The sequence below is a fragment of the Nocardia sp. 2TAF39 genome, from assembly GCF_052114905.1.
In the GTDB taxonomy this organism is placed as follows: Bacteria; Actinomycetota; Actinomycetes; order Mycobacteriales; family Mycobacteriaceae; genus Nocardia.
Genome location: NZ_JBFRFQ010000024.1, coordinates 55,840 through 101,327 on the forward strand (window position 1 = coordinate 55,840; position 45,488 = coordinate 101,327).

Annotated in this window: 38 protein-coding genes and 2 pseudogenes; 23 read left to right on the top strand and 17 right to left on the bottom strand. The window is 67.6% G+C overall.

Translation table 11 applies throughout. The features are described from left to right. Nucleotides 1-482: 482 nt before the first annotated feature. Nucleotides 483-1,397, bottom strand: a complete 915-nt coding sequence (gene sucD, locus AB4Z47_RS17140; protein ID WP_441951879.1) for a succinate--CoA ligase subunit alpha — start codon at nucleotides 1,395-1,397, stop codon at nucleotides 483-485. A 25-nt stretch (nucleotides 1,398-1,422) separates the two neighbouring features. Next, on the bottom strand, nucleotides 1,423-2,589 hold the full coding sequence (gene sucC / locus AB4Z47_RS17145) for an ADP-forming succinate--CoA ligase subunit beta (RefSeq protein ID WP_327110234.1): 1,167 nt from the start codon (nucleotides 2,587-2,589) through the stop codon (nucleotides 1,423-1,425). Between the two features lie 536 nt (nucleotides 2,590-3,125). On the opposite strand from sucC, the gene AB4Z47_RS17150 reads away from it, so the two are divergent. Beyond that, nucleotides 3,126-4,388, top strand: a complete 1,263-nt coding sequence (locus AB4Z47_RS17150; protein WP_441951880.1) for a peptidoglycan DD-metalloendopeptidase family protein — start codon at nucleotides 3,126-3,128, stop codon at nucleotides 4,386-4,388. Nucleotides 4,389-4,448: 60 nt separating this feature from the next. Here the strand turns inward: AB4Z47_RS17150 and AB4Z47_RS17155 are convergent, their stop codons facing one another. Next, the gene (locus tag AB4Z47_RS17155) at nucleotides 4,449-4,874 is read right to left on the bottom strand and encodes a hypothetical protein (protein WP_441951881.1); all 426 of its coding nucleotides are present in this window, start codon (nucleotides 4,872-4,874) and stop codon (nucleotides 4,449-4,451) included. A gap of 115 nt (nucleotides 4,875-4,989) precedes the next feature. Next, nucleotides 4,990-7,572, bottom strand: a complete 2,583-nt coding sequence (pcrA, locus tag AB4Z47_RS17160; RefSeq protein ID WP_441951883.1) for a DNA helicase PcrA — start codon at nucleotides 7,570-7,572, stop codon at nucleotides 4,990-4,992. Between the two features lie 378 nt (nucleotides 7,573-7,950). Between pcrA and AB4Z47_RS17165 the strand changes: the two genes are divergently transcribed. After that, nucleotides 7,951-8,244: a chorismate mutase gene (locus AB4Z47_RS17165; RefSeq protein WP_441951885.1), complete on the top strand. Its 294-nt coding sequence runs from the start codon at nucleotides 7,951-7,953 to the stop codon at nucleotides 8,242-8,244. A 191-nt stretch (nucleotides 8,245-8,435) separates the two neighbouring features. Here the strand turns inward: AB4Z47_RS17165 and AB4Z47_RS17170 are convergent, their stop codons facing one another. Beyond that, the gene (locus AB4Z47_RS17170; protein WP_441951886.1) at nucleotides 8,436-9,890 is read right to left on the bottom strand and encodes an NAD-dependent succinate-semialdehyde dehydrogenase; all 1,455 of its coding nucleotides are present in this window, start codon (nucleotides 9,888-9,890) and stop codon (nucleotides 8,436-8,438) included. Nucleotides 9,891-10,098: 208 nt separating this feature from the next. Here AB4Z47_RS17170 and pgi point away from each other — a divergent pair, with 208 nt between their 5' ends. Next, nucleotides 10,099-11,736, top strand: a complete 1,638-nt coding sequence (pgi, locus tag AB4Z47_RS17175; RefSeq protein ID WP_441951887.1) for a glucose-6-phosphate isomerase — start codon at nucleotides 10,099-10,101, stop codon at nucleotides 11,734-11,736. A gap of 212 nt (nucleotides 11,737-11,948) precedes the next feature. Here the strand turns inward: pgi and AB4Z47_RS17180 are convergent, their stop codons facing one another. The 4 genes from AB4Z47_RS17180 to AB4Z47_RS17195 form a co-directional block, all read right to left on the bottom strand. Further along, a complete protein-coding gene (locus AB4Z47_RS17180; protein ID WP_441951888.1) occupies nucleotides 11,949-12,605 on the bottom strand; it encodes a nucleoside/nucleotide kinase family protein in 657 nt (218 codons plus the stop codon). Between the two features lie 114 nt (nucleotides 12,606-12,719). After that, on the bottom strand, nucleotides 12,720-13,217 hold the full coding sequence (locus AB4Z47_RS17185; protein ID WP_441951889.1) for a LysR substrate-binding domain-containing protein: 498 nt from the start codon (nucleotides 13,215-13,217) through the stop codon (nucleotides 12,720-12,722). Between the two features lie 238 nt (nucleotides 13,218-13,455). After that, complete coding sequence (locus tag AB4Z47_RS17190) at nucleotides 13,456-15,075, bottom strand: acyl-CoA dehydrogenase family protein (RefSeq protein WP_441951891.1); 1,620 nt, start codon at nucleotides 15,073-15,075, stop codon at nucleotides 13,456-13,458. Then, nucleotides 15,062-15,712 (bottom strand): TetR/AcrR family transcriptional regulator, encoded by a 651-nt coding sequence (locus tag AB4Z47_RS17195; RefSeq protein ID WP_441951892.1) that lies wholly within the window; start codon nucleotides 15,710-15,712, stop codon nucleotides 15,062-15,064. The genes AB4Z47_RS17190 and AB4Z47_RS17195 overlap by 14 nt, the downstream gene beginning before the upstream one ends. A gap of 53 nt (nucleotides 15,713-15,765) precedes the next feature. On the opposite strand from AB4Z47_RS17195, the gene AB4Z47_RS17200 reads away from it, so the two are divergent. The 5 genes and pseudogenes from AB4Z47_RS17200 to AB4Z47_RS17220 all read left to right on the top strand — a co-directional run. Next, nucleotides 15,766-16,539: a crotonase/enoyl-CoA hydratase family protein gene (locus AB4Z47_RS17200; protein ID WP_441951894.1), complete on the top strand. Its 774-nt coding sequence runs from the start codon at nucleotides 15,766-15,768 to the stop codon at nucleotides 16,537-16,539. Nucleotides 16,540-16,544: 5 nt separating this feature from the next. Beyond that, nucleotides 16,545-17,789, top strand: a complete 1,245-nt coding sequence (locus tag AB4Z47_RS17205) for a hypothetical protein (RefSeq protein ID WP_441951896.1) — start codon at nucleotides 16,545-16,547, stop codon at nucleotides 17,787-17,789. 250 nt (nucleotides 17,790-18,039) lie between these two features. Further along, on the top strand, nucleotides 18,040-18,747 hold the full coding sequence (locus AB4Z47_RS17210; RefSeq protein WP_441951897.1) for an MspA family porin: 708 nt from the start codon (nucleotides 18,040-18,042) through the stop codon (nucleotides 18,745-18,747). Between the two features lie 451 nt (nucleotides 18,748-19,198). Continuing rightward, entirely contained in the window at nucleotides 19,199-19,903 is a 705-nt protein-coding gene (locus tag AB4Z47_RS17215) for an MspA family porin (protein ID WP_441951899.1), read from the top strand. Nucleotides 19,904-19,930: 27 nt separating this feature from the next. Continuing rightward, nucleotides 19,931-20,122, top strand: a pseudogene (locus tag AB4Z47_RS17220) (SDR family oxidoreductase); the annotation flags it as partial. A gap of 89 nt (nucleotides 20,123-20,211) precedes the next feature. Here the strand turns inward: AB4Z47_RS17220 and AB4Z47_RS17225 are convergent. After that, complete coding sequence (locus AB4Z47_RS17225) at nucleotides 20,212-20,904, bottom strand: pyridoxamine 5'-phosphate oxidase family protein (RefSeq protein WP_441951900.1); 693 nt, start codon at nucleotides 20,902-20,904, stop codon at nucleotides 20,212-20,214. An 82-nt stretch (nucleotides 20,905-20,986) separates the two neighbouring features. Between AB4Z47_RS17225 and pdxR the strand changes: the two genes are divergently transcribed. The 4 genes from pdxR to AB4Z47_RS17245 are packed head-to-tail and all read left to right on the top strand — an operon-like array spanning nucleotide 20,987 to nucleotide 25,575. Next, nucleotides 20,987-22,372, top strand: coding sequence for a MocR-like pyridoxine biosynthesis transcription factor PdxR (pdxR, locus tag AB4Z47_RS17230; RefSeq protein WP_441951902.1), 1,386 nt, complete (start codon nucleotides 20,987-20,989; stop codon nucleotides 22,370-22,372). Further along, nucleotides 22,369-22,614, top strand: a complete 246-nt coding sequence (locus tag AB4Z47_RS17235; RefSeq protein WP_441951904.1) for a DUF2630 family protein — start codon at nucleotides 22,369-22,371, stop codon at nucleotides 22,612-22,614. The genes pdxR and AB4Z47_RS17235 overlap by 4 nt, the downstream gene beginning before the upstream one ends. 8 nt (nucleotides 22,615-22,622) lie before the next feature. Then, a complete protein-coding gene (locus AB4Z47_RS17240; protein WP_441951906.1) occupies nucleotides 22,623-24,059 on the top strand; it encodes a dihydrolipoyl dehydrogenase family protein in 1,437 nt (478 codons plus the stop codon). 13 nt (nucleotides 24,060-24,072) lie between these two features. After that, complete coding sequence (locus AB4Z47_RS17245; protein WP_441951908.1) at nucleotides 24,073-25,575, top strand: carboxylesterase/lipase family protein; 1,503 nt, start codon at nucleotides 24,073-24,075, stop codon at nucleotides 25,573-25,575. A 13-nt stretch (nucleotides 25,576-25,588) separates the two neighbouring features. Here the strand turns inward: AB4Z47_RS17245 and AB4Z47_RS17250 are convergent, their stop codons facing one another. Next, nucleotides 25,589-26,458 (bottom strand): Fpg/Nei family DNA glycosylase, encoded by an 870-nt coding sequence (locus AB4Z47_RS17250; RefSeq protein ID WP_441951909.1) that lies wholly within the window; start codon nucleotides 26,456-26,458, stop codon nucleotides 25,589-25,591. A 57-nt stretch (nucleotides 26,459-26,515) separates the two neighbouring features. Next, a complete protein-coding gene (gene cobF / locus AB4Z47_RS17255; protein ID WP_441951911.1) occupies nucleotides 26,516-27,259 on the bottom strand; it encodes a precorrin-6A synthase (deacetylating) in 744 nt (247 codons plus the stop codon). Nucleotides 27,260-27,303: 44 nt separating this feature from the next. On the opposite strand from cobF, the gene AB4Z47_RS17260 reads away from it, so the two are divergent. The 6 genes from AB4Z47_RS17260 (at nucleotide 27,304) to AB4Z47_RS17285 (ending at nucleotide 31,703) form a co-directional block, all read left to right on the top strand. Continuing rightward, nucleotides 27,304-28,131 carry a thymidylate synthase gene (locus AB4Z47_RS17260; RefSeq protein ID WP_441951912.1) on the top strand — a complete coding sequence of 276 codons (828 nt, stop codon included), beginning with the start codon at nucleotides 27,304-27,306 and terminating at the stop codon, nucleotides 28,129-28,131. Next, a complete protein-coding gene (locus AB4Z47_RS17265) occupies nucleotides 28,128-28,628 on the top strand; it encodes a dihydrofolate reductase (protein ID WP_441951914.1) in 501 nt (166 codons plus the stop codon). The genes AB4Z47_RS17260 and AB4Z47_RS17265 overlap by 4 nt, the downstream gene beginning before the upstream one ends. Nucleotides 28,629-28,823: 195 nt before the next feature. Further along, nucleotides 28,824-29,150 (top strand): cupin domain-containing protein, encoded by a 327-nt coding sequence (locus tag AB4Z47_RS17270; protein ID WP_327110265.1) that lies wholly within the window; start codon nucleotides 28,824-28,826, stop codon nucleotides 29,148-29,150. Between the two features lie 59 nt (nucleotides 29,151-29,209). Then, the gene (locus AB4Z47_RS17275) at nucleotides 29,210-30,259 is read left to right on the top strand and encodes a Dyp-type peroxidase (protein WP_441951916.1); all 1,050 of its coding nucleotides are present in this window, start codon (nucleotides 29,210-29,212) and stop codon (nucleotides 30,257-30,259) included. Next, nucleotides 30,256-31,056, top strand: a complete 801-nt coding sequence (locus AB4Z47_RS17280) for a family 1 encapsulin nanocompartment shell protein (protein ID WP_441951918.1) — start codon at nucleotides 30,256-30,258, stop codon at nucleotides 31,054-31,056. The genes AB4Z47_RS17275 and AB4Z47_RS17280 overlap by 4 nt, the downstream gene beginning before the upstream one ends. Before the next feature lie 116 nt (nucleotides 31,057-31,172). After that, on the top strand, nucleotides 31,173-31,703 hold the full coding sequence (locus AB4Z47_RS17285; RefSeq protein WP_441951919.1) for a hypothetical protein: 531 nt from the start codon (nucleotides 31,173-31,175) through the stop codon (nucleotides 31,701-31,703). Between the two features lie 28 nt (nucleotides 31,704-31,731). Here the strand turns inward: AB4Z47_RS17285 and speD are convergent, their stop codons facing one another. Together speD and AB4Z47_RS17295 are read right to left on the bottom strand one after the other, a co-directional pair. Beyond that, a complete protein-coding gene (speD, locus tag AB4Z47_RS17290) occupies nucleotides 31,732-32,139 on the bottom strand; it encodes an adenosylmethionine decarboxylase (RefSeq protein WP_441951921.1) in 408 nt (135 codons plus the stop codon). Between the two features lie 5 nt (nucleotides 32,140-32,144). After that, nucleotides 32,145-33,530, bottom strand: coding sequence for an aspartate aminotransferase family protein (locus tag AB4Z47_RS17295; RefSeq protein ID WP_441951923.1), 1,386 nt, complete (start codon nucleotides 33,528-33,530; stop codon nucleotides 32,145-32,147). Nucleotides 33,531-33,957: 427 nt separating this feature from the next. On the opposite strand from AB4Z47_RS17295, the gene AB4Z47_RS17300 reads away from it, so the two are divergent. From AB4Z47_RS17300 to AB4Z47_RS17310, 3 genes are all read left to right on the top strand, one after another. Then, nucleotides 33,958-34,668 (top strand): hypothetical protein, encoded by a 711-nt coding sequence (locus AB4Z47_RS17300; protein ID WP_441951925.1) that lies wholly within the window; start codon nucleotides 33,958-33,960, stop codon nucleotides 34,666-34,668. Nucleotides 34,669-35,024: 356 nt separating this feature from the next. Further along, entirely contained in the window at nucleotides 35,025-35,816 is a 792-nt protein-coding gene (locus AB4Z47_RS17305; RefSeq protein WP_441951926.1) for an SDR family oxidoreductase, read from the top strand. Between the two features lie 401 nt (nucleotides 35,817-36,217). After that, nucleotides 36,218-37,012 carry an isopentenyl transferase family protein gene (locus tag AB4Z47_RS17310; RefSeq protein ID WP_441951928.1) on the top strand — a complete coding sequence of 265 codons (795 nt, stop codon included), beginning with the start codon at nucleotides 36,218-36,220 and terminating at the stop codon, nucleotides 37,010-37,012. A 59-nt stretch (nucleotides 37,013-37,071) separates the two neighbouring features. Here the strand turns inward: AB4Z47_RS17310 and AB4Z47_RS17315 are convergent, their stop codons facing one another. Continuing rightward, nucleotides 37,072-37,683, bottom strand: a complete 612-nt coding sequence (locus AB4Z47_RS17315; RefSeq protein WP_441951930.1) for a TetR/AcrR family transcriptional regulator — start codon at nucleotides 37,681-37,683, stop codon at nucleotides 37,072-37,074. Nucleotides 37,684-37,753: 70 nt separating this feature from the next. Here AB4Z47_RS17315 and AB4Z47_RS17320 point away from each other — a divergent pair, with 70 nt between their 5' ends. Then, the gene (locus AB4Z47_RS17320; RefSeq protein ID WP_441951932.1) at nucleotides 37,754-38,314 is read left to right on the top strand and encodes a peroxiredoxin-like family protein; all 561 of its coding nucleotides are present in this window, start codon (nucleotides 37,754-37,756) and stop codon (nucleotides 38,312-38,314) included. Then, on the top strand, nucleotides 38,311-38,988 hold the full coding sequence (locus AB4Z47_RS17325) for an anthrone oxygenase family protein (RefSeq protein WP_441951933.1): 678 nt from the start codon (nucleotides 38,311-38,313) through the stop codon (nucleotides 38,986-38,988). The genes AB4Z47_RS17320 and AB4Z47_RS17325 overlap by 4 nt, the downstream gene beginning before the upstream one ends. A 125-nt stretch (nucleotides 38,989-39,113) precedes the next feature. Here the strand turns inward: AB4Z47_RS17325 and AB4Z47_RS17330 are convergent. Both AB4Z47_RS17330 and AB4Z47_RS17335 read right to left on the bottom strand, forming a co-directional pair. Further along, nucleotides 39,114-39,491, bottom strand: a pseudogene (locus AB4Z47_RS17330) (putative immunity protein); the annotation flags it as partial. 187 nt (nucleotides 39,492-39,678) lie between these two features. Next, nucleotides 39,679-45,477 carry an amino acid adenylation domain-containing protein gene (locus AB4Z47_RS17335; protein WP_441951935.1) on the bottom strand — a complete coding sequence of 1,933 codons (5,799 nt, stop codon included), beginning with the start codon at nucleotides 45,475-45,477 and terminating at the stop codon, nucleotides 39,679-39,681. Nucleotides 45,478-45,488 lie beyond the last annotated feature (11 nt).

Sequence of the window (45,488 nt, forward strand, 5' to 3'; positions counted from 1 at the left end):
CGCCGTCTTGGTGCAGGCATTCGTCGCGCTGCTGATACGGGACAGAGACGACCGGGTCCGGCGCGGCGGGTCGGCCGCAGGCCGAGGTAAACGGGTGGCGGTGAGCGCGACGATTGCGATGATCCGCACGCTGGGTCGTGGTGGCTCGTTTCACACTGCCGGATTTCTCAGTACCGGGGGGAATGAGCTGCCAGGCGCCGGTCGAGCATGGATGAATCGCGAGGGTAGTGAATTGGCGGCGGTGGCGTTCCTTCAGCCCTGCCGCCATTCGACTCCGCTCGACGGGGCCGCGGAGATGAACCTCCCTGGCCCCTGTCTCGTGTCGATAAGAGGAAGAAGACAGAAGTTCGCCGATGAGCCCGGACGAACAGTGCCACGCGTGGTTGGTCAGGACGCTCAGCTTCTGCCCGAGCCGAGCCCACCGCCACACATGACGAAGGCCGCCTCCCGAATTCGGAGGCGGCCTTCGTTCGTCGCGCGGATCAGGCGCTGATGCTGGCCTTCTCCAAGATCTCGCGGGCCAGCGCGGCGGTCTCGGACGGCGTCTTGCCGACCTTCACGCCCGCGGCCTCCAACGCGTCCTTCTTCGCCTGGGCGGTGCCCGACGACCCGGACACGATGGCACCCGCGTGGCCCATCGTCTTGCCCTCGGGGGCGGTGAAGCCCGCCACGTAGCCGACTACCGGCTTGGTGACGTTGGCCTTGATGTAGGCCGCGGCCCGCTCCTCGGCGTCGCCACCGATCTCGCCGATCATCACGATCAGCTTGGTCTCCGGGTCCTTCTCGAACGCCTCGATCGCGTCGATGTGGGTGGTGCCGATGACCGGGTCGCCGCCGATGCCGATCGAGGTGGAGAAGCCGAAGTCACGCAGCTCGTACATCATCTGGTAGGTCAACGTGCCCGACTTCGAGACCAGGCCGATCGGGCCCTTGCCGGTGATATTGGCCGGGGTGATGCCGACCAGCGCCTCGCCGGGAGTGATGATGCCGGGACAGTTCGGACCGATGATCCGGGTCTTGGCGCCCTTCTCCACGTTGTAGGCCCACGCGTACGCGGTGTCCTGCACCGGGATGCCTTCGGTGATGACCACGAGGAGCGGGATCTCCGCGTCGATGGCCTCGATGATGGCGTCCTTGGCGAACTTCGGCGGCACGAACGCGATGGACACGTCGGCGCCGGTCTTCTCGATGGCCTCGGCGACGGTGCCGAACACCGGCAGCTCGACCGTGTTGCCATCCTTGTCGACGTGCGCGACGGTGGTGCCCGCCTTGCGCGCGTTCACACCGCCGACGACCTGGGTGCCCGCCTTCAGCATCAACGCGGTGTGCTTGGTGCCCTCGCCGCCCGTGATGCCCTGGACGATGACCTTGGAATCCTTGTTCAGGAAGATAGACATTCTTTTCGTCCTTACTCGGCCGTCGTTATCGGGCGGCTGCCAGTTCGGCGGCCTTGTCGGCGCCTTCGTCCATTGTCTGCGCCAGCGTCACCAGCGGGTGCGCGGCGTCGACAAGGATCTTGCGACCCTCGTCCACTCGGTTGCCATCCAGCCGGACAACCAGCGGCTTGTTCGCGTTGTCGCCCAGGATCTCCAGCGCCTTGACGATGCCGTTGGCGACCGCGTCACAGGCGGTGATGCCGCCGAACACGTTGACGAACACGCTCTTGACCTGCTCGTCGTTCAGGATGACATCGAGGCCGGCGGCCATCACCGCGGCCGAGGCGCCGCCACCGATGTCCAAGAAGTTGGCAGGCTTCACGCCGCCGTGACCCTCGCCCGCGTAAGCGACGACGTCCAGGGTCGACATGACCAGACCCGCGCCGTTGCCGATGATGCCGACCTCACCGTCGAGCTTGACATAGTTGAGGTCGTTCTCCTTGGCCTTGAGCTCCAGCGGGTCGGTCGCGTCCTTGTCCGCGAACGCCTCGTGGTCCTCGTGGCGGAATTCGGCGTTCTCGTCCAGGGTGACCTTGCCGTCGAGCGCGAGGATCTCGTTCTGTGGAGTGCGCACCAGCGGGTTGACCTCGACCAGGGTGGCGTCCTCCTTGACGAACACCTCCCACAGCTTCTGGATGGTCACGGCCGCGGCGTCCAGCACGTCGGCGGGCAGATGGCCCTGCTCGGCGATCGACCGCGCGAACGCCAGGTCGACGCCCTTGACCGCGTCGACCGGAACCTTGGCCAGCCGCTCCGGCTTGGTCGCGGCGACCTCTTCGATCTCCATGCCACCCTCGACCGAGCACATGGCCAGGTAAGTCCGGTTCGCACGGTCCAGCAAGAAGGAGATGTAGTACTCCTCAGCGATGTCCTTGGCCTCGGCTACCAGGAGCTTCTTGACGATGTGGCCCTTGATGTCCAGGCCGAGAATGTTCTGCGCGTGCGTCAGCGCGTCGTCCGGGGTGGCGGCGTACTTGACGCCACCCGCCTTGCCGCGGCCACCGGTCTTGACCTGGGCCTTGATCATCACCGGCTTGCCGATTTCCTCCGCGATGGCGCGGGCTTCGTCGACCGTGTCCGTGACGCGGCCCTCGGACGAAGGCACTCCGTGCTTAACGAAGAGCTCCTTCGCCTGATATTCGAAGAGATCCATGTATTCACCGTCTCGTCTGCGTTGTGATGACAACGTCTTTGTTGGCGGCCCGACGTCGGAAGCGGGTCGGATCGGACTCTAACCAGTCACATGGACGACCAATCGGCCACGTACATCCTAAGTGGCGCAGGTCACGGAGCGGTGCCCACAGCGGTAAAACCGCTGGCCATCGCTACCGATGAGTAGGTTGCCGACGCCGCGCCAGGTAGAGCCGCCGAACCCGGAGTAGGCCTTGGTCTACTACAACCCGTCGTCGATTGACCTGTCTCGAGTGCCCATGGCGCAGTGAGATATTCCGCACCCCGAGCGTGATGAATATCACATGTTTGAATAGGGGTCGCGCAGCGCTTGTGGCAACGCAATCGTTTCGTTACCGTCATTGCGGTCGATGTCACAACACGGTCACGACGAGGAGGACGGCAAGCCTTGACGCAGCACAGCACTCCGCACACGGAGAGCCGCTCCGCATATGACCGACCGACGCCGCTGACCAGCGGATATTCGAGTACCCTCCGCTTCACGATGTGGCACCGCCGATGAATCATCGCTCCACCTTCGCTCCCGATGATCGCGCGCTGTCGGCACATCGTTACCGCCTCGACAGCGAGTCCTTCGGCGCGGCCAGCAGACACGTGGGCCCCTCGATGGACCGGCATCGAAACTCGCTGTACAACGCGACCCCCGGCGCGGTATCACAGGCGGGATACGGCTACGACGCAGCGGGCGAGAACGACACCCCTGTCGACGACTCGCACTACCACGGCACGGCCTACCAGAACGCGGGCTACGACAACTCCGGGGCCGCGGACCACGGGTCCGCCGAGCAGGAGTGGTCGCCGGAGAACTCCTGGGCCGATGGTGGCGCGTGGAACTCCGGCGATGCATGGGCCGAAGAGAGCTCTTGGTCGTCCGCGGAGAACTCGTGGGTGCCCGAAGAGGACTCATGGGCGTCCGAAGACAGCAGCTGGGCTCCGGATGAGAGCTGGGCGCCCGAGGCCACCGAGCCCGAGTCGGGCACCCCCGCAGATCCCACGGTAATCCCTGCCCGTCGCGCCGCGAACAAGCGTGGTGGCGCGCACCGTCTGCCCGCACCGCCGGCCGCCCTCAAGGGGCGCGCCGCGGTCGCAGCGGTCGCCGCTGGTGCGGTCGTCGCCGCCGGGCAGGCCGCGTTCGCTTCGCCGGAGCAGCCGTCACGGGCCGTCGACTACGAAGCCGCAGGCCAGATCCACGAGATCGCCGCGCAGTCGATGAACGTGGCCGACCCCAGCGCCTCGCCGGAATCACCGCAGGTGTTGAACGTTTCGGCGCCGGCCGATCTCGGCCAGTTCAACGACATCCTGCAGAAGGGCCAGAAGTACGCCGAGGACCTCGCCGCCCAAGAGGCCGCGAAGCTCCGCCCGCTCTTCACCAAATTCGCCGCAGGCACCTTCACCTCCGGATTCGGCGCCCGCTGGGGCGTGCAACATCTCGGTATCGATATCGCGGGCCCGATCGGTACCCCGATCTACGCCGTCGCGGACGGCACCGTGGTCGAGGCCGGTCCCGCTGCGGGCTTCGGCATGTGGGTCCGCCTGCTGCACGACGACGGCACCATCACCATCTACGGCCACATCGACACCGCCACCGTGTCGCAGGGCCAGCGCGTGATGGCAGGCGATCAGATCGCCACGATCGGCAACCGCGGCTTCTCCACCGGCCCGCACTGCCACTTCGAGGTCTGGTTGAACGGCGCCGACAAGGTCGATCCTCTCCCCTGGCTGGCAAGCCGCGGCATCAGCCTCGGCCCCCAGCGCGACTGATCGGCCGGGGGTACGAGGGACTGGGCCGCGTTGTGGGGGCCTGCGCTGTGTCGAAGGCTCCTACGGCGCCGTGGCAATCGCGAGACCGACCAACACCACCGCCTTGATGACTTCCAGGCCGATGTACCAGTAGTGGGCGTGTGAGCGCGGTAAATCTTCGCCTCCCAGGACGCGGTCGGCGCGGCGAGTCAGAGGTGGTCGCACTGCCAGCACCTGGACGGCCAGGACTGCGACGGCGGCGGCGAGCCAGAGGCAACTCGCCATCCCGGGCCCCACGATCAACGCGGCGACCACCAGCAGCACGCCGAGCACGGACTCGGCGACGTTCAGCGCGCGGAACACCAAGCGGCCGATACCGAGGCCGAGGGGCACGGTAACGCCGGGCGCACGAAACTTCAGCGGCGCTTCCAGGAACGAGATGGCCAGCACCATGCCGAGCCACAGCATGGGCAGAAACCACAGGATGTGCTGCGCGACCGTATCCACATCACGGACCCTACCGAGACGTCGCGACAACACGGCAGCGTCGACAGGCCCCGCCACACACTCACGGAATACGACTCGGGCACGCGGCTGCTCGCCCGATTGCCCGTCCGAACGCTCAGAGCTTGACGAGAGTCCGGCTGTACTGCGGGATCAGCCGGATCTTGCCCGCGGTACCGAAGTCGATGGTCACGGTGGCCAGCGGCCCGAAGCCCTCGGCGGCAATCACGCGACCGAGACCGTACTTGTCGTCGCTGACCCGATCGCCTACCGCGAGCACCAGAGTGGTGTTGTTTCGTGTCGAGCCGCCGGGTGCGGGCCTGCGCGGGCCACGGTCGCGCACCCCGGGACGCGGCTCCGACCAGCCGTCGCCACGAGTCCAGTCCCGCTCCAACCCGTCGTCATCGCCACCGCGCCGCCGAATACCCCTGGACGCGGGCGACCCGGCGGGCTCCAGCCGTCGCCAGTCGACGAGATGTCCCGGAATTTCTTGCAGGAAGCGCGATTCCGGATTGGAGACCGGCTGCCCCCAGCCGGAACGGACCACCGCACGGGTGAGATACAGGCGCCGCCTTGCCCTGGTGATGCCGACATAGGCGAGACGGCGTTCCTCGGCCAGCTCGGTGGGGTCGCCGAGCGCACGCATGTGCGGGAACTGCCCGTCCTCCCACCCGGTCACGAACACCACGGGGAATTCCAGCCCCTTGGCCGTGTGCAGCGTCATCATCGTGACGACGCCGGAGCCCTCGTCCGGAATCTGGTCGGTGTCGGCAACCAGCGACACCCGTTCCAGGAACGCGGCGAGCGAACCGGGGTCCGGCTCGCCCTCGCCCACTTCCGGCAGCAGACCTTCCTGCCGGGCAGCATCCGCGTTGTTGTGCGCCTCCGAGCTGAATTCCCTTGCGACGCTGACCAATTCGTTGAGGTTGTCCAGCCGGGCACCGTCCTGCGGGTCATCCGAGGCCTCCAGCTCGGCACGGTAGCCGGTGCGCTCCAGCACCGCCTCGACGACATTGCCCACGTCCGGGAAGTCGGATTCCGCGCGTTCGCCCGCTGTCCGGATCTCGTCGAGCAGCTCGAGGAAGCCCGCGATGGCGCGCTGCGCTCGCGTGTTCAGCAGCGCTACCTTGCCGTCGCCGGCGTCGCGCAGGGCGGCTGCGAAACCGATCCCGCGCTGTTCGGCGTGCACCGCGACGCAGGCTTCGGCCCGATCACCGATGCCGCGGCGGGGGGTGTTCAGGATGCGGCGCATGCTCACCGCGTCGTCCGGGTTCTCCAGCACCCGCAGGTAGGCGACGATGTCGCGCACCTCCTTGCGCTCGTAGAAGCGCACACCGCCGACTACCTTGTACGGCAGCCCCATCCGGATGAAGATCTCTTCCAGCGCGCGGGAGTTGTTGTTGGTGCGATAGAACACCGCTACGTCGCCGTAGTTGGCGTCGCCCTGGTCGACCAGCCGGTCGATCTCGCGTGCCACGAACGATGCCTCGTCGTGCTCGTTGTCTGCGACGTAGCCGGTGATCAGGTCACCCTCGCCGGAATCGGTCCACAGCTTCTTGTCGCGCCGGTTCTCGTTGCGCGAGATCACCGCGTTGGCGGCGGACAGAATGTGCTGGGTGGAGCGGTAGTTCTGTTCCAGCAGAATGGTTTCCGCGTCGGGGAAGTCACGCTCGAACTCCTCGATGTTGCGGATGGTCGCCCCACGGAAGGCGTAGATGGACTGGTCCGCGTCGCCGACAACGCATAGTTCGCTGGGCGGCAACCGGTCCGCGCCCTCATCCGCCGGATGGTGCCCGACCAGCTCGCGCACCAGGATGTACTGCGCGTGGTTGGTGTCCTGGTACTCGTCCACCAGCACGTGCCGGAACCGGCGGCGGTAGTACTCGGCGACCTGCGGATGGTTCTGCAGCAGCGCCACCGTCTCGCCGATGAGGTCGTCGAAGTCCATGGCGTTCGCCGTGCGCAGCCGACGCTGATACTCGGTATAGACCCTGGCCACCAAGCCGGGCAGTTCCGCATCGTCCGACTCGGCGTCCGTTGTGGCCTGGACCGGGCCGACGAGCTCGTTCTTCAGATTCGAGATCGCGGTCGCCAACAGCCGTGCCGAGTATTTCTTGGTGTCGATGTCCAGGTCGCGGCTGATCATGGTGAGCAGTCGCCGCGAATCGTCGGCATCGTAGATGGAGAAATTCGAATTCAGGCCGGGCAGGAGCGCGGCCTGCATACGCAGGAGGCGAACACAACTGGAGTGGAAGGTGGACACCCACATGTTGTTCGCGCGCGGGCCGACCAGTCCGATCACGCGCTCCCGCATCTCCGCGGCAGCCTTGTTGGTGAAGGTGATGGCGAGCACCTGGCCAGGGGTCACCCCACGGGCGGCAAGCAGGTAGGCGATGCGACGGGTGAGCACGGCCGTCTTGCCTGACCCCGCGCCCGCCACGATCAGCAGGGGCGATCCGGTGTGCACGACCGCCGCGCGTTGCTGCGGGTTGAGTCCGTCGAGCAGTCGTTCGGCCTCCTCGGCACGGCGCTGCTCCCGCTCGATGCGCTGCTGTTCGCGCTCGGGGTCCGACGGCGGCGGCTGGACGACGGCGCGCCACACCCCCTCCTCGGCGTTTGCGCCGACGATCTGCGGATTCGAAGTCGGATCCGGGTGCCCGACCCGACCGGCATGCGTTGTGGGAGCCACCGTGATGTCCATCGTCCATCCACGCTACCGGCGGGCACCGACAAACATGAAGCCCCGGGCTCGATGTCCTCCAGGATCGGGCGGCGAACGGGGCGAGCTCCCACTGTTGGGAAACTCGGGTGAACCGACCTGGGCTTATCAGGAAGCTCACAAACGCAATCGTTTTGCAGACCTCCCACCCCGTGGCAGACTGGCCGAATGTTCTACCCTCTCGCGATACATCCCGTCCGGCCACCCGCCGGTAAATCGTGATCGCGGAGCCTGTACCTGAGCACACCTTGGTGGGGGGACAATACAAGGTCCCACCAGGTCTGTTTCACGGTGAAAGAACTGATCGGTAACAAGCCGAGCGCACGCGCCGATCGATGTTCTGACACGAGGAGATGAATGATGAGTACCCCTGCGACGACGACCGGGTCGGAATCCGCGCTGCCGCAAACCGAGGCCGAGATCGACAAACTCCGCAAGGAGATCGACCGCCTCGACGCCGAGATCCTCGCCGCCATCAAGCGCCGCACGGAGATCTCCCGGATCATCGGCCGGACTCGCATGGCGTCCGGCGGGACGCGCCTCGTGCACAGCCGGGAGATGAAGGTGCTGGAGCGCTTCAGTGAACTCGGCCAGGAAGGCCACACCCTCGCGATGCTGCTGCTTCGTCTCGGACGCGGCCGCCTCGGCCACTGATCCGCGGGCACCTGTTCTCAGCCGTCGAGCACGCCCACAGAACCACGCGGCGATCGCAGGACCGTCGCACCCCCAAGACCGCCCCGAGTGCGCAGACCCCGGGGCGGTCGTTTCATGTCCGCAGCCTGTGATCGGGCTGAGCTCCCGCCCGGGGTGGCGCGCCGTTCGATTGCGCCACCGGGCGGCTGCGCTCAGGTGAGGGCGATGTACTTGGTGGACAGATACTCCTCGATTCCCTCGGTCCCGCCCTCCCGGCCGAAGCCGGACTCCTTGACACCGCCGAAGGGGGCGGCGGGGTCGGAGATGACACCGCGGTTGACGCCTACCATGCCGGATTCCAGGCCCTCGGCGATCCGGAGAGCTCGGTCGAGATCGCGGGTGTAGACGTAGCTGACCAGGCCGAATTCGGTGTCGTTCGCGGCCGCGAGACCCTCCTCCTCGGTCTCGAAGCCGATGATCGGGGCGACCGGACCGAACACCTCCTCGCGCAGGATCCTGGCCTGCGCGGGGACGTCGCTGAGGATGGTGGCCGGGTAGAACCAGCCGGGCCCGCCGAGCGCCTTGCCGCCGATGCGCACCCGGGCGCCTGCCGCGACGGCGTCGTCGACCAACTCGCTGACCGTATTGAGCTGGTCCTCGTTGATCAGCGGGCCGAGCGTCGTGTCCGGGTCGTAGCCAGGACCGACGGTCACGCTGCTGGACATCGCCTCGACGAACTTGGTGGTGAACTCCTCGAGGACACCGTTCTGCACGTGGAAGCGGTTGGCCGCGGTACACGCCTCGCCGCCGTTGCGCAGCTTCGCCAGCATCGCGCCCTGCACGGCGGCATCGACGTCGGCGTCGTCGAACACCACGAACGGAGCGTTGCCGCCGAGCTCCATGGAGGTGCGCAGCAGTCCGTTCGCCGACTTCTCCACCAGTTTCTTGCCGACCTCGGTGGAGCCGGTGAAGGTCAGTTTGCGCAGCCGGGGATCGTTCAGCAGCGGCTGGGTCACCGCGCTCGACCGGCTGGATGTGATCACCGACAGCACGCCGTCGGGCAGACCGGCCGCGCCGCACAGCTTTGCCAGCAGAAGCATGGTCAGCGGCGTGGCCGACGCGGGCTTGACGATCATCGTGCAGCCCGCGGCCAGCGCGGGGCCGATCTTGCGCGTCCCCATGGCCAGCGGGAAATTCCACGGTGTGATCGCCAGGCACGGGCCCACCGGCTGCTTGTGCACCATGATGCGGCCGCTGCCGGACGGTGCGTGCAGGTAGCGCCCGTGCACGCGCACGGCCTCCTCGCTGAACCACCGGAAGAACTCGGCACCGTAGCGCACCTCGTTGCGGCTCTCCGGCAGCGCCTTGCCCATCTCCAGGGTCATCAGCAGTGCGAACTCCTCCGCGCGCACGGTGATCTGCTCGAACACCTTCCGCAGGATCTCCGCCCGCTCCCGCGCGGGCGTGGCCGCCCACTCGGCCTGCACCGCGACCGCCGCGTCCAAAGCGCGCACGGCGTCCTCCGGTGTCGCGTCAGCGACCTGCGTCAGCACCTCCCCGGTCGCTGGATTGTGCACCGGAAAGGTGCCTGCGCCGGTGGCGTCGACCGGCCCGCCGATCCACAGTTGCGTCGGTACGGATTCGAGAACTTCACGTTCGGACACCATGAGGCCAGCCTATGCCGCTCCTCGTGCGCACACTGTTGATCGCACGGTCGGCGCCCGAATCTCGGCGCGCCCGGGATTCGTGGCCTGCTCGGCTTCGCACGGCACCGCCGTCGAACAGCACGGCAGCACACAGCGTCGCGCTCTATCGCCGCCCGCTCAGCGAACATTTCCGTGCACACAGCGGAGCCTGCTTGTAACCTCGGCGGACGTGAGCAGCGACATCACCGCGACGGCGGCATGGCGGAAACTGCACGATCACCACGGCGCCGTCGCCGGACGACACCTCAGGGAGTTCTTCGCCGACGATCCCGCCCGTGGAAGCGAGCTGACCGTCCAGGTGGGGGACCTGCACATCGACTACAGCAAGCACAGGGTGACGAGGGAGACCCTGCACCTGCTCGTCGAATTGGCGCGCGAGGCGGGCGTGCCCGAGCGCAGGGACGCGATGTACCGCGGCGACCACATCAACACCTCCGAGGACCGAGCGGTCGGCCACGTCGCACTGCGGCTGCCGGAAGGCGAGACCGTGACCATCGACGGCGCCGACGCGGGCGCCGAGGTGCACGACGTGCTGCGGCGGATGGGCGATTTCACCGACGCGCTGCGCTCCGGCGAGTGGCGGGGCGCGACCGGCGAGCGCATCGCGACGGTGGTCAACATCGGCATCGGCGGTTCGGATCTGGGGCCGGTGATGGTGCACCAGGCGCTGCGGCACTACGCCGACGCAGGCATCGGCGCACGGTTCGTCTCGAACGTCGACCCCGCCGACCTGGTTGCGAAGCTCGACGGGCTCGACCAGGCGACAACGCTGTTCATCGTGGCCTCCAAGACCTTCTCCACGCTGGAGACGTTGACCAACGCGACCGCGGCCCGGCGCTGGCTGGTCGCGGCACTCGGCGAGGACGCCGTCGCCAAACACTTCGTCGCGGTCTCCACCAACACCGAGCGGGTGGCGGAGTTCGGCATCGACACCGCGAACATGTTCGGCTTCTGGGACTGGGTCGGCGGCCGCTACTCGGTGGACTCGGCCATCGGCCTTTCGGTGATGGCGACCATCGGCAAGGAGCGCTTCGCGGAGTTTCTCGCCGGAATGCACGCTGTGGACCGGCATTTCGCGTCGGCACCGCTGGAGGCGAACGCGCCGGTGCTACTCGGCCTGCTCGGTGTCTGGTACTCGAACTTCTTCGGCGCGGAATCCCGTGCTGTGCTGCCGTATTCGAACGACCTGGCCCGCTTCCCCGCCTACCTGCAGCAGCTGACCATGGAATCCAACGGCAAGTCGGTGCGCGCCGACGGCACCCCCGTCGCCGCGACGACCGGCGAGATCTTCTGGGGTGAACCGGGAACCAACGGCCAGCACGCCTTCTACCAGCTGCTGCACCAGGGCACCCGCCTCATCCCGGCCGACTTCATCGGATTCGCCCGTCCCACCGACGATCTGACGACCCGCGACGGCACCGGCAGCATGCACGACATCCTGATGAGCAACCTGTTCGCGCAGACCAAGGTACTCGCGTTCGGAAAGACGGCCGAGGAGATCGCCGCGGAAGGCACCGACCCGAAGGTGGTGCCGCACAAGGTGATGCCGGGCAACCGTCCGACGACGACCATTCTCGCGCCGCAGCTCACCCCGTCGGCCGTCGGGCAGCTCATCGCCCTCTACGAGCACCAGGTCTTCGTCGAAGGCGCGATCTGGGGCATCGACAGCTTCGACCAGTGGGGCGTGGAACTCGGCAAGCAGCAGGCGCTCGCCCTCGCTCCGCAGCTCACCGCGACGGAAGACCCGGCGCCGCAGGACGACTCGTCTACCGACGCACTCATCCGCTGGTACCGCGCAAACCGCTGACCTCGGTCGGCGGAGTAGCGCCCGCGACTTCGCCTGACCGGTAGCTCTCGGCTTCCTGCTGGGCGGCACGCCCGTGCCACACGGCTTGCACGGCACCCAGTACTCTGCCCGACCGGCGACGCACGGCTTCCACGGCACTGCTACTCCACCCGATCGGCGGCACGTAACTTCAGCCGCGCCTGCTCCAGCCGCTGATGTGAGATGGAGACCGGTCAGCGCTCGGCGACCGCGTAGCGCCCCGCGTGCTCGCGCAGTATCAGGTCGGCGCGGGCCCTGGTGGTCGCGATCAGGTCCGCATTGCGCAAATCACTTTCACGCACCTTCGTTTCCGCTGCCTCGAATGTGCGGCCACCACGAATGTGCCTGCGGAGCAGGCGATCCTCGATCAGCTTCCGCGACGCGTCCAGGTACCAGCATTCGTCGAGCAATGTGCGTACCGTCGACCACGTCCGGCCCGCGAAATCATCCAGCAGCAGGTAGTTGCCTTCGGTGAGCGCGACGGACTGCCGGTCGAACACCACACCGCCAGGTACCGGCGCATCGATCGCCCGGTCGAACGTCGGCCAGGCGACCGGCTTGCCGAGCCGTGTGGTCCGCAACCGTCGCAGCCCCGCGACGTAGCCCGCGACGTCAAAAGTGTCCGGTTCCCCTTTGCGCGCAAGGCTTCCAGCGGCACGCAACACGTCGTTGGGCAGGTGATAGCCGTCCATGGGCGCGATCTCGGCGACGGCGGCCCCCGCCTCGGCGTCGATCGCGTTCCGCAGTAAGCCCGCCAACGTCGACTTACCCGCCCCCGGCGGACCCGCGATCCCTACCAGGTATCGGCTGTCCCCTGCGCTGTCAAGCACCCGCCGCGCAAGCCAAACCATCGGTCTCTCGACAAACTCCCCGGCCACCGCCGCCACCCTACAACCACTTCCCGTCGAGTGGGACATGGCTGCGGCAGAACGCGGCCGAGAAGCCACTCGCTGCTGTGCCGCTCATCAGCGGAGTCGGTGGCGTACCTGGGCGGAGAGTTCGGCGGCGCGGTCGCGCAGGGCTTCGGTGAAGGATTGGCGCAACGGGGACTCGCCACGGTGCGCGATGGCTGTTCTGCGTACCGCGGCCGGGTGGTCGATGCGTAGCAGGGCGACGGTCGGGGGCAGGACCGGGACGGCGATGCCGGGGACCACCGTGATGCCGAGACCCGCCGACACCAGTCCGAGCTTGGCGAACCAGTCCCGAGCGACGAACGCGATGTCCGGTTCCCATTCGGGATCACGCCAAGCGCCGAGCAGGGTGGCGTCGGGCTCCTGGCTACCGGCGATCCAGCGTTGGTCGCGCAGCATCTCGGGTGTGGCGCTGGTAACGCCCGCGAGGGGGTGCGTGGGCGCGAGTGCGACGAGCAGCGGATCGTCCAGCAGTGGTTCGATGTCGATGCCGACCTGCGGGGCATCGGGTTCGATCACCACCGCGAGAAGCTGAAAGAAGTGGTCGAGCACTGCGACACCGCGCTGGTCGAACGAGTGCTCGACCCGCCGACCGCCTGAGCGACCGATCCGGTCGGACGGACGCTCGACACCCCACGAGTACGCGACCTACCAACCAATCGACCTGCCGCATCAGGCAAAAACCCACTCGACACCGCACGGGTACGGCACGGGCCCCACCCGAGCGATGCCGCATCAGACAAACACTCGATGGCGCACACCCACTCGGCCGCCCGAGCGACCGGCCGGATCAGACGAATGCGCGCTCGATGATGGCGCCGGTGTCCACCCCGGTGGGCAGTGTGCCGAACGCGATGCCCCAATCGTCGCCGAGCCGAGTGGCGCAGAAGGCGTCGGCGACGGCCGGGTGGCCGTGCCGGACCAGCTGCGCACCCTGCAGCACCAGCGCCATCAGCTCGACGATGCGCCGTGCGCGATATTGGATGTCGCTCAGGTCGGACAGTTCCTTGCCGATCCGGGCGATCGCGTCGTCCAGGCGCGCGTGCTCACCCTTCGCTAGGGACACCTCGTTGAAGTACGCCTCGACGGTCTCGGGCTGACGGCCCATGGCGCGCAGGGCATCCAGCGCCGCGACGTTGCCGGAGCCTTCCCAGATGGACATCAGCGGCGCCTCGCGGTACAGCCGCGGCATCCCGGACTCCTCGGCATATCCGTTGCCGCCGAGGCATTCCAGCGCTTCGGCGGCGTGCGCGGGCGCCCGCTTGCACACCCAGTATTTGGTGACAGCCAACGCGATTCGCCGCAGCGCCGCCTCGGCCGGGTCCTGTGTGGCCCGGTCGGTGGCCCCGGCCAGCCGCATCATCACGGTGGTCGCGGCGTCCGATTCGATCACCAGGTCGGCCAGCACGTTGCGCATGGCGGGATGATCGATCAGCTTGGCGCCGAACGCTTCCCGGTGCCTGGCATGGTGCACGGCGTACACCGCGCCGACCCGCATGCCGGTTGCCGAGCCGATCACGCAGTCCAGCCTGGTCATGTTCACCATCTCGATGATGGTCTTGACACCGGCGCCCTCCGCGCCGACCAGCCAGCCGGTGGCGTTCTCGTATTCGATCTCCGAAGAAGCGTTGGACTTGTTGCCGAGCTTGTCCTTGAGCCGCTGGATACGGAGGGGATTGCGACTGCCGTCCGGCAGCACCCGGGGCAGCAGGAAACAGGACAGACCGCCGGGTGCCTGCGCCAGCGTGAGGAACATGTCCGACATGGGCGCGGAGGTGAACCACTTGTGGCCGACGATGCGGTACGTGCCGTCCGGCCCCGGGGTCGCGGTGGTGGTGTTGGCGCGGACGTCCGAGCCGCCCTGCTTCTCGGTCATCGACATGCCCGCGATGAGCCCGGCTTTGGTGGACGGCTCACGCAGGCCGAACTCGTAGATCCGGGAGCCGAGCAGCGGTTCGTATTTCGCCGCGAGCTCCGGGTTGTGCCGCAGCGCGGGCACCACCGCGTAGGTCATCGAGATCGGGCACGTGTGGCCCGCATCGGCGACGCCCCAGGTGTAGAACTTCGCCGCGCGCGCGACATGGGTGCCCGGCCGTCCGTCCAGCCAGGGTGAGGCGTGCAGGCCGTGTTGGACGGCGACTCGCATCAGGTCGTGCCAGTGCGGATGGAACTCGACCTCGTCGATCCGGTAGCCGTAGCGATCATGGGTGCGCAGCACCGGCGGGTACTCGTTGGCCAGCCTGCCCCACTCCTGTGCCTCGGCGCCGCCCGCGAGCGCGCCGAGTTCCCGGACCTCCGGTTCCGCCCAGCCCGCACCTTCCCGGTGCAGTCCCTCGATCAGCGCCGGGTTTCGCGAGACGTCGAAGGGAACGATGTCGGGCACCTGGTTGAAGACTTCATGCGTCTGCATCTGCCACTCCTGATTCCAGCCGAGCGCCGCCGGCGCCCGGGTCGGCGCGCACACCCAGCGCGCGTGTCGCGAAAGCGATGAGTTCGGGGACGACGGATTCCCCGTGCGGCGCGTCGGCGAGCGGGCCGACCAGCACCTCGCCGATCGCGCCGACGAGGGCGGCCGCGCTGATCCTCGGGTCCTGGGGCGGCAATTCACCTTGCGAAACCCCGTCGGCCACAGCGGATTCGAATGCCTCGGCGAATGCGCGCCGGAAGGTCAGCCGTTCGCTGTCGACAACGGCGTCGACCGGTTCGGCGAGCAGCACGTAGGCCAGCTTCGGATTCTTCAACGCGCGACCGGCGAAGGTCTCCACCGCCGCGGTCACCCGCTCGACGGCCGTTCCGCGCGCACCGACCTCGGCCACTGCGGCCACCTCACCGCCGACCACCTTGCGGAAGACCGCCCTCACCAGCTCGGCCTTGCTGTCGAAATTCTTGTAAACAGTCCCGGTGGCAACACCCGCTTCGGCCGCGACCGCCGCCATGGAGAGCGCCGCGTACCCGCCTCGGGACAGCACCTTGGTTGCGGCGTGCACGATCAGCCCCGCCTGCGCGTCCAGGCGGGCCTGCACGGCGGGAGTTCTCCGGTAGGCCACACAAGAAGTGAACCATGAATTCATTTCTTCACACAAGGGTGCTTTTACGACGTATGGTCGAGCACGTGACCGTACTGATCCAACGCAACGGGCCCGTGACCACCGTGATCCTGCACCGTCCCGAGGCACGCAATGCGGTCGACGGACCGACCGCCGCCGCGCTGGCCGACGCCTTCCGCACGTTCGACGCCGACCCCGACGCGGCCGTCGCCGTGCTGTGGGGCGACGGCGGTACCTTCTGCGCGGGCGCCGACTTGAAGGGACTGGGCACCGAGCGCTCCAACCAGGTCACCGAGGACGGCGACGGCCCGATGGGACCGACCCGCATGCGACTGTCCAAACCGGTGATCGCAGCGGTCTCCGGGTTCGCGGTGGCGGGCGGGCTCGAGCTCGCGCTGTGGTGCGACCTGCGCGTCGCCGAGCAGGACAGCACCTTCGGCGTGTTCTGCCGCCGCTGGGGCGTCCCGCTGATCGACGGTGGCACCATCCGGCTGCCGCGTATCGTCGGCACCGGCCGCGCCATGGACATGGTGCTCACCGGACGTCCGGTCGGTGCCGACGAGGCGCTGCAGATGGGACTGGTGAACCGCGTGGTGCCCACCGGCGAAGCCCGCAGTGCCGCGGAAGAACTCGCCGCCGAACTGGCCACGCTGCCGCAGACCTGCCTGCGTTCGGACCGCCTGTCGCTGCTCGAACAGGACGGGATGACCGAGGAGACAGCGCTGCGCAACGAGCTCCGGCACGGCCTGACGGCGCTGGCCGACGGCGCGCTGGAGGGGGCGCAGCGATTCGCGGACGGTGCGGGCCGGCACGGCGGTCGCGCCTGAGCCCGATGGGCCACCTGACCGTCGTCGACGAGATATTCCTCCGCACCCACCGCGGGCTGGGCACTCCGGTCGCGCTACAAGGCCTGTGGCGCACGGCCGACCAGGTGGACCCGGCACTGCTGGCACGAGTCCACGACGCCTTGCGGTCGGGGCCGTTGGGACGCAGGGTGATCCGGCCGCGGGTGGCGGGAGCTCGCCGATCCTGGCAACCGAACCTCCGCGCGCTTCCGATCGCTCGCGCCGATGGCGTCCTGCCGGTCGCGGAACTACTCGACTGGGCCGACGCGCAGGGCGACGAGCTCGATCCGGAATACGGTCCCGGATGGCGGCTTTCGACGGCCACGTTGGACGACGGCGGTTCGGTCGTCTCCCTTACGTGCTCCCATGCGCTGGCCGACGGGCGTGCGCTCGCGCTCGCCGTAGACGACGCGCTGGGCGGCACCCGTGTTCAGCGACCGAATTCCGCTGTGCTGGACTCGGATTGGTCCGACGCCCGGCGCCAGTGGGCGATCGTTCTGCGCGGCACCGCCGCGGCGCTGCGTCACGGGGTACCGCGCAGGCCCGCCGCCCAGGCCCGAGACGAACAGCCGTGCACCATCGGCGGGACGATGACGCCCAGTGCGATCCTGCAGTGCTCCGCCGCCGAGTGGGATCGCGCTGCCGCGACGAGCGGCGGCACGGCCAACAGCCTGTTCATCCATCTCGTCGCGACCATGCTGTGGGACAGTGGGTTTCCGAACGAGACGATCGAAGCCAGTCTGCCCGTCGACACCCGCAACGAACCCCGCGTCGACAACGACCTCGCCATGACGCAGATCGAGATCGGCCGAGCAGACACCCCCGCGACGATCCGCATATCGGCTCGTTCGGCCTACGAGCGACGCATGTCCGCGCCGGGCGGCATGCCCGAGGAACTGCTCCAGGTGCTCCCCGACCGCTTGGCCTACGCACTGTCCAAGGGCGCGGGCGAACGAGACATCCTGTGCTCGAACATCGGAACGCTGCCCGCCTCCTTGCGCACGCTCGGCCCGCACCGCTGCACCGGGGTCGCCGCCCGCGCCATCCACCCCGGCCTCACCGCCACACGACTGCCTCGCACCCGGCTCTCGGGCTACCTGTGTCGCATCGGCGACGACTATGTGCTGAGCCTGGTCAGCCTGGACCCCGCGCGCATCGAATCCGGCGCCGCGCTCCGCGAGCTGGCGTCGAGCACGGCGACCTCCGCGGGCCTGCGGACGCACGCATGGTGAGCTCATCGCCCGGGCCCATCGTCGTTGTCGAACCGCCCGGTCTCAAGCCGACCTCAGTGATCGACGCGATGCCTACGAGCACGGAGTCCCGGTCGCGTCGGCAACTCGCCGTCGCGGCACGATTACCACCGCTGAGCTGCAGCGACCGGTAGAGTCCCAGTCCACACCCGCCGGGCGGGATCCGCGACGATGGTCGGTGCGCGAGTCCGTTCGTGAAGTTCCGTTTCGACGACCACTCGACTGGAGCGTGATGAACCGCAAGCATTCGCGTGCCCTGGCCGTGATCACGGCGGTGATGGTGGCCGCAGGCGCTGGCGTCGTCGGCGATACCGCGGCCGGTGCGGAGCCAGGGGAGATCAACTCACGCGGATTGCACCTGATCGCGTCGGTGGATTCGAACAATGCCGTATCCGCCGGCGGTGATACCCCCTTCGGAATACCGCTCACGCACGCGGTCAAGGTGTCCGGAGACTTTTCGGTCCTGCTGGACGGAGTTTCGTCGCTGCGCAGCGGGAAGATCGCCGTCGGTTATCTGATCGGCTGCGCCGTGGATCTCTCCAACGGCATCACGATAGGTATCGCCCCGTCTGCCGGCATCAACGCCTCGATCACGCCCTTCTTCGGCCTCGATTCCTCCATCAATCTGGCAATAGACGCTCCGCCCAGTATCAGCATCGGCACCAGCGTCGGTGTGTCGCCCAGCGTCGGTGTCAACGCGGGCGCCGCCTTGGCTCTGCAGGTAACTCTGGCCCCAGGCAGTGTGACCGCGGCCGTGATCGGCGAGGCAGACCTGGACAAGGATGCGACGTTCCCCTACACCTTCGCGCACACCAATACCCCTCTGAATGTCAGCTCATGCCTCCCACAAGCCTCGGCCATCCCATTCGTCACCGTCCGCGCCGACGCCACCAACGGCACTGCGCAAACGACCGGCTACGGCGCCCAATTCGTGTTCTGAAGCGGCCCGCCGAGCATCACGGGTCCAGAAAACCGGCGCTCGTTCGATACGCGGCGCAGAGAGCCGGTGTCGGCCAGGTCGACGGTTACCTCGTCGGCGTACCACGGCAAGTGGTGTTCCTGGGCGTGGTGACAGTCATTGCCGCGACTCCGCCTGGAGGTTGGCCGACGGTCGCGGAAATACTGGAAGTCGTTGCGGGGCACGATCATAGCTCTCCGGATCTCAGTGCGAAGTCCGGCGGTTCGCAAGCCGATCTCAGTGATCGACGCGATGCCTTCGAGCACCGTGTCCCGGTCGCGTCGGCAACTCGCCGTCGCGGCACGATTACCGCCACTGAGCTGCACCGACCGATAGAGTCTCCGTCCGCACACGCCGGACAGAATCCGGCCGATGGTTGGTGTGCGAGTTCATTTGCCAAGTTCCGTTTCGACGACTGCTCGACTGGAGCGCGATGAACCGCAAGTATTCGCGTGCCCTGGCCGTGATCACGGCGGTGATGGTGGCCGCAGGCGCTGGCGTCGTTGGCGATACCGCGGCCGGTGCGGAGCCAGGGGAGATCAACTCACGCGGAATGCACCTGATCGCGTCAGTGGATTCGAACAATGCCGTATCCGCCGGCGGCGATACCCCATTCGGAATACCGCTCACGCACGCGGTCAAGGTATCCGGAGACTTTTCGGTCCTCCTCGACGGAGTTTCGTCGCTGCGTGGCGGGAAGATCGCCGTCGGGTATCTGATCGGCTGCGCCGTGAGCACTTATGGCATCGGGGTAGCTATCGCCCCGGCTGTCGGCATCAACGCCTCGATCACGCCCTTCTTCGCCCTTGATTTCGGCCTCGATCTGGCGATAGACGCTCCGCCGAGCGTCGGCGTCGGCGTCGGCGTCGGTGTGGCGCCCAGCGTCGGTGTCGGCGCAGGCCTCGTCGGCGAGATCGGAGTAAGTCTCGCCCCAGGCAGTGTGACCGCGGAAGTGATCGGCGCGGCGGACCTGGACAAGGACGCGACGTTCCCCTACACCTTCGCCCACACCAATACCCCTCTGAATGTCAGCTTATGCCTCTCACAGGTCTCGGCCATACCGTTCGTCACCGTCCGCGTCGACGCAACCAACGGCACTGCGCAAACGACCGGCTACGGCACCCAATTCGTGTTTTGAAGCGACCCTGGACGCGAGTTGGGGGGCGAGGAATTGCCGTGGGATCAGGCACAGCGCCAGTTCATGACGGAATATCGTCCGCACTCGCTGATCCAGCGTCTGATCGAACCGACCGAGATCGCCGCGATGATCGTCTACCTGAGCTCTGAGTTCGCCTCGGCGACGACAGGGGGCGCCTTACGGGTCGACGGCGGCTATATCGACTCGATCCTCCCCTGAATCTTCCGGCCGGCTCCATACCCGTGCGCCACACGCCAGTCGTCGGTCGCTGACGAGCCGAGGACCGATCACCAGGCCGGGCCCACCGGTCAGCGCACCGGGACCAAGCCCGGCGCGGCGCGCTGGAGGACGTCGTCCGGGACGGCGACGCCGGGCGCGAGATCGTCGGAGTCGATCGGCTCGTCCCACACCTGGCGCACCGGAAGCACGCCGGCCCACACCTCGCCCACCTCGATATCGGCCGCGTCGTCCTTGGGGCCGCCCGTGCGGATCTTCACCGACGCCTCGGTGAGATCGAGGGCGAGCACCATCGTCGCGGCGAGTTCCTTCTTGTTCGGTGGCCGGACCCGCGACCAGGCACCCGGTGCGGCGTGTTCGACAACCATCCGGAGCCCGTGCAGCCGCTCCGCGGGATCGGTCACTTCCACCGCGCGGCCGAGCACCACCGCGGAGCGGTAGTTCATCGAGAAGTGCATTGCCGAACGCGCGTAGATGACGCCGTCGACCAGGGTTACCGCCACCGAGATGTCATTCGCGACCGCCGCGCGCAGGTTCCCGGCGCCGGTCGAGCCGTGCAGATAGAGCGTGTCGCCGTCGCGTCCGTAGGCGGTCGGCAGCACCACCGGCGTGCCATCGAGCAGCACACCGAGGTGGCAGATCAGCCCGGCGTCGAGCACGGCGTCCAGGTCGGCCCGATCGGTCCGTGCGCGATCGGTCAACCGGGTCGGTGTGCTGCGCGGCGTCGGGGAGAGTGGAGTCCGGGAGCTGGCTGGTTCGGTCATATTCCCAGCATCGGTTCGCAAGTGGCATTATTGAAGTACCAATCCGGCGAAATATTGAGAGTCCACTTTGCGGAGGTGCCCGATGCTGGACGAACTGCCCCTCGACCTGGATCGCGATCGGCCGGAACCACTGTCCGTCCAGGTCGCCGACGGGCTGCGGCATGCGGCGACCACCGGCCTGCTGCACAGCGGCGACCGGCTGCCGTCGTCCCGCGCGCTGGCCGGTCGGCTCGGCGTGAGCCGCACCGTAGTGGCCGCCGCCTACGACCAGCTGCACGCGGAGGGCTGGATCAGCGGCAAGCGCGGCTCCGGCACCTACCTGACCACCGCACCGGCCGCCATGCCCGTGCGCGCCGTCGAACCAGGTGGCACGGACGCCGAGCGGCATCTGTTCGACCTGGGCCCCGGCGCCCCGTGCACCGAGACCATCGATCCGGCCGCGTGGCGCCGTGCCTGGCGCGCCGCCGCCGACCATTCCCCGCTGGTGCGCAAAGACCGCGCGGGCGAAGCGGAATTCCACACGGCGGTCACCGAACACCTGCTGCGCCACCGCGGTCTCGGCGCGGGCAGCGACACGGTGCTGCTCGCCACCGCCGGAACCAGTTCCGCCGTTGGCGAACTGGCCGCCGCCCTGCTGCGTCCCGGTGCTGCTGTCGCAATGGAGGACCCTGGCTACCAGCGGGCGGTGGGGGCGTTCGCCGCGGCGGGCGTTCGCGTCCTTCCGGTTCCGGTGGATGCACATGGCCTACGGGTCGATCTGCTGCCTGCCGAGGCAAAGGCCGTGTATTGCACACCGGCACACCAGTTTCCACTCGGCGCGCGGATGCCCGCGGCTCGCCGGGTCGATCTGGTCGAGCACGCCAGACGATCCGGGATCTTCGTCATCGAAGACGACTACGACGGCGAATTGCGCTACGACACCGCGCCGCTGCCGCTGCTCGCCACCATGGCTCCGGATGTCGTCGTCCATCTCGGCACGACGAGCAAGATCCTGTCCCCGAGCCTCGGCGTCGGGTGGCTGCTGGCCGCACCGGAGATCGCGGCGGCGGTGCTCGCCCATCGTGAGCGCACCGGCACCGGCCCGAGCCCTGCGGGCCAGCGCGTGCTCGCGGCCTTCGCCGCGCATGGCGATCTGGCCAGGCACCTGCGCAGATTGCGCCGCGCGCTGCCGCCACGCCGCGCACTGATCGTGACCGAGCTGCGCCGCCGCGGGCTCGGGGTCGTCGGCGACGACGCCGGTTCCCATGTCGTCGTCCTGGTGGATTCAGCGGAGAGCGAGGAGCGCGCCGTCGCCGCGGGACAGGCGCGCGGCATCGCGCTCGACGGCCTGGCCAGGCATCACCTGGGGCCACGCCGCGACCACTTCGGTGTCGCGCTCGGCTACACCGCACTGTCCTGGTCGGAGCTGGTTGCCGCCGTCCCGATCGCCGCCGAGTGCCTCGCTCGGCCCGTAGCATGGTCCGCATGAGCGAACAGGACATCTTGGCGCGCATCAAGGAACTGGTCGACCAGGAGCACCAGCTGCGCTCGCAGGCCACTCGCGGTCAGCTGGATCCGAAGACCGAACGGCAGCGCCTCGCCGAACTCGAGGTGATGCTGGATCAGGCATGGGACCTGCTGCGGCATCGCAGGGCCCGGGTCGACTTGGGCGAGGCCGCGGACGGCGTGCAAGCCAATTCCGTGTCGCAGGTCGAGGGCTACCTGCAGTAGCGGCCGCCATGTCGAGCACACCCATCGAATACGACGTCATCGTGATCGGTGGAGGGCCCGCAGGCGAGAACGCCGCCGCGTACGCCATCGCGGGAAGCGACCGCACGGCGGCCATCGTCGAGCGCGAACTCGTCGGCGGCGAATGTTCCTACTGGGCCTGCATTCCGAGCAAGGCGCTCCTGCGGCCGGGCCACGTGCTGGCGGGCGCACGGTCGATGCCGGGCGTCTCCGCCGCCGGACTCGATGTCGCGGCCGTGTTGCGCCGACGCGACGCGTTCGTCCACGACCACGACGACTCCACTCAGGTCGACTGGGCGAAGCACAACCGCATCGAGGTCGTGCGCGGCACCGGCCGCCTGGCCGGGGAGCGCCTCGTCGAGGTCGACGGGCGGCAGCTGCGCGCCAGGCATGCCGTGGTGCTGGCCACCGGCACCACCGCCAATGTCCCCGACGTGCCCGGCCTGCGCAGCGCGCTGCCGTGGATCTCCCGCGACGTCACCAACCTGCACGAGGTCCCGCGCCGGGTCGCCGTCGTCGGCGGCGGCGTGGTGGCCTCCGAGGCGGCGACCTGGCTGGCCGCACTCGGCGCCGAGGTCACGCTGCTCGTGCGCGGCTCGGCCCTGCTGGCCTCGGCCGAGCCGTTCGCGGGCGAACGGGTGGCGGCGGCGCTGACCGAGGCGGGCGTGCGGGTGCGGTTCGGGACAGCGCCGAGCGCCGTCGAGCGCCCTGCGGCCAAGGACACCGGCGAGGGGTGGATCCACGGCGGTCCGGCCACCGTCCGGTTGCGTGGCCCGCAGGGCGAGTCGGAGATCGACGTGGACGAGATCGTGGTGGCGGCCGGACGCGCACCCGCCACCGAACGGCTGGGCCTTGCGGCGGTCGGCCTGCCCGACGGTTACGTGGCGGTGGACGACCATCTCACCGTGCGTGGCGTCGAGGGCGACTGGCTGTATGCGATCGGCGACGTGAACCATCGCGCGGCACTCACGCATATGGGCAAGTACCAGGCCAGGGTGTGCGGCGACGTGATCGGGGCGCGAGCCGAAGGCAAACCGCTGGACGACGGGAGGTTCGTCGCGAGTTCCGACCACGGCCGAGTGCCGCAGGTGGTGTTCACCGCACCCGAGGTCGCCTCCATCGGGCTGACCGAGGCCGCGGCCAGGAACGCGGGCCATGCGGTGGAGACCGTGGACCTCGACATCGCGGTGGCCGGATCGTCCCTGGCACGCGACGACTACGCAGGCCACGCGAAGCTGGTGCTCGACAGCGCCACCGACACCCTGCTCGGCGCCACGTTCGTCGGCCCTGACGTCGGTGAGCAGCTGCACGCGGCGACCATCGCGGTGGTGGGCCGGGTACCACTGGCGACGCTATGGCACGCGGTGCCGGCTTTCCCCGCCGTGAGCGAGTTCTGGTTGCGCCTGTTGGAAGCGCGGCGCGGGTAGCTACCATCGGTGGATGACAGACATCACGACCGCCGACGGAGTCGTCCGGGGTCGCCGCGGCCGCCGTGTAGCACGCTGGCGCTCCATTCCCTACGCGGCCCCTCCGGTGGGGGACCTGCGGTTTCGCGCTCCGCAGCCGGTCGAGCCGTGGTCCGGTGTTCGGGAGGCCACCGCGTTCACCTCCGCCGCGATGCAGCACCGCTCCGGATCGCGGCTCGGACCGCGCACCTACCAGCCGACCAGCGAGGACGCGCTGACACTGAATGTCACCGCGCCCGCGACCTCCGCCGCGACCCCGCGTCCGGTGCTGGTCTTCATCCATGGCGGCGGCTATCTGACCGGCACCTCCGCGCTGGCGCTGTACTCCGGGGCGCGGCTGGCGGTGCGCGGCGACGTAGTCGTGGTGTCGCTGAACTACCGGCTCGGCGCGTTCGGCTACGTCGACTTCGGCGAATTCGGCACGCCGGAACACCCGTTCGACGCCAATCTCGGGCTGCGCGACCAGGTCGCCGCGCTGGAATGGGTACGCACCAACATCACGGCTTTCGGCGGAGACCCGGACAATGTGACGATCTTCGGCGAGTCGGCGGGTGCGCACGCCGTGCTCGGCCTCCTCGCCACACCCGCGGCGAAGGGTCTGTTCCATCAGGCCATCTCGCAGAGCCCGCCGGCGGACTGGGCGATGACGGTCGCCGAAGCCCGCTCCTTCGCTCGCCGCTGCGTCGAGGCGCTCGGTGCTACGCCGGACACCGCGGCCACCGCGCTGCGCACCGCGAGCGCAAACGACATCCGCCGCGCGGTCGACCGCACCCTCAACCGGGTGCTGCGGGAAAAGCCCGGCCTGTTCCCCGTCTGTCCGGTCGTGGACGGCGACTTTCTGCCACGCGCGCCGACCGACGCGATCGCCGAGGGCACCGCCCACCGTGTGCCGCTGATCATCGGAACGAACCGGGACGAAGGCACCCTGTTCGCGAGGTTCATCGACGAGCTGCCGACCACGCCGGATCGGCTGCGCGCGGCGCTCGCTCACTCCGGCGATGGCGCCGAATCCCGTATCGCCGCAGCGTATTCCGACTACCCGCGACCGAAGGCGGCGGTGCGAGCCGGCGGCGACTTCACCTTCTGGCGTCCTTCGGTGGCCGTGATGGAGGGCCATAGCCGCTACGCCCCGACCTACGCCTACCGCTACGACTTCGCCCCGCGTGCACTACATCTCGCCGGGCTCGGCGCCACCCACGCGACCGAACTCATCCCGGTCTTCGGCGGCGGGGACTCACCCTTCGTCCGCGCCCTCACTGCCGCGGGCGGTCGGCGCGGACTGCTCGCCGTCACCGACCAGTGCCAGGACAACTGGCTGGCGTTCGCCCGCACCGGCACACCGCTACCCTCTTGGCCCGCCTATACCGAGGCCCGCAGGACCACCCTGGTCATCGATTACCCCACTCGGCTGGAACACGATCCCGACAAGGCCAAACGTCTCGCTTGGCAAGGTGTTCGGGTACCGACCCTGATCTGATCGACGCGGTCCGCTACTTCAGCAACCGCGACATCCGCCGGTCGGCTAGCACCTTGCCGCCGGTCTGACAGGTCGGGCAGTACTGGAACGACCGTTCGGCGTAGGAGACCTCGCGGACATTGTCGCCGCAGACCGGGCACGGCTGCCCGGTCCGGGCGTGTACCCGCATGCCGGAACGCTTCTCGCCCTTGAGTCGGGCGGCGTCCTGGCCGACCGACCGCCGCACCGCGTCGGTGAGTACGTCACGCGTGGCCGAATAGAGCTCGGCGACCTTGTCGGCGCCCAGCGTCTTCGTATTCGCGAACGGAGAGATCCGCGCGGTGTGCAAAATCTCGTCGGAGTAGGCGTTGCCGATTCCCGCCAGCAACGACTGGTCGACGATCGCGGTCTTGATCCGCTGCGAGGTGCCGCGCAGGATCTCGGCGAACTGCGCTTCGGTCACCTCGAGCGCGTCCGGGCCGAGCCGGGCTATGCCGGGCACCATCTTGGGATCCTCGACGACATACACCGCCAAACGCTTCTTCGTGCCCGCCTCGGTCAGGTCGAAGGCCGGCGTCGCGCCCTCCGGGGTGAAGAAATGCACCCGCAGCGCGAGCGGGCTCTTGCCACCCGGCTTCGGCGGCGTCTGACTGGGTTCGTCGATCCAGCGCAGCCACCCGCCGCGCGACAGGTGCGTGACGAGCCACAACCCACCACATTCCATGCCGAGAAACTTGCCCCACCGGCCCGCCCCGGTGACATCCCGGCCGGAGAGCGCCGTCACGGGAGGCTCGAACGTCTTGACCGCGCTCAGCGCGGCCACATCAACACGCCCCACCACGGCGCCGACCGCGTGTTCCCGCAGGAACTGCGCCAACGCCTCCACTTCCGGTAGCTCGGGCACTGGTCCAGATTACCCAGGCCCACCGACAACCTGCCGGTTCTCGACACGGCGGGTGCCCTACCCGCGGCGGCGCAGCAGATAGATGTCCATGATCCAGCCCTTGCGGTCACGCAGTTCGGTGCGGCGGCGGACGATCTCGTCCCGCACCTCGGACAGCGGGCCTTCGATCAGCGTCTCGTCGGGCATGCCGAGGTAAGCGCCCCACCAGATGTGCACGTCGTCGCCGGGTATCACGGTAAACGCACAGTCGCCGTCCAACATCACCAGCGTGCCCTCGGCGCCGAGCCCCTCCGCACGCAAACGACGCCCGGTGGTGATGTGCACCGGTTCACCGATACCGTGCAGCACGATGCGATGACGCGCGGCCAACATCTGCGCGCTGGTGATTCCGGGTATCACCTCATAGTCGAAGGTCACCGCGCCGCGCGCGAGCACCCGCTCGACCATCCGCAGTGTGCTGTCGTACAGGGCGGGATCACCCCACACCAGAATGCCGCCGACGCCCTCGACCTCGGCGAAAGCCGACTCCAGCAGCGCGGACCTGCGGTCGTGCCAATCCTCGACGACGCCCTGGTAGTCGATGGGTGTGCGATCCCGCGGCGGGTCGGCGATCGGCACGATCCGGTACGGACGGTCCATGTGCTCGTCCAGGATCGCGGTCCGCACATCGACCAGCTCCTGCTTGGCCTCGCCCTTGCCGATGACGAAGAACGCCTCGACCCGCCGCATCGCCTTGACGGCCTGCATGGTGACGTGGTCGGGATCACCGGCGCCGATGCCGATCACGTAGAGCTTGCGCATGCGGGCGAGCTTGCCAGGTCGGCCGAAGACTAGAGTTGCCAGGCGTGGCCCCTGACTCGCTTCACCCGGCTTCCACCCCCGACAGCCAGTACGAGGACCTGCTCCGGCTGGTGTTGACGTCCGGCACCAAGAAGGCGGACCGCACGGGGACCGGAACCCGGAGCATCTTCGGCCATCAGCTGCGCTACGACCTCGCCGCGGGGTTCCCGCTGATCACCACGAAGAAAGTCCACCTGAAGTCGATCGTCTACGAGTTGCTGTGGTTCCTGCGCGGCGACTCCAACGTCGGCTGGCTGCACAAGCACGGCGTCACCATCTGGGACGAATGGGCCGACGCTCACGGCGAACTCGGCCCGGTATACGGCGTGCAGTGGCGATCGTGGCCGACGCCGGACGGCACCCATATCGATCAGATCGCCCAGGTGCTGCACACCCTGCGCACCAACCCGGATTCGCGGCGCATCCTCGTCTCCGCGTGGAACGTGGCCGAGCTGGACAAGATGGCGCTTGCTCCCTGCCACGCGTTCTTCCAGTTCCACGTGGCCGACGGCAAGCTGTCCTGCCAGCTCTACCAGCGCAGCGCCGACCTGTTTCTCGGCGTCCCGTTCAATATCGCCAGCTATGCGCTGCTCACCCACATGGTCGCCCAGCAGACCGAGCTGGAGCCCGGCGACTTCATCTGGACCGGCGGCGACTGCCACATCTACGACAACCACGTCGAGCAGGTCACCGAGCAGCTCGGCCGCGACCCCTACCCGTTCCCGACGCTACGGCTGCGGCCCGCGCCGACGCTGTTCGACTACCGCTACGAGGACGTGGAAGTGGTTGGCTACCAGCATCATCCGGCCATCAAAGCCCCGGTGGCAGTGTGACCCGCACAATCGGACTGATCTGGGCGCAGAGCCGTGGTGGGGTAATCGGTTTCCGGAACGCCATTCCCTGGCGCGTGCCCGAGGACATGGCGAACTTCAAGGACGTCACCTGGGGTCATCCCGTGGTGATGGGCCGACGGACCTGGGATTCGCTGCCGCCGAGATTCCGGCCGCTGACCGGTCGTCGCAACATCGTGGTTACCAGGCAGTCCGACTGGGCGGCCGAGGGCGCCGAGCGCGCCGCGTCGGTGCCCGAGGCGCTGACGCGGTGCGCCCCCGCCACCGTGTGGGTCGCCGGTGGCGGCGAGATCTACCGCGCCGCCATGGACTTCGCGACCGATCTGCGCGTCACCGAGATCGACGCCACCGTCGAGGGTGACGCCTACGCGCCGCCGATCGGACCGGAATGGGAGCCGGATGAACCGGAACCCTGGCGCACCTCGAAGAGCGGATTTCGCTTCCGCATCCGCCACTACACTCGCGGGCGATCCGGCTGATCGGATGCCACATCGCGGGCGGTGTCGACCATGGTGGAACACGCCGGACTGCGGCCCGGCCGGTCAAACACAACCCGCGCAGCGGTGGTCTCGGGCATACTCCTCGATATGTGGTGGCCGGACCTCGGTCCGTCCGCCCGCCTCGAGCCGTTGCCACCAGCCCGGCATCGGCTGGTGATCTGCGAAAGGCAGTCCATGGACAAAAAATCGCTGACTGCGGTCGCTCGCCAACAACTGAAGTTGGCTGCCACCGCTACGAGCGGACGTAGCTCACAAACCATCTATGGCGGTCACACGCATTCCCTGCGGCAAACGGTGGTCGGCCTGTCGGCCGGGCAGAGCCTGGCCGAGCACGACAACGCGGGCGATGCCACCCTGCTGGTACTCAGCGGCACACTGACCCTGATCAGCGGCACCGACGAATGGAAGGGCTCGGCGGGCGACCTGCTCGTGGTGCCCAAGGCACGCCACAGCGTCAAGGCCGTCGACGACGTCGCCTTCCTGCTGACGGTGGCGAAGTAACAGCTACGCGGTGCGTCCCTGCCCGCCGGTCCGACGGGCAGGGCATTAGTCTGTCGATCATGGGTGAGCCGCAGCCGATCCTCGAACCGCTCACACCGGCCGCGATCTTCCTTGTCGCGACCATCGACGAAGGCGGCGAAGCGGCGGTGCGCGATCTGCTCGCCGACATCACCGGCCTGCGCCGCTCTGTGGGATTCCGGCTGGCGGGCGCCGGGCTCACCTGCATCACCTCGATCGGCTCCGCCGCGTGGGACCGGCTCTTCGCAGGAGCGAAACCCGCTGAGCTGCACGAATTCCCCGGCTTCGTAGGTGAGCACCACACCGCGCCCGCTACACCGGGCGACCTGCTGTTCCACATCAAAGGCGAGACACAGGACGCCTGCTTCGAGCTGGCCATGGCGATCGGCGACCGGCTCGCCGGCGCGGCGACAATCGTCGACGAGACGGTGGGCTTCCGCTACTTCGAGCAGCGCGACCTGCTCGGCTTCGTCGACGGCACCGAGAACCCGGAGGGCCGCGCGGCCGTCTCCGCCGCGCTGGTCGGCGACGAGGATCCGGAGTTCGCGGGCAGCAGCTACGTCATCGTGCAGAAGTACACGCACCCGCTTGCGGACTGGCGCGCGCTGTCGGTCGAGGAGCAAGAGCGCGTGATCGGCCGGACCAAGTTGGACGACTTCGAGCTCTCCGATGCGGACAAACCCGCCGACTCGCACGTCGCGGTCAACACGCTCGTTGATCCGGACGGCACCGAGCGCCAGATCCTGCGCGGCAACATGCCCTTCGGCAGCGTGCGCGACGGCGAGTTCGGAACCTACTACATCGCCTACGCGGCCACCCCGAGTGTTACCGAACGTATGCTCACCCGCATGTTCCTCGGCACCGAAGATGCCGCCTACGACCGCATCCTCGACTTCTCCATCGCCGTCACCGGCACCTCGTTCTTCACCCCGACCATCGATTTCCTCGACGATCTTCCGCCCGCACCGTGGGAAACGGAGAAATCCGGGGAATCCGTCGGCGCCGATGGGGCAGGTCTGTCCGGCATCGACGCGGTTTCCGGCGACGGCGCCCTCGGTATCGGCACGTTGAAAAGGAGCACTCGGTCATGAACAACCTCCATCGCGAACTGGCACCGATCACGTCCGAGGCATGGGCGGCCATCGAAGAGGAGGCCACGCGCACCTTCAAGCGGCACATCGCGGGCCGCCGCGTCGTCGACCTGTCCGGCCCGCACGGCACCGACTACTCCGCTGTCGGCACCGGCCACACCACGCCGATCGCGGCGCCGGACGAAGGGGTGCTGGCCCGCCAGCGCGTAGTCGCTCCCCTGGTGGAACTGCGGGTACCGTTCACGCTCTCCCGCGCGGAACTCGACAACGTCGAGCGCGGCGCCCAGGATACCGATCTGGACCCGGTGAAGGACGCCGCGAAGAAGATCGCGTTCGCCGAGGATCGCGCGATCTTCGAGGGTTATCCGGCCGCGACCATCACCGGTGTCCGGGCGCGTTCGTCCAACCAGCCGATCACGCTGCCCACCGACACCCGGCTGGTGCCGGAGGCCGTCGCGCAGGCGCTGAGTGCCCTGCGGCTGGCCGGTGTCGACGGACCGTACTCGGTGCTGCTGAGCGCCGACCTGTACACCGAGGTCAGCGAGACCTCCGACCATGGGCACATGATTCGCACCCACATCGAACGCCTGATTCCGGAGGGCGAGATCATCTGGGCGCCCGCCATCAGCGGCGCGGTCGTGCTCACCACCCGCGGCGGCGACTTCGATCTACGCATCGGCCAAGACCTCTCCATCGGCTATCTGTCGCACGACGCGGAGACCGTCCAGCTCTACTTCCAGCAGAGCCTGACCTTCCTGGTGTACACCGCCGAGGCCGCGGTCGCGCTGACGTCCTGAGTCCGTGGCCGATCCGGCGCACGCATCGACCACGGCTGGGAATTCCTGAGATGTGCGTCGGCGCGCGAGCAGCCGGTACCGTAATGCCGGCAATGCACCAGAGGCAGGTAGGTGAGATGACAACGGTGCGGGCGGGTGTCGTCCCGACGCAGCGCGCGGCGCTCTACAGCGTGCTCGGCATCCTGGTGACGGTAACGATCTGCGGCGCGTTCGTGGCCGCATTCGGCGCCAACCGGGTGTTCACCGGCCTGCTGGCCGGTGCTGTCGCGGGTGTCGCCGCGTTGTCGGCGTTGTTCACCAGAGACGCCGTCGTGCTCACCGACCACGCCATCTACCGGCGCACGCCGTGGACGGTGTCCAGCATCGCGTGGGATCGGGTGGTGGCCGGCCGGTTCACCCTCGACGAACGGTCCCGCTGGTCGCTGGCGCTGGACCTGTCCGGCGGCGACGAACCCCATGGCGAGTTGGTCCTACTGTCCATACCGCCGGTGGTCCGCCCGGTCACGGGCGCCTACGACCTGCGCAAGCGCGACCAGGTCACCGAGATCCGGGCGGTCCTGCGCCGCAAGCGGATTCCGGTGACGGTCCTGCCGCAGATCGCGGGCGCGCTGCAGGAACACTGGCAGATCGCACCGCCGACCCACTGATCGCCGCAGCGAACAGCTCGCTGTCACCTCACATCCGGCTCGACCCGGCTTCCGCGGGATTCCGGTCGGTACGTCCGCGAGAGAAAGTGTGCAGGCTGAGTGTGGTGGGTTTGAGGGCGTCGGCCACGAGGCGAGTGGCATACCCGGGGTCCGCTCGTTCCCCACAGGTGAACACGTCGACGAATGCGGCACCGATTTCGGGATAGGTGTGAATGGACGCGTGTGACTCCGACAGCAACAACAAGACGGTGATCCCGTGCGGAACAAACCTTTTGGAGGTGATATCGATGACTGTGGCGCCTGCCATGGCGAGCGATCCGGCAAGGATGTCGCGGAGCAACTCCTCGTCGTCCAGCAGCGCAGGATCGATGCCTTCGAATTCGGCGATCGCGTGCCGCCCGGTGAATGCTCCGACTGCGGTCGATTCTTCGCGCACCCCGGTCACAACCGCCGCCAAGCATCACTCAGGACGGCGCGTAGTATTTGCTCTATCTCGGCGAAATGTGTTTCGTCGCAGATCAACGGCGGGGCCAACTGGATGATCGGGTCGCCGCGATCGTCGGCTCGGCAGTACAGGCCGGCCTCGAAAAGCGCCTTCGACACGTACTCCCGCAGCAGTACCTCCTTTTCCTCGTTGGTGAACGTTTCGCGAGTCGCTTTGTCCTTGACCAACTCGATACCGAAGAAGAATCCGTCGCCACGGATGTCTCCGACGAGCGGAAGATCATAAAGACGCTCGAGGTAGGAGCGGAAGACGTGGGTGTTGGTGCGGACGTAATCGTTGAGCTGTTCGCCCTCGATGATGTCGAGGTTGGCGAGGGCGACCGCAGCCGCGACGGGATGCCCACCGTAGGTGAAGCCGTGCGCGAACCAGTCGCGATCGGCCAGGAACGGTTCGGCCAGCCGTTCGTCGGCGATCATCGCCCCGAGCTGGGCATAGCCGGAGGTCAAGCCTTTCGCGCAGGTGATGATATCGGGTCGGAGGTCGTAGCGCTGCGAGCCGAAATACTCGCCGAGCCTGCCGAATCCGCAGATCACTTCGTCGGCGACGAGCAGGACGTCGTAACGGTCGCAGATTTCTCGAACACGAAGAAGGTAACCCGGGGGCGGCGGTATGCAGCCGCCAGCGTTTTGTACAGGTTCGAGGAAGACGGCCGCGACGGTGTCGGGCCCCTCCTGTTCGATGGCTTCGGCGACCTGATCGGCGGCCCACTGCCCGAATTCGAACAGATCCGAAGACTGATCGTGCCGCCGATAGTAATTCGTGTTGGGCACGCGGATGACCGACGGCACCAGCGGCTCGAAATCGTTTCGAACAGAGGGCATTCCGGTGATCGAAAGAGCACCCATGGAAGTGCCGTGATAGGACATGACCCGAGAGATCGCCTTGTGCTTGAGCGGACGGCCGGTGCGTCGGAAGTAGGCGCGGGCGAGCTTCCACGCCGTCTCGACCGCTTCGGAACCACCCGTAGTGAAGAAAACCCGGTTGAGATCGCCGGGAGCGAGTTCGGCCAGCCGTGCGGCCAATTCGATCGCAGGCGGGTGGGCATAGGACCAGAGCGGAAAGTAGGCCAGTTCACCGGCCTGTTTAGCGGCGGCTTGGGCCAGTTCTTGTCGGCCATGGCCGACTTGCACCACGAACAGGCCGGAAAGTCCGTCGAGGTAGCGGCGGCCTGCCGCATCGTAGACGTAAGGGCCGTCGCCGCGCACAATGACGGACGCGGGCGAAGTGTCCTGAGTGGAATGTCGGGTGAAGTGCATCCACAGGTGATCTGTAGCGGCGCTGGCCGCGCCGGAGTCGTGAAGGGTCACAGTTTCTGCCTGCATCTGGGACCGGCTGGCCGGTACCCGTTTTCGTAGAGTCGAGTCACCCGAGTCTGTCCCCGATACGTGGCCCGGAGAAGTCGGGAAATCCCTACATCGGCAGGCGAATTCAGGGGCTGGTGCCGTTCACCATCCGTACAGCTCGGCCAGGCCACGACGTCGTACTGTTCTGAAACGAATTTCAGGTGGCTTCAGGTTGCCTTCAGCACACCCTGCGATGGTAGTGACCATATTCGAGACAACAACTCCCGCAGGAGGTTTCACCATGGATGCCATTCTTCGCCACGCACTCGGCGGCCTGCGCTGGCTGCTCGTCGGCGCCGAACTCGACGCCGACCGGGGAACCGTGGTCCGGGAGGTCGAACAACAACAGCAATAGCCGCACCTCACGTATTCGCACCATTCGAACAACTGGTTAAGGTTCCGAGAAATGATTCTGCGCAAGATTGCCACTGCATCGACGCTTGCTATCGCGGTTGCCGCCATCACGACCGGAAATGTCAGCGCCGCGCCTCACCCCACCGACAGCGGCACAGTCGGCTACACCGCTACCACATCCGAAGAGAGCGCGGTCGTCCACATCGATTCGGGCTCGATGGCGGTCGAGAACGGGGTATTCGAGGTCAAAGCAGCCGATGGCACAGTACTCGCAGGCACCCCGCTGGAATTCCGCGTCGACGATTTCGTTTTCCCCATCGCCGCCGATATCAAGGGCCGGACCGCCACGCTCGTACCGCAATTCGACATCGAGCATGCCGATTACCGTCCGGTTGCGCTCCCCTTCGAAGACCAGGCTCAATGGAAATCGCCGTACGACCGTGAAGTCGCGGCCTTCACTCGGTTGAAGGACACCATCGCATCAGGGGCTGCGATCGGCACCACAGTCGGCGGTATCGGCGGGGGCCTCGTCGGCTGTGTGCTCGGTGGCATTGCCGGCGCCACCGTCGCCGCTGCGACCATCATCGGCATGTTCGGACCGTTCATCCCGGCCGCTGCCGTCGGCTGTCTGGGTGGCGTCATCGCCGTGGGCGCACTCGGCACCCTCGCCGGTCAACTGTTCGTCACGGCACCTGTCGCCATCGCTGCCCTCGTCCAATACTTCACCACGATCAATCAACCCTTCACCCCGCCGACCAAGTAGGACACTCATAGGCCCGCACAGGCAACGTCTTTCGGAACACGGACTTGAAAACGCCGCGCAGCGCCGCTATCAGCCCATTACCCGCGACTCCGCCGTGCAGGTCGAAAGTCGCGCCAGCCACTCGGTTCAGACCGGAACGGCGGCAACAACGATCATCTCGGGATTGATGTGCGTGGTGATCGCCGCGAGCGGATCGTAAATGGACGGCTGCGGCGACATCGGCAAGGTCCGCCGACATTGCGATCGGGGTCCGAGGTGAGTGATTCGCGCCACCCCTGTCACAGTCCGTGCTCCTGCATCGTCGTTCCAGTGAGGCGGTGGGAACCACCCCATCGAAACCTAGATCGGAGACAGTCATGGCCACGAAGATTCTGGTCACCGGCGGCACCGGCACCCTGGGCCGTCAGGTCCTTCCCCTGCTGCGGAACACCGGTGCCGACGTCCGCGCGCTCAGCCGCAGTGCGCGCGAACCGGTCGACGGCGTCGAGTTCGTAGCCGGAGATCTGCTGCACGACAGGGGAATCAATGCCGCCGTCGCGGGTGTCGACACCATCCTGCATCTGGCGGGCGACGCCAAGGGCGACGAGGTGGCCACCGAAAACCTGATGCGGGCCGCGGCCGCCGCGGAAGTGGGGCATGTGGTGTATATCTCGGTGACCGCCGCCGAGCTGCTTCCGCTGACCTACTTCCGCGCGAAGTTCGCCGCCGAGCAGGTGGTCGCGGAATCGGGCGTCCCGTGGACCACGTTGCGCGCAGCGCAGTTCCACGACTTCGTGCCGAATCTGGTGGAGGCGATGCTGAAGTCGCCGGTGCTGCCGATCCTGGGCGGCGTGCACGTCCAGCCGGTCGATGCACGAGTGGTGGCGGCCCGGCTGGTGGAATTGGCGCTCGGCGCGCCTGCCGGACGGATGCCGGACCTGGTGGGGCCGACCGTGATCGGCATGCGTGAGCTGGTCCGGGACTACCTGAAGGCGCTCGGCAAGCGCCGCGCACTGCTGGCTGTCCGGGTGCCTGGCAAAGCGGGCCGCGTCTACCGCGCGGGTGAGAACCTGGTGCTCGACGGCGCCGATGTCGGCAAACTGACCTGGGAGGACTACCTGGCCGAGCGCGCCGATCGACCGGTGTCGGGTACCGCGCCGACATTCTGAACGCCTGGAATCCGAAACCGCCTGCACAAGCAGCGAACTGAAGCCGTTGGAGCGCGTGCTCGAACCGTGTGGCGATTCCGCCTTGACAGTCGCCAGGATCAGAAACTATGCCTGTTGCGGTCAGCGTTCCTGTTGTGGAAGCGGGGGCAACCGGTGTGAACTCGAAACACAGCGCCGCACGGCACAAACCAAAAGTGAGACAGAGCCGAATACTGGACAGGCCCCTGTAGTATCTGCGGGACGCCGAACGCTTCGAGCGCGAAATACTCGACCCGAGCCGCGACCTGAACCCTACGATGTGATGGATAGTGGTATGGCTGCGCAACCCTCGTTGAAGACACTGCGCGAGGTGCGCTGGAAGAATGCCTCGGCCACTACGGCATCAGTGTGAAGAGATAGTCGTGTCCGTCAGAACAGTTGCGCCCGAAGCGCACGTCCACCTCATCGTTGGCGCCACCGGAGTCGGCAAGAGCGCACGGGCCACCAGCCAGGCGCGTATCTTGCGGGCACCAATCGTCGTCGCCGACCGGATCCAGTGCTTCACCGACCTTGCCACGACCAGCGCATGTGGTGCGATCGATCTCGACGCTCAGCCGCGACGGCACTTCCTCGATGAGCGGACCATCGATCAAGGCGACTATCCGACCGTCGACGCACATGGCGCGCTACGCCGCACCTTGGTCGCGCTCTCCCGAGAAAATCGCTTGATCATCGTCGAAGGCGGGTCGATCTCCCTACTCACCGCTTTCTTCGACAGCATCGACGACTTGCCATTCCGGTTCACCGCCGAGCTGCTGCCGATTCCTGACCCGGTCATCTACGCCGGACAACTCCTATCCAGAGCCCACCGCACGCTCGCCCCGCCACATCCCGAGCCAGGAATGCTGCACGAACTATCTGTTGCATGGGCCCGCACGGCGCAACGGGAATTTGTCACGTCCATCGTCGGATTCGGCAGCCTGATTCGGTGGTGCCTACACCGCGGCGTCCGCCCCGACGCGCTCCTCGACCTCCCCGTCGACTCGACCGAGACCTCCGATCTCGCAGCTGCGGTCGCCCACGAGCATGGCCTCTACGGGGCACAACAGCAGCGTGCCTTCGACGCGTTGCTACTCGCACACCAGCGCTGGCGTTCCGCGACAACGTCCCATCACCACAACCGTCGCCGCTATGAATCACCGTTACCCGAAATGTGAGTGTTCAGTGGCGACTCATATTGCGGCTATCGCTGCGCGCAGCGCCGCCGCCTCCGATGTCAAGACTCGAGGCCGCGTAGCACGATCTGAACGCCATTCCGGAATTCGTCGTCGACCGACATGTTCTTGGCCTGCCCGGCCGTCTGCGCCAGATGCGGATAGTCCTCGGGGGACAGTTGCGCCATCGCGACCGTACCCCGGCCCGACAGCGGCGCGTAATGCTCGTTCTGCAGGAAGCCGAGCAGGAATGCGACCAACGTGCGTTGGGCGATCACTCGTGCGCGTCCAGTGAAACCGCCTTCGGTGAGCACGGCGAGCATGGCCTCCATCACGCGCAGCGATTCGACCGAGGACTGGCGATGCCGCAGCACCAGCGGCACAGCGGCCGGATGGGCCGAGAACCCGGCGCGGATGTGTTCGAGCAGTAGCGTCGTGCCCGCCTTCCAGTCGATCCCGGCAGGCCGCGTCGTGTCGATCGAGGCAAACATCTGGTCCGCGATCAGCATCTCGAGTTCGTCGCGGTCGCGAACGTAGCGGTACAGCGCCATGGTGGCCACACCGAGCTCCCTGGCCACGGCGCGCATGGTGAGCGCGGACAGGCCGTCACGGTCGAGCACGGAGAGGGCGGCCGACGCGAGATCGGCGTTCGTCAGTGAGCGAGGGCGGGGCACGGGTTGACAGCGTACAAGGTACACGCATACTTGCTGTAGGCGTACGATGTACACCTATGAGAGGAGTCGAATGTCCTTCCCGACCGCCGTTCCCGCCCGGACCCTGATCGCCGTCTCCGGCGCGCAAATCCAGGTGCCGGATCCGGATTGCCTGATCCATCTACAGTTCCGCAGGTTCGCCGGCTGCCCGGTGTGCAATCTGCACCTGCGTTCGATCGTCACCCGCCAGCACGAGATCATCGCGGCGAACATTCGCGAAGTGGTCGTATTCCATTCCAGCGAGGAGGAATTACGCAAGTACTCCGCAGAGCTGCCGCTGGACGTCATCGCCGACCCGACCCGGAAGCTCTACCGCGAGTTCGGCGTCGAGAAATCGCCAAGGGCGCTGCTCGACCCGCGCGGCTGGCCCGCCATCCTCCGCGGCGTCGCGCATGACGTGCGCGCCACACTGCGCGGAAAACAGGCCGCCCCGCCCGCGAAACCCGAAGGCGGCAGTCTCGGGCTGCCCGCCGATTTCCTGATCGCCTCCGACGGCCGCGTGCTCGCCGCGAAACATGGTGAACATGTCTACGACCAGTGGTCGGTCGACGAATTGCTCACCCTCGCACCGGCCATAGAGCGTCGCCCGTGACGACAATCGAAAGTCCCCTGGCAGCAAGGGCATTCGCGTTGCTGTTCAGCGGGCTGCTCGCGGGGGCGTTCGGCTACGGGGCGGTCAACGTGCTGTACGCCTTCCGGAGGGTGCCGCTGGACGTCCGATTTACGTTCCACACCGCCCTGATGAGCGTGAACGGCCTTGTCATGCAATCACTGATGGGCCTGACCATCCTCTCCACGCTGGTGTTCGCTGTGCGCTCCACCGCTCGGAATCGTTGGTTCGCGGGTGGCGCGGCCGCGCTTTCCGTCGCGTCGTTGGTGATCACCCGGCTCGGCAACGTCCCGATCAACCAGCACATCAAGGTGTGGGCGGTCAGCGGTGCCCCAGCCGACTACGCCACGATCCTGGCCCGCTGGGAAGCGTTCCACTTCGCACGCACCGCCTGTGCGGTAGCGGCATTCCTGCTCGTCGTCCTGCTCACCCTGCTCCCCGCGAAGGAAGGTAGGCGACTGAGTGCAGCTGGCTATCCATGGTCAGTACTTGATCGGTCGGTGCCGTTCGAGGTTGTTTCGGGCTTGGTGTGGAGGACTTCGCGGGCCGGTTCGGTGGCGCGGGTGATACTTTCACTGGCCAGTCGTCGCAACGATGCGTCCAGTTCCCGTAATAGCTCTCCCACACGGCCGCGACCACTCGGGGCGGTCGGGTAGCGCATCAGGACGCTCACCACGATGGGGCCGGCCAGATCTCTTGCCTTCTCGATGTAGTCGGCGCCGACGTTACGGTCGTCGCCGGCATCGAGCTCGAAGGCCCGAGCCGCATGGGCCGCCGGTCCGAGGATGTGCAGGACCTGAGTCGCTTTCGCCAGGGGGTGCAGGAACGCCGCACTGGCCGCGGCAACGGCCGCGCGCGCAACATCGCTCGCCGCGGCCTGCCCTACATCGCGTGCCTCTTGATACGCCCGGTGTGCCGCCCACGCGCTGTCACGGATCGCCTTGGTCCGCTCGGCTCCATCCGCGAACGCCTGCGCAGCGTCGATCGCGGCTCGTGGGCGCTGATCCTCAGGGCGTTCACGTTCGAAGATCGCCAACGCGGGCTCCGCGCAGGCCACGGCATAGCCCGTGATCTCGCGCAGTTCAGCCATGCTGAGTTCGATCATCAGATTCTCGTCCGACACATTCATGACACTTAACCGTATCGTTGAACCAACCATTGAGACTTATCCGCGATACCGGTAGGACAGTGCGGCGAAACCTTCAAGCCGGTTGGCAGCTCGGGTCCCGCGGGATCGTCCTACCGCCGCCCTCGTGCACAGCGGACCGATTCTCCGACCGACCAATCCGGCAGCAACTGCTGGTGAGGAACACCTTTCGGTGCTCCTCACCAGCAGATCCCGGTCGTTACTCGGCGATCACGATCCGCACTTCGGCATCCGCCGCGTCGGTCGGTTCGCCGGGGACCACGAACCAGTGGGTCACCTCGCCGTCGGCGAGATCGCCGTCGAGGTCGCCGCTCGGAAGGACCGAGAGGGCGCCCGCGGTGGCGGCGGCCAGGAATTCCAGCAGGGCCGCGGAGCCGGACGAGGCGGCGGTGAACGTGGTCGACTCGTAGTCGATCCCGTACTCCTCGCGCACCCGCTCGGCCTGGGCGAGCGCCTCGGTCTGGGTGACCGCGACGACCCCGCCCGCCGTGGGAACGACGAATGCCGGGTGATCCTCGCCGAGCGGGCGCGCCCGATCCGTGTAGGACACCGGATGCGACGCCGCCGCGGCGAGCTCCTGCCGAACCTGCGGGTCGGCGAGTACCAGCCAGCGAATCTCGCTGTCGGGCACCGGTTCCAGGGCGATCCCGACCCCGGCGCCCGCCGCGGCCAGCTCCGCCGCCGACAGATCGCCCGCGAACAGGCAGGCCGCACCGGCCTTCTGCACCGCCCACACCGCGACCACGGCGTCCACCGAGCGCGGCAGCGCCACCGCGACGACGTCGCCCGGTCCCGCACCGCGATCGATCAGCACCCTGGCCAGCTGTGAGGAGCGCCGATCCAGCACGTGGTAGGCGACCTCGTCGCCGTCGGCAAGGAGCGCGGGCGCCTCCGGGTCCTCCTCGACGACCTCGCCGAGCACCTTGGCCACCGTGCGCGCACCCATCCGGCCGACCGGCTCCGGCACGGAAGCCGTTGCCGTAATACCGGATTCGACCAGCAGCTGGGCTCGTTCGCCCACATCCAGAATATCGATGTCGCCGACCAGGGAATCCGGATCGCCGACCAGCGCCTCCAGCACCCGGACCAGGCGCGCGGACAGGATTTCCACCTCTTCCGCAGTGAACCGGCTGCCCAGATACTTCAGGATCAGCTCGATGGTGGAGTCCGCGACCACCATCAGCGTCATCGGATAGTGCGTCGCATCGTTGATGCCGACACCAGTGACCGACATGCCGTCGATCGAGCTGGCCGCCGCAATCGCTTCATTGTCGATCGGATACGACTCGAACACCACCAGCGTGTCGAACAACGACCCGGTGCCCGCCACCCGCTGGATGTCGGTGAGCCCCACGTAGTGGTGCTCGAGCAGGTCGGCCTGATCTCGCTGCAACCGCTCCAGCAGCTTGCCGACGCTCTCGCGGTCATCGATCCGCAGCCGTACCGGCAGCGTGTTGATGAACAGACCCACCATGGACTCCACGCCGGACAGCTCCGCCGGACGTCCGGACACCGTCGCGCCGAACACCACATCGCCGCGACCGGTGAGCCGCCCGAGCAGAATGCCCCACGCCGCCTGCACCAGCGTGTTCACCGTGACGCCGAGTTCGGCGGCGTGCTTGGTGATCCGGCGGGTGCGGTCGGCGTCGATCTCGGTGGTCAGCTTGCCGATCTCGTAGTTCTCCTCGGCCCGCGGCTGCGGCGCGAGCTGCGTCGGCTCGGTGATGCCCTCCAGCGCCGACGCCCAGGCGCGCAGCGAAGCGTCCCGGTCACGCCCGGCCAGCCAGCCGAGGAAGTTACGGTAGGATGCCACCCGCGGCAGCGCCGTGTGGTCGCCGCGGACCGCATACAGCACCAGCAGATCCCGCAAGAGCAGCGGCATCGACCAACCGTCCACCAGGATGTGGTGGGTGGTGATGGCCAGGTGCCATTGTGCCTCGTCGCTGCGGAACAGCGTGAACCGCAGCAGCGGCGGGGTGGACATGTCGAAGTGCGTCGCCTGGTCGGCCGCGACCTGTCTGCGCAGTTCAGCGGTCCGCTGGTCGGCGGGCAACCCGGTGAGATCCACCTCGCGCCACGGCGCCTCGACCCGATCCAGCACCACTTGCACGGCCTGTCCGTCGGAGTCGGTGACAAACGCGCTGCGCAAGTTCGGGTACCGGTCGATGATGCCCTGTGCGGCCGCGTGCAGCCGTGCGACGTCCAGCACGCCGCCCAGGTCCACCACGGACTGAACTGTGTACACGTCCACGGTGGACTGGGTCATCAGCGCGTGGAACAGCAGACCGGACTGCAGCGGCGAGAGCGGCCATACCTCGGTCAGCGCCGGGTAGTTCCGTTCCCACAGCTCGAGGTCGGTCTGGCCGACCCGGACCAGCGGCATGTCCGACGGCGTGAAACCGCCCACGCCCGGCCGCCGGGCATGCGTGGCCAGCGCGGTGAGCGCCTCGACCCAGAGATCGGCGAACTCCTGCACCTGTTCCTCGCCGAGCAGCCCGGTCGGGAAGGCGAACGACGCACCCAACTGCGGGCCGTCCGCGCCGTCGGTGACGATCGCGTTGATATCGATCGTCGCGTTGGCGGGCATGTCGAGGTCCATGTCCACATCCAGCTGACCGAGATCGGCCACCGGCACCCAGCCGATCTCGGCTAGCTGCTCGTGGTTCGCCCCGGCCGACATCCGGCCCAGGTAGTTGAAGCTGATCTGGGCTGTGTCGGATCCCGCCCTGCTCCCCCCCGCGCTACCGAGGTGCGGCGATGTCTCCAGGTTCAGATGCCGCAGCAGGCCATAGCCGAGGCCCTTGTCGGGCACCTCGAGCAACTGCTCCTTGATCGACTTCACGATATCGCCCAGCGCAGCGCCACCGGCGAAGGCGTCTGCGAGGTCCGCGCTGGCCAGGTCGAGCCGGACCGGGTAGGCAGTGGTGAACCAGCCGACGGTGCGCGAGAGGTCCGCGCCGGCGACGACGTCCTCTTCGCGACCGTGGCCTTCCAGCTTCACCAGCACCGTGTGGTGTCCAACGGCGGCCTCCGGGTCTGTCGCTCCCGCCGAGCCGTCGCCACGCCAGCGGACGACGGCCATGGCCAGCGCCGACAGCAAACCGTCGTTCACGCCGCCACGGTAGAGGCCGGGGATCGCGGTGAGCACCGCGTCGGTGACCTCGGCGGACAGTGTGACCTGGACTCGCTCGACGGTCGCGTTCGTGTCGACCTCGGGGTCGAACGCGCGCGCGCCGAGCAGTGGGTCCGGCGTGGCCGAAACCTGCTGCCAGAACGGCAGTTCCGCGACCCGTTCCGGCGCACGCGCCGCGTCGAGGAGGCTGTGCGCCCAGCGCCGCATCGAGGTGCCGTTGGCGGGCAGCGCCACCGGCTGACCGGCGACCAGCTGCGACCAGGCGACCGCGAAGTCCGGGATCAGGATGCGCCACGACACACCGTCGATCACGAAGTGGTGCGCGGCGATCAGCAACACGTCGCGCCGCGCTCCGTCGAAGGCGAACCAAACGAACTGCGCCATCGCCGCATTCGCCGGATCGAGCCGGCCCAGCGCCGCGTCCAGCGCCTCGGTGCCGACCCGGGCCAGCTCCGCTTCGTCGGTGTCGGCAGCCAGCTCCACCCGATGCACCAGTGCGTCGATGTCGACGGCACCGCGCGGCAGCGCCTCGAACGTCCAGTCCGAGCCGGTGCGGCGCAGCCGTGACCGCAGCACGTCGTGATGGTCGAACACGGCCGCGATGGTGCCGACCAGGGTCTCCCGGTCGATGTCCTCGGGCAGTCGCAGCGCCATGGTCTGCGAGAACCGCTGGTAAGACGAGCCGCTCGCAAGGAACTGGGTCATGATCGGCGTCAGCGGGATCTCGCCGACACCGCCGCCGGGCAGTTCCTCGAGCTTCGTCTTTTCTGGGCCGCCGAGTGTCGCGATCTCGGCCAGCGCGGCGACGGTGCGTTGCTCGAAGACGTCGCGCGGGGTGAAGGTCACCCCACGCGTCTTGGCCCGCGACACCAACTGGATGGAGACGATGCTGTCACCACCGAGAGCGAAGAAGTCATCGTCGAGGCCGACCCGGTCGATGCCGAGCACATCGCCGACCACCTCAGCGATCACCTGTTCGGTCGGATTCTGCGGCGCACGGTAGGCGCGGGTATCCACGGCCGGTTCAGGCAATGCCCTACGGTCCAGCTTCCCGACCGGTGTCAGCGGGATCTCATCGAGCACGACGATCGCCGCCGGAACCATGTACTCCGGCAACGTCCGCCCGATCCGTTCGGTGAGCACAGCAGGCTCCAGCGTCGTCCCCTTGGCCGGCAGCACGTAGGAGACCAGCATCGTCGCGCCGGAACCCGACTCGCGACCGACCGTGACCGCGAACTCCACACCCGGCTGGGCCGCGAGCGCGGCATCGATCTCACCGAGCTCGATGCGGAAACCACGCACCTTCACCTGGAAATCGTTGCGGCCCACATACTCGACCACCGGGACGCCCCCGACCCTGCCCCAGCGCACCATATCGCCGGTGCGGTAGAGACGTTCACCGGGCGCACCGTACGGGTCGGCGACGAACCGCGCCGCCGTCAATCCCGGTCGCGCGTGGTAGCCACGCGTCAACTGGATACCACCCACATACAGTTCGCCCGCAACACCTTCAGGCACCGGACGCAGCCTGCTGTCGAGCACCAGCGACCGCATGCCGCGGATCGGACCGCCGATGGTGACCAGGTCACCAGGACGCAACGCGTCACTGATGTTGGTCATGATCGTCGTCTCCGTGGGCCCGTACCCGTTGTGGAACGCCCGCTCGGACACCCCCACCCACTTAGCCGCCAGATCAGCCGGAACCGCTTCTCCACCGGCCACGATCGCCCGCATACCCGACAACGCGTCCGAGTCCAGCGAGGCCAACACCGACGGAGTCAGGAAGGCATGCGTGACACCCTCGGCACGGATCAGATCGGCCAGCACCTCACCACCGAAGGTCAACGGCGGCGCGACCACGAGCCCGCCCGCCGAGCCGAGCGCGAGCAATAGCTCCAGCATCGACGCATCGAAGGACGGGGATGCGAACGCCAGCGCCCGCGAATCCCGATCCAAGCGATACCGCTCCACTTGCTCGGCGCTGAAGTTGGCCAAACCGGCATGGGTGACCACCACGCCCTTGGGTAGACCGGTGGACCCGGACGTGTAGATCACGTACGCGGTGTTTTCCGCCCGGATCACACCGCGCCGATCGGAATCGGCGATCGGAAGATCCGACTGCGCCTGCACTTCGGCCTGGAACTGCGGATCGTCCAAGGCCAGCCAGCCGGCACCGCTCGTGGTCGGCGGCAGCGCAGCGGCTTCCGCGGCGATCGTGAGGCCGAGCTGCGCACCCGAGTCGGAGACCATGTGCGCAATGCGGTCGGCCGGGTAGGCCGGGTCGACCGGCAGGAATGCGGCACCCGACTTGGCCACCGCCCACACTGCGAGCACCGACTCGATCGACCGCGGAATCGCCACGGCCACCAGCACCTCCGGACGCGCGCCACGGTCGATCAGGACTCGCGCCAATTGTGTGGAGGCGGAATCGAGTTCGGCGTAGGTCAGCGAGTGGCCCTCGAAGACGACGGCCGGACCGTGCGGATTCGCGGCCGCCGCGGCTGTCATGAGCTCCGGAAGGGTGCGCGGCCGCACTGCTGGGCCACCAACCCGAGTGAGCAGGTCCGTGCGCTCGGAATCCGCCAGGATCTCCAGGTTGCCGACCGGTTGTTCCGGTCGGGTCGTGATCGCGTGCAGCAGTCTGGTGAATCGCTCGGCGAACACTCGCACGGTGTCCTCGTCGAACAGGTCACGCGCGAAGGAGAATTCCGCGTACATGCCTGCGTTGTCGGGGTTGTCCCCCGCTTCCCGCATCGTCAGCGACAGATCGAACTTCGCGGTATCGACATCGAAATCGACCGCACCGACCCGCAACCCCGGCAGCTCGAAGCTGCTCTCGGGCAGATTCTCGAACGACAACGCCACCTGGAACAACG

What these genes read in the sequence shown, in the direction of transcription:
- sucD (WP_441951879.1), bottom strand. Translation starts at nt 1,397, where the DNA reads ATGTCTATCTTCCTGAACAAGGATTCCAAGGTCATCGTCCAGGGCATC.
- sucC (WP_327110234.1), bottom strand. Translation starts at nt 2,589, where the DNA reads ATGGATCTCTTCGAATATCAGGCGAAGGAGCTCTTCGTTAAGCACGGA.
- AB4Z47_RS17150 (WP_441951880.1), top strand. Translation starts at nt 3,126, where the DNA reads ATGAATCATCGCTCCACCTTCGCTCCCGATGATCGCGCGCTGTCGGCA.
- pcrA (WP_441951883.1), bottom strand. Translation starts at nt 7,572, where the DNA reads ATGGACATCACGGTGGCTCCCACAACGCATGCCGGTCGGGTCGGGCAC.
- AB4Z47_RS17165 (WP_441951885.1), top strand. Translation starts at nt 7,951, where the DNA reads ATGAGTACCCCTGCGACGACGACCGGGTCGGAATCCGCGCTGCCGCAA.
- AB4Z47_RS17170 (WP_441951886.1), bottom strand. Translation starts at nt 9,890, where the DNA reads ATGGTGTCCGAACGTGAAGTTCTCGAATCCGTACCGACGCAACTGTGG.
- AB4Z47_RS17180 (WP_441951888.1), bottom strand. Translation starts at nt 12,605, where the DNA reads ATGGTTTGGCTTGCGCGGCGGGTGCTTGACAGCGCAGGGGACAGCCGA.
- AB4Z47_RS17190 (WP_441951891.1), bottom strand. Translation starts at nt 15,075, where the DNA reads ATGCAGACGCATGAAGTCTTCAACCAGGTGCCCGACATCGTTCCCTTC.
- AB4Z47_RS17200 (WP_441951894.1), top strand. Translation starts at nt 15,766, where the DNA reads ATGGTCGAGCACGTGACCGTACTGATCCAACGCAACGGGCCCGTGACC.
- AB4Z47_RS17205 (WP_441951896.1), top strand. Translation starts at nt 16,545, where the DNA reads ATGGGCCACCTGACCGTCGTCGACGAGATATTCCTCCGCACCCACCGC.
- AB4Z47_RS17210 (WP_441951897.1), top strand. Translation starts at nt 18,040, where the DNA reads ATGAACCGCAAGCATTCGCGTGCCCTGGCCGTGATCACGGCGGTGATG.
- AB4Z47_RS17215 (WP_441951899.1), top strand. Translation starts at nt 19,199, where the DNA reads ATGAACCGCAAGTATTCGCGTGCCCTGGCCGTGATCACGGCGGTGATG.
- AB4Z47_RS17225 (WP_441951900.1), bottom strand. Translation starts at nt 20,904, where the DNA reads ATGACCGAACCAGCCAGCTCCCGGACTCCACTCTCCCCGACGCCGCGC.
- pdxR (WP_441951902.1), top strand. Translation starts at nt 20,987, where the DNA reads ATGCTGGACGAACTGCCCCTCGACCTGGATCGCGATCGGCCGGAACCA.
- AB4Z47_RS17235 (WP_441951904.1), top strand. Translation starts at nt 22,369, where the DNA reads ATGAGCGAACAGGACATCTTGGCGCGCATCAAGGAACTGGTCGACCAG.
- AB4Z47_RS17240 (WP_441951906.1), top strand. Translation starts at nt 22,623, where the DNA reads ATGTCGAGCACACCCATCGAATACGACGTCATCGTGATCGGTGGAGGG.
- AB4Z47_RS17245 (WP_441951908.1), top strand. Translation starts at nt 24,073, where the DNA reads ATGACAGACATCACGACCGCCGACGGAGTCGTCCGGGGTCGCCGCGGC.
- cobF (WP_441951911.1), bottom strand. Translation starts at nt 27,259, where the DNA reads ATGCGCAAGCTCTACGTGATCGGCATCGGCGCCGGTGATCCCGACCAC.
- AB4Z47_RS17270 (WP_327110265.1), top strand. Translation starts at nt 28,824, where the DNA reads ATGGACAAAAAATCGCTGACTGCGGTCGCTCGCCAACAACTGAAGTTG.
- AB4Z47_RS17275 (WP_441951916.1), top strand. Translation starts at nt 29,210, where the DNA reads ATGGGTGAGCCGCAGCCGATCCTCGAACCGCTCACACCGGCCGCGATC.
- AB4Z47_RS17280 (WP_441951918.1), top strand. Translation starts at nt 30,256, where the DNA reads ATGAACAACCTCCATCGCGAACTGGCACCGATCACGTCCGAGGCATGG.
- AB4Z47_RS17285 (WP_441951919.1), top strand. Translation starts at nt 31,173, where the DNA reads ATGACAACGGTGCGGGCGGGTGTCGTCCCGACGCAGCGCGCGGCGCTC.
- AB4Z47_RS17295 (WP_441951923.1), bottom strand. Translation starts at nt 33,530, where the DNA reads ATGCAGGCAGAAACTGTGACCCTTCACGACTCCGGCGCGGCCAGCGCC.
- AB4Z47_RS17300 (WP_441951925.1), top strand. Translation starts at nt 33,958, where the DNA reads ATGATTCTGCGCAAGATTGCCACTGCATCGACGCTTGCTATCGCGGTT.
- AB4Z47_RS17305 (WP_441951926.1), top strand. Translation starts at nt 35,025, where the DNA reads ATGGCCACGAAGATTCTGGTCACCGGCGGCACCGGCACCCTGGGCCGT.
- AB4Z47_RS17320 (WP_441951932.1), top strand. Translation starts at nt 37,754, where the DNA reads ATGTCCTTCCCGACCGCCGTTCCCGCCCGGACCCTGATCGCCGTCTCC.